The organism is Streptomyces sp. R818, from assembly GCF_056172735.1.
In genome coordinates, this window is record NZ_JAOCNE010000007.1 from 64,115 (window position 1) to 121,785 (window position 57,671).

The 57,671-nt window shown below is 72.7% G+C and carries 39 protein-coding genes and 4 pseudogenes (1 of these 43 cut by a window edge); 21 read left to right on the forward strand and 22 right to left on the reverse strand.

Going from position 1 to position 57,671, the window contains the following annotated elements; all coding sequences use genetic code 11:
- The 4 genes and pseudogenes from N5I75_RS21830 to N5I75_RS21845 all read left to right on the forward strand — a co-directional run.
- On the forward strand, nucleotides 1–2,850 hold a 2,850-nt coding region (locus tag N5I75_RS21830), incomplete at its 5' end, for a glycoside hydrolase family 3 N-terminal domain-containing protein (RefSeq protein ID WP_476679667.1).
- A gap of 91 nt (nucleotides 2,851–2,941) precedes the next feature.
- Entirely contained in the window at nucleotides 2,942–3,733 is a 792-nt protein-coding gene (locus tag N5I75_RS21835) for a polysaccharide deacetylase family protein (protein WP_476679845.1), read from the forward strand.
- Nucleotides 3,734–3,803: 70 nt separating this feature from the next.
- Nucleotides 3,804–4,231 (forward strand): annotated as a pseudogene (locus N5I75_RS21840) (SRPBCC family protein).
- A gap of 113 nt (nucleotides 4,232–4,344) precedes the next feature.
- A complete protein-coding gene (locus tag N5I75_RS21845; RefSeq protein WP_476679669.1) occupies nucleotides 4,345–5,391 on the forward strand; it encodes a saccharopine dehydrogenase NADP-binding domain-containing protein in 1,047 nt (348 codons plus the stop codon).
- Nucleotides 5,392–5,397: 6 nt separating this feature from the next.
- On the opposite strand, the gene N5I75_RS21850 is transcribed toward N5I75_RS21845, so the two are convergent.
- From N5I75_RS21850 to N5I75_RS21875, 6 genes are all read right to left on the reverse strand, one after another.
- Nucleotides 5,398–6,555 (reverse strand): glycoside hydrolase family 6 protein, encoded by a 1,158-nt coding sequence (locus N5I75_RS21850; protein WP_476679671.1) that lies wholly within the window; start codon nucleotides 6,553–6,555, stop codon nucleotides 5,398–5,400.
- Nucleotides 6,556–7,338: 783 nt separating this feature from the next.
- A complete protein-coding gene (locus tag N5I75_RS21855) occupies nucleotides 7,339–8,493 on the reverse strand; it encodes an XdhC family protein (RefSeq protein WP_476679673.1) in 1,155 nt (384 codons plus the stop codon).
- A 48-nt stretch (nucleotides 8,494–8,541) separates the two neighbouring features.
- Nucleotides 8,542–9,999 (reverse strand): NCS2 family permease, encoded by a 1,458-nt coding sequence (locus tag N5I75_RS21860; RefSeq protein ID WP_476679675.1) that lies wholly within the window; start codon nucleotides 9,997–9,999, stop codon nucleotides 8,542–8,544.
- 170 nt (nucleotides 10,000–10,169) lie between these two features.
- Nucleotides 10,170–12,572 carry a xanthine dehydrogenase family protein molybdopterin-binding subunit gene (locus N5I75_RS21865; RefSeq protein ID WP_476679677.1) on the reverse strand — a complete coding sequence of 801 codons (2,403 nt, stop codon included), beginning with the start codon at nucleotides 12,570–12,572 and terminating at the stop codon, nucleotides 10,170–10,172.
- Between the two features lie 5 nt (nucleotides 12,573–12,577).
- Nucleotides 12,578–13,171, reverse strand: coding sequence for a (2Fe-2S)-binding protein (locus tag N5I75_RS21870; RefSeq protein ID WP_476679679.1), 594 nt, complete (start codon nucleotides 13,169–13,171; stop codon nucleotides 12,578–12,580).
- The gene (locus N5I75_RS21875) at nucleotides 13,171–14,064 is read right to left on the reverse strand and encodes an FAD binding domain-containing protein (RefSeq protein ID WP_476679681.1); all 894 of its coding nucleotides are present in this window, start codon (nucleotides 14,062–14,064) and stop codon (nucleotides 13,171–13,173) included. Before N5I75_RS21875 ends, N5I75_RS21870 begins: the two co-directional genes overlap by 1 nt.
- A 272-nt stretch (nucleotides 14,065–14,336) precedes the next feature.
- Here N5I75_RS21875 and N5I75_RS21880 point away from each other — a divergent pair, with 272 nt between their 5' ends.
- Both N5I75_RS21880 and N5I75_RS21885 read left to right on the forward strand, forming a co-directional pair.
- Nucleotides 14,337–16,013 (forward strand): PucR family transcriptional regulator, encoded by a 1,677-nt coding sequence (locus N5I75_RS21880; protein ID WP_476679683.1) that lies wholly within the window; start codon nucleotides 14,337–14,339, stop codon nucleotides 16,011–16,013.
- Between the two features lie 160 nt (nucleotides 16,014–16,173).
- Nucleotides 16,174–16,947, forward strand: coding sequence for a hypothetical protein (locus N5I75_RS21885; protein WP_476679685.1), 774 nt, complete (start codon nucleotides 16,174–16,176; stop codon nucleotides 16,945–16,947).
- 56 nt (nucleotides 16,948–17,003) lie between these two features.
- Here the strand turns inward: N5I75_RS21885 and N5I75_RS21890 are convergent, their stop codons facing one another.
- A complete protein-coding gene (locus tag N5I75_RS21890) occupies nucleotides 17,004–17,687 on the reverse strand; it encodes a GntR family transcriptional regulator (protein ID WP_476679687.1) in 684 nt (227 codons plus the stop codon).
- A 165-nt stretch (nucleotides 17,688–17,852) separates the two neighbouring features.
- On the opposite strand from N5I75_RS21890, the gene N5I75_RS21895 reads away from it, so the two are divergent.
- Both N5I75_RS21895 and N5I75_RS21900 read left to right on the forward strand, forming a co-directional pair.
- On the forward strand, nucleotides 17,853–18,707 hold the full coding sequence (locus N5I75_RS21895; RefSeq protein ID WP_476679689.1) for a (2Fe-2S)-binding protein: 855 nt from the start codon (nucleotides 17,853–17,855) through the stop codon (nucleotides 18,705–18,707).
- Nucleotides 18,708–18,894: 187 nt separating this feature from the next.
- Nucleotides 18,895–20,016: a DUF2637 domain-containing protein gene (locus N5I75_RS21900; RefSeq protein WP_476679690.1), complete on the forward strand. Its 1,122-nt coding sequence runs from the start codon at nucleotides 18,895–18,897 to the stop codon at nucleotides 20,014–20,016.
- Between the two features lie 42 nt (nucleotides 20,017–20,058).
- Here the strand turns inward: N5I75_RS21900 and N5I75_RS21905 are convergent, their stop codons facing one another.
- Nucleotides 20,059–20,505, reverse strand: a complete 447-nt coding sequence (locus N5I75_RS21905; RefSeq protein WP_476679692.1) for an ATP-binding protein — start codon at nucleotides 20,503–20,505, stop codon at nucleotides 20,059–20,061.
- A gap of 264 nt (nucleotides 20,506–20,769) precedes the next feature.
- On the opposite strand from N5I75_RS21905, the gene N5I75_RS21910 reads away from it, so the two are divergent.
- The gene (locus tag N5I75_RS21910) at nucleotides 20,770–23,835 is read left to right on the forward strand and encodes an alpha-mannosidase (RefSeq protein WP_476679694.1); all 3,066 of its coding nucleotides are present in this window, start codon (nucleotides 20,770–20,772) and stop codon (nucleotides 23,833–23,835) included.
- A gap of 10 nt (nucleotides 23,836–23,845) precedes the next feature.
- On the opposite strand, the gene N5I75_RS21915 is transcribed toward N5I75_RS21910, so the two are convergent.
- From N5I75_RS21915 to N5I75_RS21925, 3 genes are all read right to left on the reverse strand, one after another.
- The gene (locus N5I75_RS21915; RefSeq protein WP_476679696.1) at nucleotides 23,846–25,591 is read right to left on the reverse strand and encodes a pyruvate dehydrogenase; all 1,746 of its coding nucleotides are present in this window, start codon (nucleotides 25,589–25,591) and stop codon (nucleotides 23,846–23,848) included.
- Between the two features lie 124 nt (nucleotides 25,592–25,715).
- Nucleotides 25,716–27,575 carry a protein phosphatase 2C domain-containing protein gene (locus tag N5I75_RS21920; RefSeq protein ID WP_476679698.1) on the reverse strand — a complete coding sequence of 620 codons (1,860 nt, stop codon included), beginning with the start codon at nucleotides 27,573–27,575 and terminating at the stop codon, nucleotides 25,716–25,718.
- 131 nt (nucleotides 27,576–27,706) lie between these two features.
- Nucleotides 27,707–31,498 carry a S8 family peptidase gene (locus N5I75_RS21925; protein ID WP_476679700.1) on the reverse strand — a complete coding sequence of 1,264 codons (3,792 nt, stop codon included), beginning with the start codon at nucleotides 31,496–31,498 and terminating at the stop codon, nucleotides 27,707–27,709.
- A 266-nt stretch (nucleotides 31,499–31,764) separates the two neighbouring features.
- Between N5I75_RS21925 and N5I75_RS21930 the strand changes: the two genes are divergently transcribed.
- The 3 genes from N5I75_RS21930 (at nucleotide 31,765) to N5I75_RS21940 (ending at nucleotide 34,068) form a co-directional block, all read left to right on the forward strand.
- Entirely contained in the window at nucleotides 31,765–32,745 is a 981-nt protein-coding gene (locus tag N5I75_RS21930; protein WP_476679702.1) for a helix-turn-helix transcriptional regulator, read from the forward strand.
- Nucleotides 32,746–32,805: 60 nt separating this feature from the next.
- The gene (locus tag N5I75_RS21935; protein ID WP_476679704.1) at nucleotides 32,806–33,288 is read left to right on the forward strand and encodes a DUF456 domain-containing protein; all 483 of its coding nucleotides are present in this window, start codon (nucleotides 32,806–32,808) and stop codon (nucleotides 33,286–33,288) included.
- Between the two features lie 66 nt (nucleotides 33,289–33,354).
- Nucleotides 33,355–34,068: a 4'-phosphopantetheinyl transferase family protein gene (locus N5I75_RS21940; protein ID WP_476679706.1), complete on the forward strand. Its 714-nt coding sequence runs from the start codon at nucleotides 33,355–33,357 to the stop codon at nucleotides 34,066–34,068.
- Here N5I75_RS21940 and N5I75_RS21945 read toward each other — a convergent pair.
- The 4 genes and pseudogenes from N5I75_RS21945 to N5I75_RS21960 all read right to left on the reverse strand — a co-directional run.
- A pseudogene (locus N5I75_RS21945) lies at nucleotides 34,041–34,529 on the reverse strand (methylated-DNA--[protein]-cysteine S-methyltransferase); the annotation flags it as partial. The gene N5I75_RS21940 and the pseudogene N5I75_RS21945 overlap by 28 nt on opposite strands.
- Entirely contained in the window at nucleotides 34,526–35,977 is a 1,452-nt protein-coding gene (locus N5I75_RS21950) for a DNA-3-methyladenine glycosylase 2 family protein (protein ID WP_476679707.1), read from the reverse strand. The gene N5I75_RS21950 and the pseudogene N5I75_RS21945, both read right to left, overlap by 4 nt.
- Before the next feature lie 596 nt (nucleotides 35,978–36,573).
- Entirely contained in the window at nucleotides 36,574–37,674 is a 1,101-nt protein-coding gene (gene rsgA / locus N5I75_RS21955; RefSeq protein WP_476679709.1) for a ribosome small subunit-dependent GTPase A, read from the reverse strand.
- Between the two features lie 204 nt (nucleotides 37,675–37,878).
- Nucleotides 37,879–38,331: an Lrp/AsnC family transcriptional regulator gene (locus tag N5I75_RS21960; protein ID WP_476679711.1), complete on the reverse strand. Its 453-nt coding sequence runs from the start codon at nucleotides 38,329–38,331 to the stop codon at nucleotides 37,879–37,881.
- Nucleotides 38,332–38,478: 147 nt separating this feature from the next.
- Between N5I75_RS21960 and N5I75_RS21965 the strand changes: the two genes are divergently transcribed.
- On the forward strand, nucleotides 38,479–39,528 hold the full coding sequence (locus N5I75_RS21965; RefSeq protein ID WP_476679713.1) for an asparaginase: 1,050 nt from the start codon (nucleotides 38,479–38,481) through the stop codon (nucleotides 39,526–39,528).
- 17 nt (nucleotides 39,529–39,545) lie between these two features.
- Here the strand turns inward: N5I75_RS21965 and N5I75_RS21970 are convergent, their stop codons facing one another.
- Complete coding sequence (locus N5I75_RS21970; protein ID WP_476679715.1) at nucleotides 39,546–40,868, reverse strand: radical SAM protein; 1,323 nt, start codon at nucleotides 40,866–40,868, stop codon at nucleotides 39,546–39,548.
- Nucleotides 40,869–41,047: 179 nt separating this feature from the next.
- Here N5I75_RS21970 and N5I75_RS21975 point away from each other — a divergent pair.
- The 4 genes and pseudogenes from N5I75_RS21975 to N5I75_RS21990 all read left to right on the forward strand — a co-directional run bounded on the left by N5I75_RS21975 (nucleotide 41,048) and on the right by N5I75_RS21990 (nucleotide 48,374).
- Nucleotides 41,048–42,294, forward strand: a pseudogene (locus N5I75_RS21975) (FAD-binding protein).
- A gap of 193 nt (nucleotides 42,295–42,487) precedes the next feature.
- Nucleotides 42,488–45,303, forward strand: a pseudogene (locus N5I75_RS21980) (glycoside hydrolase family 2 TIM barrel-domain containing protein).
- An 18-nt stretch (nucleotides 45,304–45,321) separates the two neighbouring features.
- Nucleotides 45,322–46,275, forward strand: coding sequence for a phosphotransferase family protein (locus N5I75_RS21985; RefSeq protein ID WP_476679717.1), 954 nt, complete (start codon nucleotides 45,322–45,324; stop codon nucleotides 46,273–46,275).
- A 56-nt stretch (nucleotides 46,276–46,331) separates the two neighbouring features.
- Nucleotides 46,332–48,374, forward strand: a complete 2,043-nt coding sequence (locus tag N5I75_RS21990) for an NAD(+) synthase (RefSeq protein ID WP_476679719.1) — start codon at nucleotides 46,332–46,334, stop codon at nucleotides 48,372–48,374.
- Between the two features lie 15 nt (nucleotides 48,375–48,389).
- Here N5I75_RS21990 and N5I75_RS21995 read toward each other — a convergent pair whose 3' ends face one another.
- Nucleotides 48,390–49,370, reverse strand: a complete 981-nt coding sequence (locus tag N5I75_RS21995) for a GlxA family transcriptional regulator (RefSeq protein ID WP_476679721.1) — start codon at nucleotides 49,368–49,370, stop codon at nucleotides 48,390–48,392.
- A gap of 69 nt (nucleotides 49,371–49,439) precedes the next feature.
- Here N5I75_RS21995 and N5I75_RS22000 point away from each other — a divergent pair, with 69 nt between their 5' ends.
- Nucleotides 49,440–50,411 (forward strand): NADP-dependent oxidoreductase, encoded by a 972-nt coding sequence (locus N5I75_RS22000; RefSeq protein ID WP_476679723.1) that lies wholly within the window; start codon nucleotides 49,440–49,442, stop codon nucleotides 50,409–50,411.
- Here N5I75_RS22000 and mmuM read toward each other — a convergent pair.
- Together mmuM and N5I75_RS22010 are read right to left on the reverse strand one after the other, a co-directional pair.
- On the reverse strand, nucleotides 50,395–51,321 hold the full coding sequence (gene mmuM, locus N5I75_RS22005) for a homocysteine S-methyltransferase (RefSeq protein WP_476679725.1): 927 nt from the start codon (nucleotides 51,319–51,321) through the stop codon (nucleotides 50,395–50,397). The two genes, N5I75_RS22000 and mmuM, sit on opposite strands and share 17 nt — an antisense overlap.
- Nucleotides 51,322–51,331: 10 nt before the next feature.
- A complete protein-coding gene (locus tag N5I75_RS22010) occupies nucleotides 51,332–51,988 on the reverse strand; it encodes a DUF4389 domain-containing protein (RefSeq protein ID WP_476679727.1) in 657 nt (218 codons plus the stop codon).
- A gap of 97 nt (nucleotides 51,989–52,085) precedes the next feature.
- Between N5I75_RS22010 and N5I75_RS22015 the strand changes: the two genes are divergently transcribed.
- Nucleotides 52,086–52,457: a VOC family protein gene (locus N5I75_RS22015; RefSeq protein ID WP_476679729.1), complete on the forward strand. Its 372-nt coding sequence runs from the start codon at nucleotides 52,086–52,088 to the stop codon at nucleotides 52,455–52,457.
- 12 nt (nucleotides 52,458–52,469) lie between these two features.
- Here N5I75_RS22015 and N5I75_RS22020 read toward each other — a convergent pair whose 3' ends face one another.
- Nucleotides 52,470–53,210, reverse strand: a complete 741-nt coding sequence (locus N5I75_RS22020; RefSeq protein WP_476679731.1) for a helix-turn-helix domain-containing protein — start codon at nucleotides 53,208–53,210, stop codon at nucleotides 52,470–52,472.
- On the reverse strand, nucleotides 53,207–54,136 hold the full coding sequence (locus N5I75_RS22025; protein WP_476679733.1) for an AraC family transcriptional regulator: 930 nt from the start codon (nucleotides 54,134–54,136) through the stop codon (nucleotides 53,207–53,209). Before N5I75_RS22025 ends, N5I75_RS22020 begins: the two co-directional genes overlap by 4 nt.
- Nucleotides 54,137–54,216: 80 nt before the next feature.
- On the opposite strand from N5I75_RS22025, the gene N5I75_RS22030 reads away from it, so the two are divergent.
- Complete coding sequence (locus N5I75_RS22030) at nucleotides 54,217–55,074, forward strand: NmrA family NAD(P)-binding protein (RefSeq protein WP_476679735.1); 858 nt, start codon at nucleotides 54,217–54,219, stop codon at nucleotides 55,072–55,074.
- Between the two features lie 24 nt (nucleotides 55,075–55,098).
- Here the strand turns inward: N5I75_RS22030 and N5I75_RS22035 are convergent, their stop codons facing one another.
- Nucleotides 55,099–56,289, reverse strand: coding sequence for a YihY/virulence factor BrkB family protein (locus N5I75_RS22035; RefSeq protein ID WP_476679737.1), 1,191 nt, complete (start codon nucleotides 56,287–56,289; stop codon nucleotides 55,099–55,101).
- Between the two features lie 475 nt (nucleotides 56,290–56,764).
- Here N5I75_RS22035 and N5I75_RS22040 point away from each other — a divergent pair, with 475 nt between their 5' ends.
- Nucleotides 56,765–57,671: the 5' end (the start) of a Pls/PosA family non-ribosomal peptide synthetase gene (locus N5I75_RS22040; RefSeq protein ID WP_476679739.1), read on the forward strand. 1,508 nt of this gene lie beyond the right edge of the window; only the first 907 of its 2,415 coding nucleotides appear in the window; its start codon is at nucleotides 56,765–56,767; its stop codon lies beyond the right edge, outside the window.

Consider the following 57,671-nt stretch of genomic DNA (forward strand, 5'->3'; position numbering starts at 1 on the left):
ATCTTCACGTGGGGCGGCGACGCCGACGACCACCCCGCGCTCGAACTCCTGGAGCGCGCGGACGCGCCCGAGGGCGCCAAGGTGCTCGAAGGCTCGTACGACATCAGCGCCTACGGCGGCTTCACCCACGACTACGCCGCCGACCAGCCCGCCCACGACTGGTCGGCGTCCAAGGGCATCCGCTTCTGGTGGTACGGCCAGAACGCCGAGCCGCTGCCGTCCGGCACCGGCAAGAAGATTACCTTCGAGATCAAGGACGGCGGCGCGCACGGCGAGGCGTCCGAGCTGTGGACCACGTCGTTCACGGACGACTGGCAGGGCTGGCACCAGGTCGAGCTGCCGTTCACGCAGTTCGAGTACCGCACGGACTACCAGCCCGTCGGCGGCATCGACCACGTCCTCGGCCTGGACAAGATGTGGGGGTACGCGGTCACCCTCCCGACCGGCGGGAAGGGCCGGTTCTCCCTCGACGACGTCCAGTTGTACGGGAAGGCCGATCAGTCCCTGCGCGCCCAGGTGACCACCGACGCCGGCGTCTACCCGGTGAAGGAGGGCGGCACCACCAAGGTCAAGGTCTCCGTCACGACCACCGGCAACGTCCCGATCGAGGACGCGGTCACCGTCGCGTACGCGAGCGAGGGCGGCACCGCCGAACCCGGCACGGACTACCGGCCCGTCAGCGGCACGGTCACCTTCCCGGCGGGCACCGCCTCCGGCGCGTCGAAGACCGTCACCGTCGCGACCAGCAGGGACCGGGACAAGGCGGAGAGCGCCGAGACGATCCCGCTGAAGCTGACCGTCACCGGCGCCAAGGCGCCCGCCGAGAACCCGCAGGTCGTCATCGACGCCCACGGCCTGCCCTACCTCGACGCGAAGCTGCCCGTGAAGAAGCGCGTGGCCGACCTCGTCTCCCGGATGTCCGTGGAGGAGAAGGCCGGGCAGATGACGCAGGCCGAGCGCGCCGCGCTGAAGTCCCCGAACGACATCGCGGGCTACCACCTGGGCTCGCTGCTCTCCGGCGGCGGCTCGGTGCCGACGCCGAACACGCCCGAGGGCTGGGCGAAGATGATCGACGGCTACCAGCTGCGGGCGCAGGCGACCCGGTTCCAGATCCCGTTGATCTACGGTGTGGACGCGGTCCACGGCCACAACAACGTGGTCGGCGCCACCGTCATGCCGCACAACATCGGCATCGGCGCGACCCGCGACCCCGGGCTCGCCGAGAAGACCGGCGCGGTGACCGCCTCCGAGGTGCGCGCGACCGGCGTCCCGTGGGACTTCGCGCCCTGCCTGTGCGTGACGCGCGACGAGCGCTGGGGCCGCTCCTACGAGTCCTTCGGCGAGGACCCGGCGCTCGTGAAGTCGATGGAGACGGTGATCCAGGGCTTCCAGGGCCGCGCGGACGGCCGTGACCTGGACCGCAACGACAAGGTGCTCGCCACCGCCAAGCACTTCGTCGGCGACGGCGGCACCGCGTACGGCTCGTCGACCACGGGCACGTACACGATCGACCAGGGCGTCACGAAGGTGACCCGGCAGGAGCTGGAGGCCGTCCACCTCGCCCCGTTCGGCGAGGCGGTGAAGCGGGGCGTCGGCACGGTCATGCCGTCGTACTCGTCGCTCGACATCATCGGCGACGACGAGGGCCCGGTGAAGATGCACGCGAACGCCGCGATGATCAACGGCGAGCTGAAGGGCAAGCTCGGCTTCGAGGGCTTCGTCATCAGCGACTACGCGGGCATCGACCAGATCCCGGGTGACTACGCCTCCGACGTCCGTACGTCGGTCAACGCGGGCCTGGACATGATCATGGTGCCGAACGCCTACGCGGACTTCGAGTCGACGCTGCTGGGTGAGATCAGGGCCGGGCACATCAGCCACGCGCGCGTGGACGACGCCGTAGCCCGCATCCTGACCCAGAAGTTCAAGCTCGGCCTGTTCGAGAAGCCGTACGCCGACACGTCCCGCATCAAGGACTTCGGCGGGGCCGCGCACCGCGCCGTCGCCCGGCAGGCCGCCGCCGAGTCGCAGGTCCTGCTGCGCAACTCCGGAGGCGTCCTGCCGCTGAAGAAGTCGCAGAAGGTGTACGTCGCCGGTTCGAACGCCGACGACCTCGGCAACCAGACCGGCGGCTGGACCATCACGTGGCAGGGCCAGTCCGGCACGCACACGGACGGCACCACCATCCTCCAGGCGATGCGCAAGGCGTCCCCGGGCGCCGCGATCGACTACTCCAAGGACGCCTCGGCGCCGACGTCCGGGTACGACGTGGGCGTGGTCGTCGTCGGCGAGACCCCGTACGCGGAGGGCATCGGCGACGTCGGCAACGGCCACGACCTGGAGCTGAGCGCCGCCGACAAGGCCGCCGTGCAGAAGGTGTGCGGCGCCATGAAGTGCGTCGTGCTCATCGTCTCCGGCCGTCCGCAGCTCATCGGCGACCTGCTCGGGAACCAGCCGGGCGCCGTCGACGGGCTCGTCGCCTCCTGGCTGCCCGGCACCGAGGGCGACGGCGTCGCGGACGTGCTCTACGGCAAGCGCCCCTTCACCGGACAGCTTCCGGTGACCTGGCCGAAGTCGGAGGCGCAGCTCCCGATCAACGTAGGCGACGCGACGTACGACCCGCAGTTCCCGTACGGGTACGGGCTCACGACCCTGACCAGGAAGCCGAGCGGCGACGTGGGGCGCGTGCTGGTCGAGAAGGCGCGCCTCGCCGTCCAGCGGAAGGCGGGCGACAAGGTGACGGCGGCATGGGCCAAGCCGTTCGCGGAGGCGGAGCACCTGTCCCTCAGCGGCGACCACGCGGGGGCGCTGGCCAAGCTGCGCACCGCCTACCGTGAGGCGGGCCGATGAGAAGAAGGCAGTAAAACTGCAGGTCAAGTAGCTATACATGCGGTGTATACACCGCATGTATAGTGATCTCATGCCCGCAGCACCTGTGAAGATGACGAAAACGCGACGAGGGTTCCGCGCGGTCGCCGCCCTGGCGGCCACCGGGGCCCTCGCGCTCGGCCTGAGCGGCTGTACGCAGTTCGACACGACCAGCCCGAGCGGCGCCCGCAAGTCGGCGGACGGCGCCGACGCGAAGGCGGGCGGCGCGCAGACGGCCGGCCGGTTCGGCACCGTCGACTGCCGCAAGGCCAAGTGCGTCGCGCTCACCTTCGACGCGGGCCCCAGCGAGAACAGCCCGAGGCTCCTGGACATCCTGAAGGACAAGAAGGTCCCGGCGACGTTCTTCCTCCTCGGCAAGAACCACATAGCCGAGCACCCGGACCTGGTCAGGCGCATGGCCAGGGAGGGCCACGAACTGGCCAGCCACACGTGGGACCACAAGATCCTCACGGACATCGACGACGCGCAGATCCGCGCGGAGTTCCAGCGCACCGACGACGCCGTGGAGAAGCTGACCGGCAAGCGCCCCACGCTGATGCGCCCGCCCCAGGGCCGGACGAACGACCACGTCAGCGAGTTGGCCAAGGAGGAAGGGCTCGCCCAGATCCTGTGGGACGTGACCACGAAGGACTACACGACCACGGACTCGGCCCTGATCCAGAAGCGCGCCGTCGAGGCGACGAAGCGCGACAGCATCATCCTGCTGCACGACATCTACAAGGGCACCGTCCCGGCCGTCCCCGGCATCATCGACACGCTCAAGCAGAAGGGCTACGTGTTCGTGACCGTGCCGCAGCTCCTCGCACCGGGCAAGGCGGAGCCGGGGAAGATCTACCGGCCCTAAGAACCCGGCCCGGGGCCGGCCGGCCGCGTGGCACCCGCCGGTGCGGCGCGCCGGGGCCTACGGTCGCGGCATGGCCCTCGTCCGTATCGTCAAAGAGACCCCGCTGCCCGCCGCCGAGGCCTGGCAGCGCCTGACCCACTGGGAGCGGCACGGCGACGTCGTCCCGCTCACCCGCGTCACCGTGACCACTCCCCGCCGACCGCCGCGGGCACCCTGTTCGTGGCACGCACCGGGACGGACCGGATCGGCTTCGACGATCCGATGGAGGTCGTCGCGTGGCAGCCGCCGCGCCGCTGCCGGCTCGTCAAGCGCGGCCGGGTCGTCACGGGCTGGGCCGAGATCGAGGTACGCCCGCTCGGCGCCGCCGCCTCGGTCGTGGAGTGGCGCGAGGAGCTGCACGTGCGCGGAGTGCCCGCGCTCGCCGACCCCGTACTGGCCCTGGCGGGCCGGTTGATGTTCACGTGGACGATCAAAGGGCTGCTGAAGAACGGGAGTTGACCGCGACGACGATCACGCCGACGATCCCAACCGGACAACTCGTCGGCAACGCGTATGAGTTGTATCTTGTCCCACTTGGTCGTCGCACTCCTCCGTACGGAAGTGAGCTCCTCATGGCCATAGCCGTCTACGGCGCCACGGGACACACCGGACGCCTCGTCACCGCCGAACTCCTCGCCCGCGGCCAGGACGTCATCCTCGCCGGGCGCGGTGAGCCGGGCCTGCGGGCCCTGGCCGCCGAGCTCGCCACCCCCGACCGCGTCACCGTCCACGTGGCACCCCTCGACGACGCCACCGCCCTGCGCCGCCTCGCCGAGCGCGCCGACGCCGTGAACCACTGCGCGGGCCCCTTCACGACGACGGGCGCGCCGGTCGCCGAAGCCGCGGCCGAGGCCGGGATCCCGTACGTCGACCACGCCATCGAACCGCACCCGGTCAAGCACCTCTTCGACACGTTCCAGTCCACCGCCGAGCGCACCGGGGCCGTCCTCATCCCGCAGATGAGCTTCTACGGCGGGCTCGGCGACCTGCTCGCCTCGGCCGCCGCGGCGGGCCTGCCGGCCGGGGAGGGCATCGAGAAGGTCACCGTCGGCTACGCCGTCTCCGGGTGGCGGATGACGCAGGGAGCGGTGAACACCGCGAACCTCCTCATCGGGGAGATCGACCGCATCTCGTACGTGGACGGGGCGCAGCGCGTCGGCCCCGTCGAGATCCGCAACGCCGTGTACCCGTTCCCGCCGCCGGTCGGGCCGCGCACGACGATCGTGCCGTTCCCGTCCGGGGAGGTCGTGACGGTGCCCCGGCACGTTCCGGCGCGGGCGGTCGAGGTGCAGCTCACGGCGTCGACGTTCGAGGAGGAACAGATCTTCAGCAGCGTCGACGCGAGCCCCGAGGAGCGGGCCCGTACGGAGTTCACGGTCGCCGTGCAGGTGGTGCGGGCCGGTGGCGGCGGGCACAACGCGCATGTCAGGGGGCGGGACATCTGGCGGGCCGGAGCACTGGTCTCCGTGGAGGCCGTGCTCCGGCTCACCGGCGGCGAGGGGCCGCGCAAGGCCGGGGTGTACAGCCCGGCCGAGGCGTTCGACGCGGGCCCGTTCCTGCGGTCCCTCGCGGAACAGGAGGCGTTCGAGACGCTGAAGCTGCCGTCCCCCACGCAGTGAACTGGTCTACAGCAGAGGCGGATTGGCGTACCGGGCCAGTTCGAGTGCCTGCTGCGGGAACCACTGTCCGGCGGCGGGGTCGACCGTCCCGCGCTCCGGGTCCTCCGGGCCCTCGGTACCGCGCAGGCACAGCCCGTCCGACTCGCCCGGCGTCTTGATCCACAGGCGGGCGTCCTGCAACGGGTCGCCGGTCCGCAGCGTCGGCCGTGCGCCCGCGCCGCGGTCCGGCGGGTTGCACCAGTCCTGGGCGTCGGTGTACTTGCCCGCGGGCGGGGTCCAGGGGCCCCGCCCGTTGCGGGAGGAGTCGGTGACGAAGTGCGTCATCCGGTCCGCCGGGACCTGGACGTTCGCGTCGAGCCAGGCCTGGGCGTCGGCGCGGGGCGTGTACTGGCTCGGGCAGTCGGCGACGTCCCCGCCCTGGTCGGCGTAGGCGATGCAGGAGGAGATCAGCTTCCCGTACCAGGAGTTGGCGTCGTCGGTCTGGTAGTTGGAGGCGTTGGTGTAGAAGCCGGAGGCGCGGTGGACGCCGCCCTTGAGGAGGCGGGGGACGATGGAGCCGACCGCGTGCCAGGCGGGGTGGCCGGTGTCCAGGTAGACGCGGGTTCCGGGGAGCGGTTCGAGGGTGTCGACGGCGTAGTTGACCTCCGTGTACCGGGCGGCGGTCTTCGTCCCCTGCGCGTCGTCCTGGCCGCAGTCGACGGGGAGCAGGGCGAGGGCGTCGGGCTCCAGGACGACGAGGGCGTCGCGGTTGCCGATGCCGCGGGCCACGGCGTCGATCCACGCCTCGTACTCGGCGGTGTCGGCGGCGCCGCCCGCGGAGTAGTTGGAGCAGTCGCGGCCGGGGATGTTGTAGAGGGCGAGTACGGGGAGGGCGTGGGCGCGGCTCGCTCTCCCGACCACGTCCCTGACCCGGGTCTCGACCTCGGCCGGGCTCTGGCTGTCGAACCAGACGGCTTGCGGGGTCGCGACCAGGGCGGTGACGCGGGCCGCGTCCTTGTATTGGCCCGCTTTGACGAGGTCGCGGATCTGGTGGACGGCGTCGGGGTTGGGGGCGGGGGTGTAGAGCCTGGTGGGTGCTGGGCGGGGTGGTTCGGCCACGGCGGCGACGGGGTGGGCCAGGGCCATCGCGGACAGGGCAAGTGTCGCGCCCGCGATGGCGCTCACGGCACGTCTGAGGGGACCTCGCACGGGTTCACTCCTGGGGGTCGGATCACGGACCGGTGTGGTTTGGGAGCGCTCCCAAAGGAGGGTCGGGGATGGGGGGCGAGGCGTCAAGGGGGTTGCGCGGGGCGGGTGTTGGCGGGGGGTGCGGGGCACGGTGGGGTGCGGAGCGCGGTGGAGTGCGGGGCGCGGTGGAGTGCGGGGCGCGGGGTGCCTGGTTGCGCAGTTCCCCGCGCCCCTGGTGGGGATGCGGAGGGTTGCCGGGTGCGGGTCTCGTTGTGGCTGGTCGCGCAGTTCCCCGCGCCCCTGAAGTGCGCACTGCGTGCGACTTGCCCAGGGGGCGTGGTGTGGGTCGGGCGAGGGCTCAGCGCCGTAGCGGTGTTGCGGCGTGGCCGGGTGCGGGCCTCGTCGTGGCTGGTCGCGCAGTTCCCCGCGCCCCTGAGATGCGCACTGCGTGCGCCATCTCAAGGGGCGGCGCCTGGCGCGCGCGACACCAAGAAGGCGCGGCGCAGCCGCAGCCCTTCAGGGGCGCGGGGAACTGCGCGAGCAACCCCCACCGGCCCGCAGCCAAACAACCACCCGAAGAAGGCGCGGCGCAGCCGCAAGCCTTCCAGGGGCGCGGGGAACTGCGCGACCAACCCCCACCGGCCCGCAGCCAAACGACCACCCGAAGAAGGCGCGGCGCAGCCGCAGGCCTTTCAGGGGCGCGGGGAACTGCGCGAGCAACCCCCACCGGGCCGCAGATCGGGACACCCGGTTCGGGAACAGCCGCGCACGGGCGGGGCTCTACGCCACCGAGCCGATCCGGTGGGCTTGGTTCGCGCCCACCTCGTGGTGGATCGGAGTGTGCGCCCCTGTCAGAGACACCCCACTACCGCCCCGCCGATGCGCCACGATCTCCGACGCGATCGACACCGCCACCTCCTCCGGCGTCCGCGCCCCCAGGTCGAGCCCGATCGGCGACCGCAGACGGGCCAGTTCCAGCTCCGTCACGCCCACCTCCCGGAGGCGGTCGTTGCGGTCCAGGTGGGTCCGGCGGGACCCCATCGCGCCGATGTACGCGACGGGCAGGCGCAGAGCCAGCCGCAGCAACGGCACGTCGAACTTCGCGTCATGCGTGAGAACGCAGAGCACCGTGCGCCCATCCACCTCCGTACCGGCCAGGTACTCGTGCGGCCACGCGACCACGACCTCGTCCGCGTCCGGAAACCGCGCGGCTGTCGCGAAGACGGGCCGCGCATCGCACACCGTCACCCGGTAGCCCAGGAACTTCCCCATCCGCACCAGCGCCGACGCGAAGTCGATCGCCCCGAACACGATCATCCGGGGGGCCGGCACGGACGACTCCACCAGCAGCGTGAGCGGTGCTCCGCAACGCGAGCCCTGCTCACCGATCTCCAGGGTCGCGGTGCGGCCGGCGTCGAGATACGCCCGCGCCTCCCCCGCCACCGTACGGTCCAGCTCGGGGTGGGCACCGAAACCGCCCTCCACCGAACCGTCCGCCCGGACCAAGAGCGCCCGCCCCATCAGCTCCGCAGGGCCCGACACGACCCGGGCCAGCGCCGCCGCCTCCCCCGCCGCGGCAGCGGCCAGCGCGGCCGCGAGGACACCCCGTACGGCCCCGTCCGAGGAACGTACCGGGGTGACCAGGATGTCGATGACGCCGCCGCAGGTCAGCCCCACGGCGAAGGCGTCGTCGTCGCTGTACCCGAAGCGCTCCAGGACGGACGTCCCGTCCTGGAGCGCCTCGCGGCACAGTTCGTACACCGCCCCTTCCACGCACCCCCCGGAGACCGACCCGATCGCGGTGCCCTCGCTGTCGACGGCGAGCGCCGCGCCCGGCTGCCGCGGCGCGCTGCCGCCGACGGCCACCACGGTGGCGACGGCGAAGTCGCGCCCCTGCTCGACCCACCGGTTGAGCTCTGCGGCGATGTCCAGCATGGATTCGGTCTCCTTAACGGTGGGAACGGAACGGAAGCCGGGCCGGGCTCAGTGCACGCCCATCCAGCTCTCGATCGGGTTGAGCGCGAAGTACACCAGGAAGATCACCGTCAGGCCCCACATGAAGGCCCCGATCTCCCGCGCCTTCCCCTGGGCGATCTTGATGGCGACCCAGGAGATGACGCCCGCGGCGACACCGGTCGTGATCGTGTACGTGAAGGGCATGAGGACCACGGTCAGGAAGACCGGGATCGCGGTGGCGCGGTCGGCCCAGTCGACGTGCCGGGCGTTCATCATCATCATGGCGCCGATGACGACGAGCGCGGCGGACGCGACCTCCTGCGGCACGATCGCGGTGACCGGCGTGAAGAACAGGCAGGCCGCGAAGAACAGGCCGGTGACGGCGGAGGCCAGGCCCGTACGGGCGCCCTCGCCCACCCCCGTCGCCGATTCGACGAAGACCGTCTGGCCCGAGCCGCCCGCCACGCCGCCGATCGCCCCGCCCGCGCCGTCGATGAACAGCGCCTTGGACAGGCCCGGCATCCGGCCCTTGTCGTCGGCGAGCTTGGCCTCCGTACCGACGCCGATGATGGTGGCCATCGCGTCGAAGAACCCGGCGAGCACGAGCGTGAAGACGATCATGCCGACGGTCATCGCGCCGACCTCGCCCCACCCGCCGAACTCGACGTGGCCGAAGAGCGAGAAGTCCGGGGACGACACCGCGTTGTCGGGCAGTTCCGGAGCGCCGTTCGCCCACTGCTTGGGGTCGATCACGTCGAGCGCGTTGAGGATCATCGCGACGACCGTGCCGGTGATGATGCCGATCAGGATCGCGCCCGGGGTGTTGCGCGCCTGCAGCATGAAGATCAGGAGCAGCGTGCCCGCGAAGAGCAGCACCGGCCAGCCGGCCAGTTCGCCCGCCGGGCCGAGCGTCAGCGGCGTCGCCTTGCCCATGTGCACGAAGCCGGACTTGTAGAGGCCGATCAGCGCGATGAACAGGCCGATGCCCATGGTGATGCCGTGCTTGAGCGCGAGCGGTATCGCGTTCATGATCATCTCGCGCAGCCCGGTGACGACGAGCAGCATGATCACGACGCCGTACATCACGCACATGCCCATGGCCTGCGGCCAGGTCATCTCGGGCGCGACCTGCGAGGAGATCACTCCGGAGACGGAGAGGCCGGCAGCGAGGGCGAGCGGGACCTTGCCGACGAAGCCCATCAGGAGCGTGGTGAACGCGGCGGCGAAGGCGGTCGCGGTGATCAGGGCCTTCTGGCCGAGGGTGTCACCGGCGGCGTCCTTGCCGGACAGGATCAGGGGGTTGAGCAGGAGGATGTACGCCATGGCCATGAAGGTCGTGACGCCACCGCGCACTTCGCGCGCGACGGTGGATCCCCGGTCGGAGATGTGGAAGTACCGGTCGAGCCAGGATCTGCCGGCGGGCTGGCGCGAACCCGCGCCCGCGTCGTCGGCGGTGGTCCTGGGCTCCACGGACTGCTGGGTCATGGTGCCTCGTTTCCCAAGGTTCAAAGGGGCACCCGCGAACTGCTGCTGCGCGTGCGGGATTTGGGATGGCTGCACGACCCGGGGGACGGCCCGAGACGGACGCAACTAAGGGACGGGGGACGGCGGCGCCGGAGCGGAATCGCCGCCCCCCGCGTGCAACAAGAGCGGGGCTACGCCGAAGCGGAGGTACCCGTCAGGTGCTCGGGCCGGACGGGCGTCCGGTCGAGCTGCAGACCCGTCGCGTTCCGGATCGCCGCGAGGACGGCCGGGGTGGACGACAGGGTCGGGGCCTCGCCGATGCCGCGCAGCCCGTACGGGGCGTGCTCGTCGGCGAGTTCGAGCACGTCGACCGGGATGGTCGGCGTGTCGAGGATGGTGGGGAGCAGGTAGTCGGTGAAGGAGGGGTTCCTGACCTTCGCCGTCTTCGGGTCGACGACGATCTCCTCCATCACGGCGATGCCCATGCCCTGGATGGTGCCGCCCTGGATCTGGCCGATCACCGAGAGCGGGTTGAGCGCCTTGCCGACGTCCTGCGCGCAGGCCAGTTCGATGACCTTGACCAGGCCGAGTTCGGTGTCGACCTCGACGACGGCGCGGTGCGCGGCGAACGAGTACTGCACGTGCCCGTTGCCCTGGCCCGTACGCAGGTCGAAGGGTTCGGTGGGCCGGTGGCGCCACTCCTCCTCGACCTCCACGGCCTCGCCCTCCAGGACGTCGACGAGGTCGGCGAGGACCTCTCCGCCGTCGGTGACGACCTTGCCGCCTTCGAGCAGCAGCTCGGCCGTGGCCCACGCGGGGTGGTAGGTGCCCATCTTGCGGCGCCCGATCTCCAGGACCTTCTCGCGCACCAGCTCGCAGGCGTTCTTGACGGCGCCACCGGTGACGTACGTCTGACGCGACGCGGACGTCGAGCCGGCCGAGCCCACCTGCGTGTCGGCGGGCTGGATCGTCACCTGCGTGACGCCCAGCTCGGTGCGGGCGATCTGCGCGTGGACGGTGATGCCGCCCTGGCCGACCTCCGCCATGGCGGTGTGCACGGTGACGACGGGCTCGCCGCCCACGACCTCCATGCGCACCTTGGCGGTGGAGTAGTCGTCGAAGCCCTCGGAGAAGCCGACGTTCTTGATGCCGACCGCGTAGCCGACGCCGCGTACGACGCCTTCGCCGTGCGTGGTGTTGGACAGGCCGCCGGGCAGCTGGCGCACGTCGGAACCCTCGCTGGACTCCCACTGGCGCTCGGGCGGCAGCGGCATCGCCTTGATGCGGCGCAGGAGTTCGGCGACCGGCGCCGGCGAGTCGACGGGCTGGCCCGTGGGCATGATCGTGCCCTGCTCCATGGCGTTGAGCTGCCGGAACTCGACCCGGTCCATGCCGAGCTTGTCGGCGAGCTTGTCCATCTGCGCCTCGTAGGCGAAGCACGCCTGCACCGCGCCGAAGCCGCGCATGGCGCCGCAGGGCGGGTTGTTCGAGTAGAGCGCGATGGCCTCGATGTCGACGTCGTCGATCACGTACGGGCCGACGGAGAGGGACGAGGCGTTGCCGACGACGGCCGGGGACGCGGAGGCGTAGGCGCCGCCGTCGAGCACGATCCGGCACGTCATGTGCGTGATCTTGCCGTCCTTGGTCGCCCCGTGCTCGTAGTGGAGCTTGGCGGGGTGGCGGTGGACGTGGCCGAAGAACGACTCGAACCGGTTGTAGACGATCTTGACCGGCTTGTTCGTGCGGAGCGCGAGCAGGCACGCGTGGATCTGCATCGACAGGTCCTCACGGCCGCCGAACGCGCCGCCGACGCCGGAGAGCGTCATCCGCACCTTGTCCTCGGGCAGGCCGAGCACCGGGGCGATCTGCTTGAGGTCCGAGTGCAGCCACTGGGTGGCCACGTACAGGTCGACGCCGCCGTCCTCGGCCGGGACCGCGAGCCCCGACTCGGGGCCGAGGAACGCCTGGTCCTGCATGCCGAAGTAGTAGTCGCCCTCGACGATGACGTCCGCGCGCTTACGGGCCTCCTCGACATTGCCGCGCACGATCGGCTGGCGGTGCACGATGTTGGGGTGCGGGACGTGGCCGATGTGGTGGTCGTCGCGGTTCTCGTGGACGAGGATCGCGTCCGGCGCGGTCGCGGACGCCTCGTCGGTGATGACGGGCAGCTCGCGGTAGTCGACCTTGATCTTGGCGGCGGCGCGGCGCGCGGTCTCCGGGTGGTCGGCGGCGACGAGCGCGACGGGTTCGCCGTGGTGGCGGACCTTGCCGTGCGCGAGGACCGGGGTGTCCTGGATCTCCAGGCCGTAGTTCTTGATCTCGGTCGGCAGGTCGTCGTAAGTGAGGACCGCGTAGACGCCGGGTGTGGCGAGTGCCTCGCCGGTGTCGATGGAGACGATCTCGGCGTGGGCGACCGGGGAGCGCAGGATCTGCCCCCACAGCATGTCCTCGTGCCACATGTCGGAGGAGTACGCGAACTCGCCGGTGACCTTGAGCGTGCCGTCCGGGCGGAGCGTGGACTCGCCGATGCCGCCCTTGGTCTGGGAGCGCTGGGTGACGTTGAACGGGATGCCGGTGGTACGTGTGTCGGCCATTGTCGTCAGACCCCCTGACCGGAAGCGGGTGCGGACTGGCGCGCGGCGGCGAGCCGTACCGCGTCCATGATCTTCTCGTAGCCCGTGCAGCGGCAGAGGTTGCCGGAGAGGGCCTCGCGGATGTCCGCGTCGGACGGGTTCGGGGTGCGCTCCAGCATCTCGTCGGCGGCGACCAGCAGACCCGGGGTGCAGAAGCCGCACTGGACGGCGCCCGCGTCGATGAACGCCTGCTGGATCGGCGCGAGTTCGGTGCCCTCGCCGGTCTGCGAGTCGGTGCCCTCGCCGGCCTGCCAGCCCTGCGCGTCCTGGAGGGTCGTGCCGTGCTCGTGACCGCCCCCGCAGGCGCGGTTCTTCGCGAAGTCCGCGAGCCCCTCGACGGTGACGACCTCGCGGCCCTCCACCTGTCCGGCGGCGACCAGGCACGAACACACCGGCACGCCGTCCAGGCGGACGGTGCAGGAGCCGCACTCGCCCTGCTCACAGGCGTTCTTCGAACCCGGCAGGCCCATGCGCTCGCGCAGGACGTACAGCAGGGACTCGCCCTCCCACACGTCGTCGGCTTCCTGCTTGCGGCCGTTGACCGTGAAATTGACGCGCATTACGCGACTCCCTCCGTGGTGGTGGCGGTGCCGCGGTACGACTCCCAGGCCCAGGTCAGCGTGCGGCGGGCCATGATGCCCACCGCGTGGCGGCGGTACGAGGCGGTGCCGCGCACGTCGTCGATCGGGTTGCAGGCGGCGGAGCACAGGTCCGCGAACTGCTTGGCGACCGACGGGGTGATGATCTTGCCGTTGTCCCAGAACCCGCCCTCTTCGAGCGCGGCGTTCAGGAACTGCTCGGCCTCCTTGGCGCGGACCGGGGTCGGCGCGGCCGAGCCGATGCCGGTGCGCACGGTCCGCGTCTCCGGGTGGACGGCGAGGCCGAAGGCGCACACGGCGATCACCATGGCGTTGCGGGTGCCGACCTTGGAGTACTGCTGCGGTCCGTCGGCCTTCTTGATGTGGACGGCGCGGATCAGCTCGTCCGGGGCGAGCGCGTTGCGCTTCACGCCGGTGTAGAACTCGTCGATCGGGATGCGCCGCGACCCGCGTACGGACTCGACCTCGACCTCGCAGTCGGCGGCGAGCAGCGCGGGGTGGGCGTCACCGGCCGGCGAGGCGGTGCCGAGGTTGCCGCCGACGCCGCCGCGGTTGCGGATCTGCGGCGAGGCGACGGTGTGGGAGGCGAGCGCCAGGCCGGGCAGTTCGGTGCGCAGGTTCTCCATGATCGCGGTGTAGGGGACGGAGGCGCCGAGCCGCACCGTGTCCCCCGCGCCGGTCTCCCACTCGCTCAGCTCGCCGATGCGGTTGAGGTCGAGGAGGTACTCGGGCCGGCGGTGGTCGAAGTTGATCTCGACCATCACATCGGTGCCACCCGCGATCGGCACAGCGGTGGGGTGCTCGGCCTTGGCGGCGAGCGCCTCCTCCCAGCTGGCGGGGCGAAGGAAGTCCATGAGCGGCTCTCTTCTTCGTCGTTCGTGGTTCGTTCGATCACTTCGAGCCACGGATGTGCGGATCACGAGGGCTCGTTCATGTGCTGTTCACGTGGAGTGGGCCCAGTACACCGTCCTGTGCTCCGCCAGGGTCAGTCACGGAAACCATGAAGGAGTTGGCTGACCAACGCGGGTGTCTTGTAGATTCGTATGAACGGAAGACATCAGTAACCTCTTCGTTTTCCTTCAGAAACCCAAGAAACAGTTCGAGACAGATCGGCGGCGACGAAGACATGCGGCTGCGCGCATTGCTGGACACGGACGCGCTGGGCCTCAGGCTCCTCGGCGGCGAGGACGAGCTGGACCGCACGGTCCGTGGCGTGATGACCACGGACCTGCGGGACCCCAGCCGCTATCTGTCCGGGGGCGAGCTGGTCCTCACGGGCCTGGCCTGGCGCCGGGACGAGGCCGATTCCGAGCCGTTCGTACGGATCCTGTCCACGGCGGGCGTCGCGGCGCTCGCCGCGGGTGAGGCCGAGCTGGGCGCGATCCCGGAGGACCTGGTGGAGGCGTGCGTCCGGCACCGGCTGCCGCTGTTCGCGGTGAACGAGTCGGTGGCGTTCGCGACCATCACCGAGCACGTCGTACGGCAGGTCTCCGGGGAGCGCGCGGGTGACCTGGCGGCGGTCGTGGACCGGCACCGGCGCCTGATGACGTCGGGCCCTGCGGGCGGCGGCCCGGACGTCGTCCTCGACCTGCTCGGCAGCGACCTGGACCTGCGCGCCTGGGTCCTCTCCCCCGCGGGCCGCGCCATCGCCGGGTCGAGCGCGACCGGGCCCGAGCTGCCCGCCGACGTCTGCGCCCGCCTCGCCTCCGAGCACCTGGCCGCCGTCCGCGCCGGGCGCCGCGCCCCGCACCGCATCACGATCGACCACACGACGTACTCGGTCTTCGGAATTCGCTCGGGTGGCCGAAACGCGGTGATGGCTTCGCGCGACGTGCGCGAGACGGTCCTCTCCGACTGGCTCCTCGCCGTCGAGGCCGACGCGGGCGACTGGCCCGAGGAGCGGCTCGACCTGCTCCAGGGCGTCACCCAGCTGATCTCCGTGGAGCGCGACCGCCGCGACGCGGCCCGTACGGTGCGCCGCCGGCTCGCCCAGGAGGTCCTGGAGCTGGTCCAGACGGGCGCGGCCCCGGCCGAGATCGCCGCGCGCCTGCGCGTGACGGCCCCGGTGCTCCTGCCCGGCCTGGGCGCGGCCCCGCACTGGCAGGTCGTCGTGGCCCGCGTCGAGTGGGAGGGCGGGGAGATCGAGGGTGGCCCCGTCGCCCAGTCACTCCTGGAGGAGATCCTGGTCGACCCGCTGGCGGCCGGGTCCGAACCCTCCGACCGCATCGCGGTGGCCCACACGGGTGACGAGGCGGTGGCCCTCGTCCCGCTCCCGGCGGTCTCCACCGAGCACGACGGCTCCGAGCAGGGCCTCATCGCCGACTCGCTCCTCGCGGCCGTACGGGACCCGCTGGCGGCGGGGCTCTCCGACGACGGGCGGCTCACCATCGGCGTCAGCGCGGCCGTGCACTCGGCGGAGGGGCTGCGCGGCGCCCTGGAGGAGGCCCGGCACGCCCGGCGCGTGGCCGCCGCCCGCACGGGCCGGGTCTGCGCGGCGGGCCACCAGGAACTGGCCTCGCACGTACTCCTCCTCCCCTTCGTGCCGGACGACGTGCGCCGCGCGTTCACCGCACGCCTCCTCGACCCGCTGCGCGAGTACGACCGCAAGCACCGCGCGGAGCTGATCCCGACCCTGGAGGCGTTCCTCGACTGCGACGGTTCGTGGACGCGGTGCGCGGCCCGGCTGCACCTGCACGTCAACACGTTGCGGTACCGCGTCGGCCGGATCGAGCAGTTGACGAACCGTGATCTGTCGCGCCTGGAAGACAAGTTGGACTTCTTCCTGGCCCTGCGCATGAGCTGACGCGAGCGCCGCGCCGTCACCTCGCAGTAACGGTTCGCCGCCGGATCCGGAACCCCGGCCCTTTGTGAAATCTTTCACCCACCCTCTTGGCCGGGTGCCGTGATCCGTGCTGAGATGCCCCACGACAACTCGGCTCGATGGCGTGCTCGGGGAGGGCAACGTGGCGCATACCGCCATGTCTGGTCAGGGAACGAACGCAGGGGACGATCCACTCCAGACCGCGGTATGGCGGCTGCGCTCCCGCGGCTGCTGGGCCGACGCGGCCGCGCTGCTCGACCGCCACGCGGCCGACCCCGCCGCCGCGCTCCAGCGCGCGGCGCTCCTCGGCGAGCGGTGCCTCTACACGGAGCAGGGCTGGGCCGAGGCGGAGGACGCGCTGCGCGCCGCGGAGGCGGTCGCCCACACGGACGAGGAACGCGGCGCCGCCGCGTGCGAGCGGGGCCAACTCGCTTATGCCTCTACGTTGTTGAGGGTCCGGGACCGGGTCGACGAGGCCCGCTCGGCGTTCGGCCGCGCCGCCGCGCTCATCGCGCCCGGGGCGGCGGGGAGGGCGCTGCTCGACTTCCGGCGCGGGCTGATGGCGGAGAACCTGGCGGATTCGCCGCAGGCGGCGCGGGCGGCGTACCGGCGGGCCCACGCGGGGGCCACGGCCCACGGGGACGCGCTCCTGGTCTCCTTCACGTGGCGGCAGCTTGCCGGGCTCTCGCTGCGGGAGGGGGAGCTGGCGGAGGCCCGGCACGGGTTCGCTGAGTCGCTCCGACTGCGGGAGGAGTTGGGTTATCTGGTGGGGACGGCCCCGGCGCTTGTCTCCTTGGCGGAGGCGGAGCCGGAACCGGAGGTCTCTGCGCGGCTTCGGGCGGAGGCCGGGCGGTTGTTCCGGTTGCTCGGGGGTGTGCCTACGTGGTTGGCGGGGGCGCTGCCTGCGGCTGCCTGAGCCATTCAGCCGCGCTGGGGCACAGGCCACGGGGCCCTGCCCCGGACCCCGTGGCCTCAGCCGAGGTGCCGCCGCACCACACGTTCCGCCGCCGCAAGGTCCTGCCCCTCCAGCGCGTCCAGCAGAGCTACATGCTCCGCCGCGTCCGCACGCAAGTCGCACCCCGACCACACCACCCGCCGCCGCAGATCATCCGCGATCCGCACCAGCTGCTCATTCCCGGCGAGGGCAAGCAGGGCCCGGTGGAAGGCGCGGTCGGCCTCCGCGTACCGGGCGAGGTCACCGCGGGCCGCCGCCACGACAGCGGCCTCCGCGGCGGGCCGGAGCGCGGCCCAGCGCTCGGCGGGCAGCGTCCGGGCGAGGCGGAGGACGACGGGGGCCTCGATGAGCCCGCGCACCTCGGTCAGCTCGGCCCTCTCACGGGCGGAGCGCTCCGCGACCCGGAACCCCCGGTTCGGGACGACCTCGACGGCCCCCTCCTGCGCGAGCTGCTGCATCGCCTCGCGCACGGGCGTCGCCGACACGCCGAACCGCTCGCCGAGGACGGGCGCGGAGTACACCTCGCCGGGCGCCAGCTCACCCGAGACGAGCGCGGAGCGCAACGCGTCAAGGACCTGGCGGCGCACCGAGGTCCGCTCGACCGTGCCGCGCACGGCTGCCCGAGGAGGCGCGGACCGCTGCCCGGGGACCGTGAAGGCCGACGCGGGGACCGGCCCGGCCTGCTCTCCGCCCTGGTTCACCCGGTCATCCCCTTCGCCGCCGTTCCCGGCCGTTCATGGCCGTATTCGGCCCTTTGTACCCAACTCAACCAAGAACGATAGGCGGCCGGGCCGACAGTTCAAACCCCGCGCCCTTCCGGTAAGGTAAGGCTTACCTGCAAACGCTCGTGATTCGGTGGTCTCCGCATGCCCCTCGTCACCCCTGCGCCCCCCGCGACCCGGAGCGCGGTCTCGGCCGCGTACGACCGCCTCACCGAGGCGTTCCCCAGCCTGCGCATCGACGAATTCGGTCCGGACCGGGCGCTGCCCGGCGAGACCGGCTGGGTCGGCGCGGCGCAGCTGGCCGAGGGCGGGGCGGCGCTCGACGCGTTCCTCGCGTGGGACGCCGAGCAGGTGCGCAAGGACTACGGCCAGGAGGCCAGGCCCGACGTGGTCGCCAGCTTCGGCCTGCACCGCTACGCGTGGCCCGCCTGCCTGCTCATCACCGTCCCCTGGTTCCTGCACCGCCGGGTGCCGCGCTTCCCCGCCGCCCACGTCTCGCTCCAGCGGGCATTGGGCCGGATGGCCGTACGCGTCACCGATTTCGCCTGTCTTCCCGGCGACCCGGCGGCGGAGCTGCCCGGCGCGCACGTGGTGCCGGACGAGGAGGCGCTCCGGGCCGAGCTGCGGGCGGCCGTCGCCGAGCACCTGCAGCCCGTCCTCACCGGGTTCGGGCCGCGGATGCGGCGCGGGCCGCGCGCACTGTGGGGCATGGTCACGGACGAGATCGTCGAGGGCCTCTGGTACGTCGGCCACCTGTTCGGCGAGGAGCGCCGCGCGATGGCCGAGCTGGAGGAGCTGCTGCCGGGCACGACCAAGCCGTACGTCGGCAAGCCGGGGTTCCGTGAACTGACGGGCCCCGAGGGCGAGTCGCTGCCGACCCGGGACCGCGCGAGCTGCTGCCTCTTCTACACACTGCGCCCCGAGGACACCTGCGTGACGTGCCCGCGCACCTGCGACGCGGACCGCATCGCGCGCCTCACCGCGTCCAGCGCGGCCTGAACCACCCGTACGAGTGACGTAAATCGAACTCAACTTCCGTTTCTGCGGCGGGAGTTCGAGCGTACGGCGGTTTTTCACGCCCCCTTGCACTCCAATGGCGTTCTCTTGTCCCGAATCCCCGTGCGGACTCGGGCGGCTGGGCCAATATGGCGCCCGAAAACGCCCTACCGCTCTGCAAGGGACCCAGATGAGACTGACCGACATATCGCTCGACTGGCTGCTTCCGGGCGCCGTGCTGCTCCTGGGCCTGCTGGCGGCGGTTGCGGTGCTCGCGCGCGGCAAGCGCTCCGGGGAGCACGCGAAGAAGGGCGCCCTGTCCAGCGACGAGTCGTGGGAGCGCAGCGAGGAGCGGCGCAGGCGCAAGGAGGCCGTCTACGGCTCCGCCTCGTACGTGCTGCTGTTCTGCTGCGCCGCGGTCGCCGCCGCGCTCTCCTTCCACGGCCTCGTCGGCTTCGGCCGGCAGAACCTGAACCTGACCGGCGGCTGGGAGTACCTCGTCCCGTTCGGGCTCGACGGCGCCGCGATGTTCTGCTCGGTGCTCGCGGTGCGCGAGGCCAGCCACGGTGACGCCGCGCTCGGCTCGCGGATACTCGTGTGGACGTTCGCGGGCGCCGCCGCCTGGTTCAACTGGGTGCACGCGCCCAGGGGCCTGGACCACGCGGGCGCCCCGCACTTCTTCGCGGGCATGTCCCTGTCGGCGGCGGTGCTGTTCGACCGCGCCCTGAAGCAGACGCGCCGCGCGGCGCTGCGCGAACAGGGCCTGGTGCCGCGCCCGTTGCCGCAGATCCGCATGGTGCGGTGGATGCGCGCGCCCCGGGAGACGTACTGCGCCTGGTCGCTGATGCTCCTGGAGGGCGTCCGCACCCTGGACGAGGCGGTCGACGAGGTGCGCGAGGACAAGCGCATGAAGGCGCAGGACCGGATGCGGCGGCGCGAGCACGGCAAGCTGGAGCGCGCGCAGCTGCGGGCGCTCAGCCGTGGTCACCGCTCCTTCGCCGGGCGCGGCGGCGGACGCCAGGTCGAGGCGGGGGCGGTGCCCGCGGTGACCGCCTCGGCGGGGGCCGGGCCGGGCTCCGCGGACCCTGCCATATCGCCCGGTACGACGCCCTCGACGCCCGCAGCGTCTTCGGAGGGTTCGCCGGAGCAGCTCCCCCTGCGCCGCCGGCCCTCGTTGCAGCCCGTACGGAACTCCGCTGAGCCGCAGGCCGCCGCCACCGTCGATCTGACGGCGGAGGACGACACGCAGGCGCTGCCCCGGCTCGACACCCTGGAGCGCAAGCTCAGGGACCTGGAGCAGCAGTACGGCTGAGCCCCGGGCATCGGGTCTGCCCCGGACGGTGGCGCCGTGCTGTCACGCGGTGCCGCCGTCCAGCTCGAACCACACCACCTTCCCCGCGCTGCCCGCGCCGAGCATCATCACGCCCCAGGCGTCCGCGAGGGACTGCACGAGGAGCAGGCCCCGGCCGTTCGTACCGTCGTCGGCGATCGGTACGCGCAGCCGTGGTTTGCGCGGGGTGTCGTCGCGGACCTCGACGCGCAGGCCGCGGGGGCCCACCGTCGCCGTCAGCTCCGCGTCGCGGTCGGTGTGCACCAGCGCGTTGGTGACCAGTTCGCTGGTGAGCAGTTCGGCGATCTCCGATCTGCCCGGGATGCCCCACTGCCGGAGCAGTTCGCGCAGTGCCCGCCGGGCCTCCGGTACGGCCCGCAGGTCCGCCTTGCCGAGGATGCGCTTGAGCTGTTTCGTCGGTCCGTCCCCTTGTGCGGTACCGAAGCTGTCCTTACCGTCCTGTTTCCTCATGCGTGTCCTGGAGACTCCGGCCGCCGCCGGGCTCGCCCCTGTTACCTGCCGTCTCATGACCCCCGCCCACACGCCGATCCCGATGCCTCTCTCGCTCTGGACTCGTTGCTGCTCGGCCTGTCTGTCGAACGCGTACACGGGGATGCATGCCCATTGGGCATGTCGGCACTCTTGTTGATTCGTCCACGGCCCACGGGTGTCCACGGGCCGCGCGGGGAAGGAAGCACGGGACTCCCGCAGGACGAGTAGCGACAAGGAGCCGCCGTGCACGACGACCGACACCTCGTGGAGGGCCGACTCGAACGGGCGATGCGCCAGTTCGTACGCCCGGCGCAGTACGCGGAGCGGACGCCTCTGGCCCTGAGCGTCTGGCACGCGCCGGGCGAGCCGGTACCGGTGTCCGAGGCGCTGGCAGGGACGTACGAGGGCTTCGAGTGCGGCACCGCGTGGGGCGCGCCCTGGTCGACCAGCTGGTTCCGCATCGAGGGGCGGGTGCCCGAGGAGTGGGCAGGCAGGCGCGTGGAGGCGGTGGTCGACCCGGGCTTCACCGGGGACGGGCCCGGCTTCCAGGCGGAGGGGCTGCTGTACGACGCCGAGGGCGTCCCCCTCAAGGGCATCCATCCGCGCAACCGGCACCTGACGGTCGCGGCGCCCGCCGCCGGGGGCGAGCCGGTGCGTCTGCTCCTGGAGGCGGCGGCCAACCCGGCGGTGCTGCGCGACTACGAACCGACGCTTCTCGGCGACGTGCTGACCGCCGGGGATCGCCCCATCTACCGATTCCGCTCTGCCGACCTGGCCGTACTCGACGAGGACGTGTGGCACCTGGTGCTCGACGTCGAGGTGCTCTCGGAGCTGATGCACGAGCTGGACGCCGGGCGGGCCGCGCGCCACGACATCCTGCGGGCCCTGGAGCGGATGCTGGACGTACTGGACCTGCACGACGTGTCCGGGACGGCGGCGACGGCCCGCGCCGAGCTGGCCGGCGTCCTGTCCCGCCCCGCGCACGCCAGCGCGCACCGGATCTCGGCGGCCGGGCACGCCCACATCGACTCGGCGTGGCTGTGGCCGCTGCGCGAGACGGTCCGCAAGGCGTCCCGCACGTTCGCGAACGTCACGGCGCTCGCGCAGGACTACCCGGAGCTGGTCTTCGCCTGTTCACAGGCGCAGCAGTACGCGTGGGTGAAGGAGCACCAGCCGCACATCTGGGAGCGCATCAAGAAGGCGGTCGCTGACGGCAATTGGGCACCGGTCGGCTCGATGTGGGTGGAGTCGGACGCCAACATGCCGGGCGGCGAGGCGCTCGCCCGGCAGCTCGTGCACGGCAAGCGGTTCTTCCGGGACGAGCTGGGCGTGGAGACGGAGGAGATCTGGCTGCCGGACTCCTTCGGCTACACCGCCGCCTTCCCGCAGCTCGCGAAGCTGGCGGGCGCCCGCTGGTTCCTCACGCAGAAGCTGAGCTGGAACCAGACGAACAAGATGCCGCACCACACGTTCTGGTGGGAGGGCATCGACGGCACGCGCGTCTTCACGCACTTCCCGCCCGTGGACACGTACAACGCCCAGTTTCACGCGAGCGAACTGGCGCACGCGGAGCGGAACTTCGCGGAGAAGGGCGGCGCGTCGCGCTCCCTCGTCCCGTTCGGCTGGGGCGACGGCGGCGGCGGTCCGACGCGCGAGATGCTGGAGAAGGCGCGGCGCCTGCGCTCCCTGGAGGGCTCGCCGCGCGTGGAGATCGAGAAGCCGTCGGCGTTCTTCGAGGCGGCGTACGCGGAGTACGGGGCGAAGGCGCCCGTGTGGTCCGGCGAGCTGTATCTGGAGATGCACCGGGCGACGTACACGACGCAGGCGAAGACGAAGCAGGGCAACCGCCGCTCCGAACACGCCCTGCGCGAGGCCGAGTTGTGGTGCACGGCCGCCGCCCTGCGCGACCCGTCGTACGCGTACCCGTACGACGCGCTCGACCGGCTGTGGAAGACGGTCCTGCTGCACCAGTTCCACGACATCCTGCCGGGCTCGTCGATCGCGTGGGTGCACCGGGAGGCGCGCGACACGTACGCGCGCGTCCTCGCGGAGCTGGACGGGATCACGACGGAGGCGGTACGCCGCGCGGGCGGCGAGGGGGCGCCCACCGTGCTGAACGCCTCCCCGTACGCGCGCGCCGAAGTGGTCGCGCACGGCGGGGAACTGGTGCACGTGGAGGTCGACGGGCTCGGCACCCGGAGCCTCGACGAGGCCGCCGGGCACACGCGCGGTCCTGGCGCGCTCGCCGCCGCGACCCGTGAGTCCGACGCCATCGTGCTGGCGAACGAGCATCTGGCCGTCACCATCGACAGCGACGGACTCCTCAGCTCCGTACGGGACTTGGCGCACGGCGGCCGTGAGGTCCTGGCGCCGGGGACGCGCGGCAACCTGCTGCAACTGCACCCCGACCACCCCACCCAGTACGACGCCTGGGACCTGGACGCGCACTACCGGCACACCCGCACCGACCTCACCGGCGCGGAGTCGGTGGAGCTGGTCGAGGACGGGCCGCTGCGGGTCTCCGTCCGTGTGACCCGCGCCTTCGGGAAGTCGCGGGTCACGCAGGAGTACCGGCTCGCGGCGGGCAGCCGCCGCCTGGAGGTCGTCACCGACATCGACTGGCAGGAGTCGGAGAAGGTGCTGAAGGCGGCGTTCCCGCTCGACGTGCACGCGGAGCGGTCCGCGGCGGAGATCCAGTTCGGGCATGTGCACCGGCCGACGCACGCCAACACCGGCTGGGACGCGGCCCGTTACGAGATCTGCGCGCACCGCTGGCTGCGGGTGGCCGAGGAGGAGTACGGCGTCGCGCTCCTCAACGACTCGACGTACGGCCACGACGTGACCCGGACGCCGCACGAGGCGGGGCTCGGCACGACCGTCCGCCTCACCCTGCTGCGCGCGCCGCACTCCCCCGACCCGGAGACCGACCTCGGCACGCACCGGTTCACGTACGCGCTGCTCCCCGGCGCGTCGACGGGCGACGCGGTGGCCGAGGGGCTCGCGCTGAACCTGCCGCTGCGGGTGGCGGAGGCGGGCGCGGTGGCGCCGCTCGTCACCGTCGACAACCCGGCGGTGACGGTCGAGTCGGTGAAACTGGCCGAGGACCGCAGCGGGGACGTGGTGGTGCGGCTCTACGAGTCGCGGGGCGGGCGCGCGGCGGCCACCCTCACGGCGTCGTTCCCCGTGGCGGGCGCGGACGAGACGGACCTCCTGGAACGGGCGCTGAAGCCGGCGGACACGTCGGCGACGGGGCTCGCCCTGTCCTTGCGCCCGTTCCAGATCCTGACGCTGCGGTTGCGTCCCGTGTGAGCGGGAGGGGCTACGGGCGCGGGACGTTGCGGAGGTTCGAGCGGGCCATCTGGACCATGCGGCCGACCCCGCCGTCGAGGACGATCTTGGAGGCGGAGAGCGCGAAGCCCGACACCATGTCGGCGCTGATCTTCGGCGGGATGGAGAGGGCGTTCGGGTCGGTGACGATGTCGACGAGCGCCGGGCCCTTGTGCCGGAAGGCGTCCTTGAGGGCGCCTTCGAGCTGCTTGGGCTTCTCGACGCGGACGCCGTAGGCACCGGCCGCGCGGGCCACGGCGGCGAAGTCGGGGTTGGTGTTCGTGGTCCCGTACGAGGGGAGGCCGCCGACCAGCATCTCCAGCTCGACCATGCCGAGGGAGGAGTTGTTGAACAGGACGATCTTCACCGGCAGGTCGTACTGGACGAGGGTGAGGAAGTCGCCCATCAGCATCGAGAAACCGCCGTCGCCCGACATGGAGATGACCTGGCGGCGGCGGTCGGTGAACTGGGCGCCGATGGCCATCGGCAGCGCGTTGGCCATCGAGCCGTGGGAGAAGGAGCCGATGACGCGGCGGCGCCCGTTGGGCGAGATGTAGCGGGCGGCCCAGACGTTGCACATGCCCGTGTCGACGGTGAAGACGGCGTCGTCGTCGGCGATCTCGTCGAGCACCGAGGCGACGTACTCGGGGTGGATCGGGACGTGCTTGTCGACCTTGCGCGTGTACGCCTTCACGACGCCTTCCAGGGCGTCGGCGTGCTTCTTGAGCATCTTGTCGAGGAAGCGGCGGCTCTTCTTCGCCTTCACGCGCGGGGTGAGGCAGCGGAGCGTCTCGCGGACGTCGCCCCAGACCGCGAGGTCCAGCTTCGAGCGGCGGCCGAGGTGCTCCGGGCGGACGTCGACCTGGACGATCTTGACGTCCTTCTGCGGCAGGAACGCGTTGTACGGGAAGTCGGTGCCGAGCAGGATCAGCAGATCGCACTCGTGGGTGGCCTCGTAGGCGGCGCCGTAGCCGAGCAGCCCGCTCATGCCGACGTCGTACGGGTTGTCGTACTGGATCCACTCCTTGCCGCGCAGGGCGTGGCCGACCGGTGACTTGAGCTTCTCGGCGAACTCCATGACCTCGGCGTGGGCGCCCGCGGTGCCGCTGCCGCAGAACAGGGTGACCTTGTCGGCCGCGTCGATCATCTTCACGAGCTGGTCGATCTCCGCGTCGCCGGGACGGATGCTCGGCCGGGACGTGACCAGGGCGGTCTCGGTGGACTGGTCCGGGGCCTCCTCGCCCGCGATGTCACCGGGCAGCGTGACGACGCTGACGCCGGACTGGCCGACCGCGTTCTGGATGGCCGTGTGCAGGACGCGCGGCATCTGCTTCGGGCTGGAGATCATCTCGCAGTAGTGCGAACACTCCTGGAAGAGCCGGTCGGGGTGGGTCTCCTGGAAGTAGCCGAGGCCGATCTCGCTGGAGGGGATGTGGGAGGCGAGGGCGAGGACCGGGGCCATGGAGCGGTGGGCGTCGTAGAGGCCGTTGATCAGGTGCAGGTTGCCGGGGCCGCAGGAGCCCGCGCAGGCGGTCATCTTGCCGGTGATCTGCGCCTCGGCGCCCGCCGCGAAGGCGGCCGTCTCCTCGTGGCGTACGTGGACCCAGTCGATGGCGCTGTTGCGGCGCACGGCGTCGACGACCGGGTTCAGGCTGTCACCGACGACGCCGTACATGCGCTGGACGCCCGCGCGGACGAGGATGTCGACGAACTGCTCGGCGACGTTCTGCTTGGCCATGGCTACGCGCCCCTTAAGAACCGATGGAACCGATGGAGTGGCTGGTGCGGTTGGTGATGTTGTTCCTGTTGTTGCTGTTGCCCATCGGTTCCATGAATTCACAGGGGAGGCGGTTGCGCCTGCGCTATCCCTCCCAGACGGCGGCGGCCGTGCGGTCGTCGGCGTAGCCCTTGACGCGGACCTGGGTGTCCGCGAGGAACGGGGCGAGGCCCGGGGGTTCGTGCCCGGCCCACCGGTGCGCCAGATGGCGGCCGAGGTCCGGCTCGCCGCGCAGGGGATCGGCGAGGCCCGCCGTGCAGAGCAGGAGGGTGTCACCCGGTCGGGCTACGGAGGCGCGGAAGCGGAAGGGGTCGCGGGGCGGTTCGGGGGCGGGCTCGTAGGGGCTGGGCGGGGTGGTGATGCCCAGGTCCATGGTGAGCCGGTCGCCCTCCGGGGTCTCGGCGGGCGGCTGCGAGCCGTACCCGACGACCGGGGCGCCGGCGCTCTGCTCCGTGACGTCCGGCTCCAGGTCCTGCCACGCGCCGTCGCGCAGCCGGAACAGGCCGCCGCTGCCGACGCCGAAGAAGACGCGGGTGCGGCAGGCCGGGTCGGCGGGCACGAGGAGGCAGCGCAGCTCGGCCGCGTACTCCTCCGGGTCGAGGCCCTGCTCCGCGGCGCCCGCCCGCAGCTTGCCGAGGCTGCGGTCGGTCAGCCGGTGCAGCCCCGACTTCAGGTCCCCGCGCCGGCCCGCCCTGATGTCCTCGGCGAGCCGCGCATGGCTGAGCCCGACGGCCCGGCCGATCCACTCGCAGGCGTCGGCGGCGGCGCGGTGCGCTCCCGGGGTGGCGCGGGCGCCGGTCGCCATGGCGACGAGCACGAGCGCGCCCGCCCCGCTGCCGAACCGGGCCGTCAGCAGACTGTCCCGGCGCGGCTCGCCCCGGTACCGGGCGGAATCCCCGCGCACGGATGCGCTGCGCAGCACCCAACTCCCGTACCGCGCCCCGTCGAGCACGGTGTCGGCCACGAGGTCGTCCAGCTCCTCGGGGTCGGCGAGGGGCAGCGCGCTGGGCTCGGCGTCGTAGGTGGGCGGGCCGTCGCCCACGTGGTCGACGGTGAGCGAGCGGGGCGGCTCCGCCGGGGGCGGGGCGTACGGGGGTGGCGCCGGGTCGAGCTGCGCGGGGACGCGGGGCGCCGGGCTCACCGCCTCGGAGGGCGCGGACCGGGGCTCCTGGGAGCCGGGCGACGGCGGGCCGGGCGGCTCGGCCGGGTAGGCGCGGGGCCTGAACGCGGGCGGCGGGGGCGCGGAGGGCCCGGGCTCCTCCGATGCCGCTGGGCGTCCAGGGCTCTCCAGCCCGGAGGCGCCGGGACCGGACGGTGCGCCCGGCCCGGGTCCCGCCGGGCGGGGCCCGGGGCCCGTCGGAGCCGCGGCGGGCGGTACGCCCGGCCCGTCGGCAGGTGCCGGGAGGAACGGACCCGGGGCGGTCGCCCCGCTCGGACGCGGGGCCGGGCTCTCACCCGGAGGTGCCGGGAGGAACGGACCCGGGGCGGTCGCCCCGCTCGGACGCGCGGCCGGGGCCTCGCCCGGAGGTGCCGGGTGGGACGGGGCCGGGGCGGTCGCCCCGCTCGGACGCGGGGCCGGGCCCTCACCCGGAGGTGCCGGGAGGAACGGACCCGGGGCGGTCGCCCCGCTCGGGCGCGCGGCCAGGCCCTCACCCGGTGGCGGCCCGTCCGATGTCCGGGGCGGCCCGTCCGGTGCCCGGAGCGGCCCGTCCGATGTCCGGGGCGGCCCGTCCGGCGCCCAGGGCGGTGCGTCCGGTGTCCGGGGTGGTGGCACCGCGTCCGGTGGAGACGTCAGCGCTCCTGTCGTGGCGAAGTGGTCGTCCAGGGAAGCCGGCGTCGGGGTCGGGCCCGTGTCGTCGGCGGCGGCTTCGTCCTCGTACAGCTGACTCCACCAGTCGTCCTCCTGGGCCGGGCGACGGGTGGGCCTCTCCCCCTGCTGGCTCATGCCCTCATCTTCCACCGCACCGCCCGTACGAAAACGGGGCATGGGGAAATGACCCAGGGAAAAGGTCCGCCGGGCGGCCCCACCCCCCACGGGAAGGACGCCCGGCGGACCGGTTCAGGTGAGCAGTCGAACTAGCGCACGTCGTACGCCCGAACGACTGTCTGGGAGACCGAGGTGCCCCGGGAGTCGGACAGCCGGACCCGGAGGGTGACCTGCCGGCCGGAGGCGTCCGCGTGGTCCAGCGTCGCCGCCCAGGCGTCACCGTCGCGCACCGTCCTCGCCTCCGTCCAGGTCTCCCCCGCGTCGTAGGAGTACGACAGCGCCGCACGCGTCAGCGCGCCGGGGGTGTACCCCGCGTGCCCCGTCGCCGTGATGCCAATCTTCTGGCCGTCCGTCGCGGCGACCGTTTTGCGCCCGTCCTCCGCCGGGGTCAGCCGCGGGAAGAGCAGCGGAATGCCCTGCGAGTACGCGTCCTTGTCCTCGTGGGAGCGGAAGGACCAGGTCGTCGACGTCTGCGGGGAGCGGTTCCAGACCTTCGAGCCGAGCTTCGTGGTCTGCAGGGTGAGTTCGTACGCCGCGTCGTCCGCCGGCACCTCGAAGACGCCGTACGGCACACCCGTGCTGCCGAGGCTCACCCCCTCCCGCTTCAGTTCGAGGTTGCCGACATCGCCGAAGCCCCCTTGCACGCCGAGGTGTTCGCCGTCGCCCCAGAAGCCGGGCGCGGCCCCGATGAGGTTGCCCTGGCGCTCGGCCGCGAGGTCCTGCGCGCCGGTCGCGTCGAGCGGGGCGGTGGGGGCGAGGACGCCGCCGTACCAGTGCTCGTCGCGGTGCTGCCCCTTCTTGTACGTCCGGACGGGGTCGATCATGTACTCGCCCCACGGGAAGCTGCTGGACACCTGGTGGCCGAAGCCGGTGCCGTCGCCCGCCGAGTAGTACTCGGTGCGACGCGAGGGCGCCTTGACGGTCTCGATGTCCCCGAAGGAAGCGGTGAGCCCGGAGGGGCGGGTGGCGGCGGGGAAGTCCACGTAGTCGGTGGCCGTGCCCATCGCGCGGTACGTCGCCTCGTTCGCGGCCAGGTCCTTGTCGCGGACCCGGTACGCGCGCTCGGAGCGGATCCGCCCCGTCTCCGGGAAGGCGAGGGTGTACATGTACGGGCTCGCCGCCGTCGCCTTCCAGCGCAGCCGCACCCCGGTGTCGCCGCTCGCCGCGACCCTGGCCGCGAGGGCCTTGCCCTCCGCCGTCTCCAGGCCGATCACCGGCAGCGGGCCGCCGACGAACCCGGCGGACGGGTACCAGCGCCCGGCCGCCGCACGGTGGATGACGACCGCCTTGGCCCCGGCCTGCACCGCGGCGGTCGCGATGGCGCTCACGCTGCCGCCCTCCGGCAGCTCGACGAGGGCGAGTTTGCCCCCGACCCCGGCCGCGGCCAGTTCCTCGGCCGTGCCGGACCCGGCGTCGACGACGGGCGCGCTGCCGGTGCCGTCGAGGTTGACGGAGCCGGTGGAGCCGGTCAGCGGGTGCAGCGCGGGGCCGCCCGCGACGCCGAACTCGGTGAACTGCGGCGCCGCCGCCCGCCAGAAGCTGTCGAACTCGAAGGTGCCGTCATCGGCCCGGCCGTCCACGTCGGCGTAGTAGGCGCGGATCGTGCGGCTGCCGGCGGCGGTGCCCGCGTGCAGCCACGTCCCGCCCCAGTCGCGGGCGAACCCGAGCGTGACGCCGCGCGTCTCCGTCGCCCTGTCCGTCGTGACGCTCAGCCGGTGCGCCTTGCGGGCGTCGAGCACGACCGTGGTGTCCTCGCGCAGGTCGAGCTGGGGACGGGCCATGTAGGTGAGGGAGTCGAGGAGCGTGCCCGTCGTCTCGGGCGTGGTGAGGAAGGAGGAGAGGAAGTACGCGCCGGGGCGGAGGCGGTACGTCTGGTCGGCGGCGCCCTCGTTGGGGCGGCGCTCGCCGGTCGCGGTGTCCGTGCCGATGACGTCCAGCGTGGAGGCGCCGGTCGCCGGGGCGCCGTGCCGGTCGATCAGCTTGACCCGCAGCGTCACCGTCTCCGGCTCCACGTAGAGCGAGAACGGCGTCGAGACGTGCACCCCGCCGGGCCCGGTGGCGAGGACGCGCCCGGTGACGTCGCCGTACTGGGCCGCCTTGAGGGAGGCGGCCGGGTCGAGCCGCAGCGGGACCCCGGCCGTGGAGCCCGCCGGGACCGTGACCGTACGGGCGTCGAGCCTGGCGACCGCGGAGCGGACGGCGGAGCCGTCGTTGCCGGTGACGCCGTCCACGGAGAGCCGTAGCCGCACGGCCTCGGAGGTGGTGTTGGTGTACGGGACCGTGACGGTCGTGCGGTCGCTCTTGTCCTGGGGCCAGGTGAAGGTGCCGCCCTGGACGGCGCCCGCGCCGAGCACGGCCGCGTCGATCGCGGCCTTCGCGTCGAGGCGTCCGCCGCCGGTCTCGCGGACGTCGCCGGGGATGTCGGTGTCGGCGGAGGAGACGAGCGCGCTCTTGATCCGCTGGGCGTCCCAGTCGGGGTGGCGCTGCCTGACGAGGGCGGCGGCGCCCGCGACGTGCGGCGCCGCCATCGACGTACCGCTCATCGACCGGTAGGCGTACGGGCCCCGTCCACCGGCCGCCGCGGCCGAGATGGCGACCCCCGGGGCGGCTATCTCGGGCTTGAGCGTGTGCGTGCCCTGCACCGGGCTGCGGCTGGAGAAGCCCGCGGTGGAGTCGTCGCGGTCGACGGCGCCGACGGTGAGCACCTCGGGGACGCAGCCGGGCGCGGAGACCGTGGTGAGGGACGGGCCCGAGTTGCCCGCGGCGATCACGAAGAGGGTGTCCTTCGCCGAGCGGGCGAGTTCCCGCGTCGCCTGGGACATCGGGTCGGAGCAGGTGAGTTCGGCGGGGTCGCCGAGGCTCATGGAGACGACGTCGGCGCCCTCGTCGACGGCCCACTGCATCCCGGCGATGATCCAGGACGTGGCACCGGAGCCGCCGTCGTCGAGGACCTTGCCGTTGAGGAGCGTCGTGCCGGGGGCGACGCCGCGCATCTTGCCGCCGCTCGCCGCGCCCGTGCCGCCGACCGTGGACGTGGTGTGCGTGCCGTGGCCCTGGTGGTCGTCGGCGTCGGCGGAGTCGGTGAAGTTCCTCGACTCGGCGACGCGGCCCTTCAGATCGGGGTGGTCGGTGTCGACACCGGTGTCCAGGACGGCGACCTTCGTGCCCTTGCCGTCGTAACCCGCCGCCCACGCCCGGTCGGCGTGGATCTGCCTGGTCGACCGGTCGAGCAGCGACGTGGCCCTGGCGTCGAGCCACACCTTCTCGAGGTCCCCGGCCGCGCGCGAGCGGCGCGTGGTGATGTCGGCCCAGAAGTCGGCGGCCTTCTTCTTGTCCGCCTTGAGGGCGACGCCGTCGATCGGATCGAGGACGAGGCCGCGGGCGGCGCCGCGCGGGGCGGCGGGCACGGAGCGGGCGACGTCGACGGATGAGTCGTACGTGGCGATGAGCGGCAGGGTCGCGCTGTGGGCGTCGTCGTAGCCCTGGCGGATCAGCCCGGTGACGTTGAAGAGCCGCTCGTCGACGCGGCCCGCGGCGACGGCCCGCAGCGCGCCGTCCGGGTAGACGTGCAGGTCCTTGCCGGACTGGCGGGTCTGGAGCACCGCAGCTTCCCTGCCCTCCGCCGTCGCTGTCGGCAGCGCGGTGGCGGTGGAGCGGCCCTCGGCGTCGGTGGTGACCAGGACGCGGTCGCCGGTCACGAGGGTCACCGTGGCGGTGGTGGCCTTGGTGGACCCGGCGGCCGACGCGGCGGCGCTTCCGGTCAGCGGTCGGCCGGAGCCGGCCGGGGCGCTCCCCTCCCGTGCCCCGGCCGGAGCTGTCGCGGTGACGGCCAGCACGGCGGCCACGGCCGCCCCCAGGGCCGTACGCGCTGTCGGACGCATCGCTCTCCCCATGCTCGTGCCGGTGCTCCTGCCATGGCGTCGGCCCCGAAGAGCGCGTCGGCCAAGAAAAGCGCAGGTGAATACCGCCCAAAGGGCATATTCCCGGCGGGTGTTGGTGCTGCGGTGGCGCCACCTTGGCAGAGTGATGGCGGGTACAGGGAAAATGACCGAGGCGGGTTTGTGCCGTGGCTGGTTCCCGCCACGCTCCCCGCCGCGGGGGGTGGGGCGCGGACTCGCCGTGATCCGAGTGGGAAGGGCATCGCCGCATGCTGGGTGCGATAGGTCTGGACGAGGTGCACGAGTCGGCGTACCGCGCCCTGGTGTCGGTGGGCGCGGCCGATGTGTCGGACCTCGCCCGGCGCCTGACGCTCGCGGAGTACGACGCGGAGGTCACCCTGCGCCTCCTCGAACGGCACGGCCTCGCGGCCCAGTCCTCGGCGCGCCCCGGCCGCTGGGTGGCCGCCCCGCCGGGCGTCGCCCTCGGCGCGCTGCTCACCCAGCGCCGGCACGAGCTGGAGAAGGCGGAGCTGGCGGCGGCGCTGCTCGCCGAGGAGTACCGGGCGCAGGCCGCCGAACCGGCCGTCCACGACCTGGTCGAGGTGGTGACGGGCGCGGCGGCCGTCTCGCAGCGGTTCCTGCAGATCCAGCTCGGCGCGGTGTCGCAGGTGTGCGCCCTGGTCACCGGCAACCCCGTCGCCGTGACCGGCATGGAGAACGAGGCGGAACCGCAGGCCGTCAGCCGCGGCGTCGCGTACCGCGTCGTCATCGAGCGCGAGGTGCTCTCGCTGCCGTCCGGGCTGACCGAGCTGTCGGCGGCGATCGGCCGCGACGAACAGGTCCGCGTCATGGACCGGGTGCCGACGAAGCTGGTGATCGCCGACGGCACACTCGCCCTCGTACCGCTGACCTCCCGGGCGTCGGAACCGGCCGCGCTCGTCGTGCACGCCAGCGGGCTGCTCGAATCCCTGACCGGCCTCTTCGAGGCGGTGTGGCGGCAGGCGCTGCCGCTGCGGCTCGGCGCGGGCGGCCGGGTCGAGGAGGCGGCGGAGGACGGCCCCGACGGCACCGACCTGGAGATCCTCTCCCTGCTCCTCGCGGGGCTCACGGACGTGAGCGTGGCCAAGCAGCTCGATCTCGGGCTGCGGACGGTGCAGCGCCGGGTGAAGCGGTTGATGGAGCTGGCCGGGGTGACGACGCGGTTGCAGTTGGGGTGGCATGCGTACGAGAGGGGCTGGGTGTCGCGGTGACGACCGGTGTCCGTCCACCCCTGAACTGCGCGTTCACCGCATCTGCGGGACCCTTGGCCCATGGGAGCGTGGGAACTCCTGCTGGTCGGGGCCGTGCTGGCGCTCGGTCTGTGCGGGGTGCTGGTGCCGGGGGTGCCCGGCTCGTGGCTGGTGTGGGCCGCCGTCGCCGTCTGGGCGCTGCGTGACCCGAACGCCCTGGCCTGGGGCGTCCTCGTCGGCGCCAGTATCGCGCTGCTCGCCTCCCAGGTGCTGCGCTGGCAGTTGCCGCCGCGCAGGCTGCGGCAGGCGGGGGCGACACGGGGGCTCGCGGTCTGGGCAGGGGTCTGCGCGCTGGTCGGCTTCTGCGTGGTGCCGGTGATCGGCGCGGTCCCGGGCTTCATCGGCGGCATCTACGTCTCCGAACGGCGCCGGCTCGGCAGCCACGGGGACGCCGTCGCCTCCACCCGTACGGCGATGCGCGCGGGCGGCTCCAGCGTCCTGGCCGAACTGTTCACGTGCCTGCTGATCGTGGGAGCGTGGGCGGGGGCTCTGATCTGGGGCTGAGCCCTGTCCCGGGCGGCGGCGCGGGTTACCCTCGATCGACGCTGAGCGGGGGACGTGACGTAACTGATGAACCTGGACAACCCGGACCATGTGAGGGCGCTGCCGGACGCCGGGGACGCCGGTCTGTGGCTGGTGCGGACGGACGCGGGGGCCGGTGACGGGGCGGGAATCCTCGACGCGGCGGAGCTGCGGCGCGCCGCCGCGTTCGCCTTCGACCGGCACCGGCTGCGGTACGTGAACGCGCACCTGGCGCTGCGCGGCATCCTCGCCGGGCACCTGGGCCGCTCCCCCGCCGCCCTGCGCTTCGTCCGCGAACCCTGCCCCGGCTGCGGCGAGCCGCACGGCCGCCCCGCGCTCGCGGACGCGCCCGGCGTGCACTTCTCCCTCTCCCACAGCGGCGACCTGGCGCTGGTGGCGGTCGCCGCGACGCCGGTCGGCGCCGATGTGGAGGAGCTGACGTCCGCGGCGACCGCCGAGGAGCTGACGGCGGTCCTGCACCCCCGCGAGCGGGCGGAGCTGGCGGCGCTCTCCGACCCGGCGGAACGCGGCCTGGCCGTGTCCCGCGCCTGGGTCCGCAAGGAGGCGTACCTCAAGGGCATCGGCACGGGCCTGTCCCGCTCCACCGACCTCGACTACGTGGGGACGCTGCCGGACGCGCCGGGCACTCCGGACGGCTGGTCGGTATGGGACGTGCCGGTGCCGGAGGGGTACGCGGCGGCGGTCGCCCGCAAGGTGCCGTCCGGGGTGCCCGGCAACGTGCCCTCCAGCGTGAGCAGCTGAATCTTGCGATCCAGGCCGCCCGCGTACCCGGTGAGCGCGCCGCTGGCACCGATCACCCGGTGACAGGGGCGCACGATGAGCAGCGGGTTGGCGCCGATCGCGCCGCCGACGGCCCGTACCGCGACGCCCGAGGCACCGATGCGGGCGGCGACCGCGCCGTAGGAGGTGGTGGCGCCGTACGGCACGTCGTCCAGCACGTCCCAGACCCGCCGCCGGAACTCCGTGCCCCCGGGCCGCAGCGGGACGTCGAACTCCTTGAGGTCACCGGCGAAGTAGGCGGTCAGCTGGCGCGTGACGTCGGCGAACGGGGCCGGGTCGTGCGCGTGGGTGGCCTGGAGGCCCAAGACGGTCCGTCCGCCCTTCTGACCGGGCACGGACAGGGAGGTGAGGGCGCCGTCACCGTCGGCGGTGAGCAGGAGGTCGCCGAGGGGGCTGGTGAGGGTGGTGTAGTACCTGTTCACAAGTGTCCTTCTGCGCTCTCAGCGCTCTCTGCGGTCTCTGCGGTCTCTGTCGTATGTGCTGCGGTATCTGTCGTGTGTGTCGTACGTGCGGTGAGGTGCTGTCGGGCGTACGAGCGCCAGGGGCGCCATGCGTCGTCGGCGGCGACGGCGTCGCCGGGCACGGCCACGTCCGGGTCGCCGAGTGCGCGCAGCCGGATCAGTGCGGCGGTACGGGCGTCCATGCCCGGCAGGGACCGCAGCGCCGCCTCGGCGTCGTCGCGGTCGGCGCCCGGGTCGAGGACGAGGGTGCCGTCGGCGAGCGCGCGGGCGAGGGCGCCGAGCGTGCCGGGTTCCCCGGCGAGGGCGTCCGGCGCGGGGAAGAGGCGGTGCAGGGCGCCGCAGGGGGCGTCGAGCCGCTTCCCGTACCGTTCGACGAGCCGCGCGGACGCGTCCCGCCCCACGAGGATCCGCACCGCGAGCTCCTCGGGGTCGGCGGCGCCGGGCGAACGCAGGCCCGGGCGGGCCGCGACCAGCGGGGCGAGCCGGGGGTCGGCGCCGAGCCGCTCGTCGATCGCGTACGGGTCGGAGTCCAGGTCGAACAGGCGCCGCAGCCGGCCCACGGCCGTGGTCAGGTCGCGCAGGTCCGTGAGGTGGATGCGGGCGTCCAGCCAGCCGCCGGGCTGCGCGTGAAGGGGCTCGTCGACGGAGACGATGCCGGTGCCGTACGGGAGCCGCAGGGTGCGCCGGAACATGCGGTGTCCGGGTTCGCCGGTCAACTCCTCGACGCCGTCGAGCAGTTCGCTCCGGAGCTGATCGAAAACGGGTCCGGCCCGGTACGGGCCCCGGTGGGCGAGGCGGAGCGGGACACCGGCGGTGGCGGCGACGGCGCGGCGGGCCTCGGCGCGGCCGGGCGCGTCGCCGCGCAGCTGTGTCGGGGTACGGGCGTAGACCTCGCGGATCGTGTCGTTGAACTGCCGGACGCTGGCGAACCCGGCCGCGAAGGCGATTTCCGTGACGGGGAGGGTGGTCGTCTGGAGCAGCACCCGTGCGGTGTGGGCGCGCTGGGCGCGGGCCAGCGCGACCGGGCCCGCGCCCACCTCCGCGGTGAGCTGGCGCTGCACCTGGCGTGCGCTGTAGCCGAGCCGCGTCGCGAGGCCGCCGACGCCCTCGCGGTCCACGACGCCGTCGCCGATGAGCCGCATCGCGCGGCCCACGACGTCGGCGCGTACGTTCCACTCGGCTGATCCGGGTACGGCGTCGGGCCTGCATCTGCGGCAGGCCCGGAAGCCTCCGCTCTGCGCGGCGGCGGCTGTGGCGTAGTACCGGACGTTCTGCCTCTTCGGGGTCACTGCGGGGCAGCTCGGGCGGCAGTAGATGCCCGTGGTCTCGACGGCGAAGAAGAACTCCCCGTCGAACCGGGCGTCCCGGCTGCGGACTGCTTGGTAGCGGGTGTCTTCGTCGGTCGGCACGGTTCCAGTGTGGGGGGTCGCCTCGCGGCGGGCTGGCGGAAATCGGACATGGCGTTGCGCGAGGACTGCGGGTCGGTGGGGGCCGGTCCCTGGCACACGCCGTCCTGCGACCGCGGGCCGGTGGGGGTTGGTCGCGCAGTTCCCCGCGCCCCTCGCCACAGCGTCTGCCTGGCGCGAGCCGTCTCGCGACCGCGGGCCGGTGGGGCTTCTCGCGCAGTTCCCCGCGCCCCTCGCGGCAGCGTCTGCCTGGCGCGTGCCGTCCTGCGACCGCGGGCCAGTGGGGCTTCTCGCGCAGTTCCCCGCGCCCCTGAAGGCTGCGGCTTCGCCGCGCCTTCCCCGAAGGCGCGCGTCCCCCGACGGCGCGCGTCCCCCGAAGGCGCGCGTCCCCCGAGGGCGCGCCCCGTGAGGGCGCGCCCCCAACAGACACGCCCCACCGGACGCGCCCCACCAGACTCGCCCCCACCGGACGCGCCCCTGAGATGGCGCACGCAGTGCGCGTCTCAGGGGCGCGGGGAACTGCGCGACCAGCCACGACGCACCCGCGCCAGGCGACGCGTCAGGACATGGCAGACGCGGACGGGGCGCGCGTGCAACCCCTACATCCGACGCCCCCGCTTCGCCTCGAGCGCCGCCCGCCCCTCCGCCCCACGCCGCTTCCACACCTGCCGGATCTCGCTCCGCAACCTCGCATCCGTCCGCGCGGCAAGCCGCTCGTTCTCCCGCAACAGCTTGCGGTAACTGTCGAGCCGCCGCTGATGAAGCACCCCGTCAGCCAGCGCAGCGAGCACCGCGCAGCCGGGTTCGACCGTGTGCGCGCAGTCCTGGAACCGGCAGTCCTCCGCCAGCGCCTGGATCTCGGCGAAGGCCTGCCCGACGCCGGTCTCCGCGTCGTAGAGCCCGACGCCGCGCAGCCCGGGCGTGTCGATGAGGACGCCCCCGCCGGGCAGGGCGAACAGGTTGCGGGTGGTCGTGGTGTGCCGGCCCTTGCCGTCGATGTCACGGACGGCCCGGACGTCCATGAGATCCGCGCCGAGCAGCGCGTTGGCCAGGCTGGACTTCCCGGCGCCGGACTGCCCGAGCAGCACGGACGTGCCCCCGGCGATGACGGCCCGCAGGACATCGGTGCCGTCGCCGTCGTGCGCGCTGACGGCGAGGACCTGGACGCCGGGCGCGCTGGTCTCGGCGTCGCGGACGAGGTACGACAGCGTGACCGGGTCGGGGACGAGGTCCGCCTTGGTCAGTACGACGAGCGGCTGCGCCCCGGACTCCCAGGCGAGCGCGAGGAACCGTTCGATGCGGCCGAGGTCGAGCTCCGCGGCGAGGGACACCGCGATGACCGCGTGGTCGACGTTGGCGGCGAGGATCTGCCCCTCGGACCGCTTGGAGGAGGTGGACCGCACGAAGGCGGTGCGGCGCGGCAGATACGCCTGGACGTACCGGGGGTCGCGGTCGTCCGGGTCGACGGCGGCCCAGTCACCGGTGCAGATGACCTTCATGGGGTCGCGGGGGACGACGTACTCGGTGTCGGCGTGCACGGTGCCGTCGGGAGTGACGAGATCGCACCGCCCGCGGTCGACACGCAGCACCCGCCCGGGCACGAGCCCCCGCTCGGCGTACGGGGCGAACTCGGCGGCCCAGTGACTGTCCCAGCCGTAGGGGGCGAGAGCGGAATGGTCGGAAGCAGAGCTGAGAGACAAGGGGAAACCCTTCGAGGGCGGCCCCGGCAGCGTGAGAAGAGGACTCAGCCGGTGGCCATGGAGGTGGACGTGATGAACTCCGGGATGCGGGCAGCGCCCATCGCAATGACAGTCATCGATCTACACCTCCTGTGTGAGCTTCCGGTCAGCCAGTTGCTGGAACGAGGACGACCGTAGCCGGGCCCCCGCATCCCCGCCACTCATTTACTGGACCGGCAGACCCCGCGGCTCCTTCACCCGCTTCATGATGATCTGCGAGTTCACCTCGGTCACCCCGTCGAGCGTCGTCAGCCGCTCGATCCACAGGCGCTCGTACGCGGCCAGGTCCGCGACCGCGATGCGCAGGAGGCAGCCGGGGCTGCCGAAGAGGCGGTAGGCCTCGATGACGTCGGGGATGTCCTGGAGGGCGCGTTCGAACGCCTCGACGGCCGCGCGGTCGCGGCGCACCTCGATGGAGACGAGGACCTCGAAGCCGCGGCCGACGGCCCCGGGGTCGACGATCGCGCGGTACCCCTGGATCACGCCGTCCTTCTCGAGCTGGCGGACGCGGCGCATGCAGGGCGAGGGGCTGAGCCCCACGCGCTGGGCCAGCTCCTGGTTGCTGAGGCGTCCGTCGCTCTGCAGCTCACGCAAGATATGCAAGTCGATCGCGTCCATGACGCAATTGTGCGCCACGGATCGGCGGATCATGGGCCATCATTCGCAATCCGATTGCGCTCTACACGATTTATCCTTGCTGGAGATCGAACGTGCGTACCCCCACGCTCGCCACCCCCACCAGCTCCATCTCCGCGAGGCAGCCCCATGGATCGCATCCGCACGCCCAAGCGCATCACCCTCATCAGCACCGGCGGCACCATCGCCAGCCGCTGGCAGGGCACCGGTTACGCCGCCGACGCCGGCGGCGACACCGTCCTGGCGAGCGCCGCCGTGCCGGACGGGGTGGCGGTCGAGGTCGTCGACCTGTTCAACGTCAACAGCTCGCGGATGACGAGCGAGCGCCAGCTCACCCTCCTGCGCACCGTGCGCGAGGTGCTCGCCGACCCGGACGTGGACGGCATCGTCGTCACGCACGGCACGGACACCCTGGAGGAGTCCGCGTTCCTGCTCGACCTGCACCACGACGACCCGCGTCCGGTGGTCCTCACGGGCGCGCAGAAGCCGCTCGGCGCCACCGACGGCGACGGTCCGGGGAACATGTACGACGCGCTGCAGGTCGCCGCGTCCGTACGGAACCTGGGTGTCCTGGTCGTCTTCGACGGGCGGGTGCACGCCGCGCGCGGCACGGTGAAGACGCAGACGCTCGCCGCGAACGCGTTCGCCGACCCGTCGGCCGGACCGCTCGGCCGTCTCGGCTTCGGCCGGGTCGACATCCGTACCGAGGTCCGGCGCCCGGCCCCGCTCCCCGCGCCGCAGGAAGCGATACGGATACCGCGCGTCGACATCGTCATGCACCACAGCGACGCCGACCCGGCCCTCTTCGAGGCCGCGCTCGCCGCGGGCGCGCAGGGCATCGTCCTCGTCGCGACGGGCGCGGGCAACGCGACGCCGGAGTTCGTCGACGCGGTCGCCGCCGCCGTCCGCCGCGGGGTCCTGGTCGCCGTCTCCACCCGGGTCCCGGCCGGGCCGCTCGCCGAGATCTACACGGGTGGCGGCGCCGTCGACCTCGTAGCCGCCGGAGCAGTGCTCTCGGGCACGTTGCGCGCGGGACAGACCCGGATCGCCGTGCTCTCCGCGCTGCTCGCGGAGGCGGACCCGAAGACCGCGCCCGCCGCCCGCGCCGACCTGCTGCGCAGGCTGATCGCCGCGCCGCTCCCGCAGAGCGACGCGGCGGCGGACGAGAAGGCCGCCTAGACAGCCGCCGGGAGGTCTCAGACCTCCACGGCCTCCTCGTTCGGCGCGAGGCTGTCCATGAAGGACGACACGGAGAAGACCGCGCGGCCCGCGCCCGACGGGCCGTAGCCGGGCGGGGACGACAGGCCGAACTCGTCCATCGTCGAGCGGTACGCGTCGAGCAGCCGGATGTGGTACTCCAGCGGCGCGCCGTTCGGGTTCTCCTTGCCGAGCGGCGTCGTCGGCTCGGGGCACCACGTGGTGAAGCGCGGCGTGATGCCGTTCGACATGAAGAAGCGCAGGCCCTCCGTTGTGGAGGCGATCGCCTCGTCGACCGTCTTGAAGCCGAAGGGCTCGGCCATCTCGACCCCCGCGACGAAGTTCGGGATCACGTTGCGCGCGCCGAACACGTCGCGCGAGTCGAGGATGCGCTTGTGCCACTCGTCGCGGCCGACGTAGCGCTCCTTGCCCGGGCAGTACATCTTGAACAGGTACTCGTCCCACACCTCGAAGTTGGGGTGGTAGATCTGGATGCCGTAGTCCTTGAACCGCTGGACGTCGTCCTTGGGCAGCGCCTGGGCCACGACCTTGCCGATCCAGCGCCCGGGGAAGTGCTCCTCGATGGCCTTGGCGTAGCGCCCGTAGAAGTCCGCCTCGTCCAGGCCCTGCACCTTCGAGGTGATCGCGCCGCCGGTGAGGGTGTACGCGGTCGACGCCTTCGCGGTGTCGTACTGGTTGATGATGTCGAGCGCTTCGAGGACCTCGTCCACGTCCTTCACGCCCGTGTACGGGCGGCCGGCCGCCTTGTGCTGGCGCCAGTTGTGGTTGATGTCGCAGTACTGGCACTCCTCCTTGGCGCCGAAGTACTGGCAGACACGGAACGCGGTCAGGTAGATCAGGTAGCCCCACTGGATCGTCGGCGCCACCTCCATGACCGACTTCCCGTTGGAGAGCTTGTGCCGGTAGTACTCCGGCATCGGCGGCACGCCGACGTCGGCGATGCGCTTGCCGTCGAGGTAGAGGCCGAGCATGCCGTCCTCGTTCGACGCCACCCGGTACGGGGACGACGGGTTCACGCGGACCGAGACGACCGTGCGGCGCAGGTCGTAGGGGCCGCCGGTGAGGACGATCTCCTCGGGCGGGCGGCGCAGCGCGGCCTCGCCCAGCTCCGGCAGGGTGCCGTGGTCGAAGGAGAAGATGAAGTACGACTTCGGCTTGACCTCGCCGTCCTCGTTGTCGCTCAGCGCCGAGGGGTCGAAGGCGACACCGCCGCGCAGCAGGTCCTCCTTGAAGACCGCCTCTTTCGGAACGTGCGGGAAGCGCTCCATCAGGTCCTCTACCAGCGCCGTGCGGCTCTGCATCCCGTATCTCCTAGCTTCCGGCGACGTGCTTGCTGCGACAGTCATACGCGTTTCCACGGTATGCCCCCGCTTGTCACGCAATCCGGCCGGGGTCCCGGTGTTCCCGGGCACGCGTGATCCAATCTGCGGAACGCCCTAGCATTCGAGGAAGGCAGCGCACCGTGTCCGAAGCGCCCGAAGTGTCCGGAGCCGTGGCCAACTGGGCCCGCAACATCACCTTCTCCACCACCGAGCTGCACCGCCCCCGCTCCCTCGACGAGCTGCGCGCGCTCGTCGCCGGGAGCGCCCACATACGGGTCCTCGGCAGCGGCCACTCCTTCAACCGGATCGCCGACGTGGACGCCGACCGCTCGGGCGCGCTCGTCTCGCTCACCGACCTGCCCGGCTCCGTCGAGGTCGACGCGGAACGGCTGACCGTCCGGGTCGGCGGCGGCGTCCGCTACGCCGAGCTGGCGGCCGAGCTGCACGCGCACGGCCTCGCCCTGCCGAACATGGCGTCCCTCCCGCACATCTCGGTCGCCGGTTCCGTGGCGACGGGCACGCACGGCTCCGGGGTCGGCAACCGGTCCCTGGCGGAGGCGGTGCGGGCGGTGGAGATCCTGACGGCCGACGGCGAGACGGTGACGCTCGCGCGCGGGACGAGGGGTTCGAGGGCGCGGTCGTCTCGCTGGGCGCGCTCGGGGTGGTCCTGTCGCTGACGCTCGACGTGGAGCCGACCTTCGAGGTGGCGCAGCACGTGTTCGGCCGGCTGCCGCTCGCGGGGCTCGACTTCACGGCCGTCTCCTCGGCCGCGTACAGCGTGAGCATGTTCACGAAGTGGCGCGGCCCCTGGTTCGACCAGGTGTGGGTCAAGCGGCGGCTGCCCGAGCCGGTCGACTTCCCGTGGGCGGAGCCCGCGACGCAGGCGCAGCACCCGGTGCCGGGGATGGACGCGGTGCACTGCACGGAGCAGTTCGGCGTCCCCGGCCCCTGGCACGAGCGGCTTCCGCACTTCCGCGCCGGGTTCATGCCCAGCAGCGGCGACGAGCTGCAGTCCGAGTACCTGCTGCCGCGCGAGCACGCGGAGCCCGCGCTCGCGGCGCTCGACGCGGTGAGCGAGCGGATCGCGCCGGTGCTCCAGGTCTGCGAGGTGCGCACGGTCGCCGCCGACCGGCAGTGGCTGAGCCCCGCGTACGGCAGGGACACGGTCGCGTTCCACTTCACGTGGGTGGCGGACACGGAGCGTGTGCTGCCCGTCGTCTCGCTCGTCGAGGACCGGCTGCGGGAGTTCGATCCGCGTCCGCACTGGGGCAAGGTGTTCACGGCGGCGCCGGAGCGGGTCGCGGAGCGCTATCCGCACGCCGCCGACTTCGCGGCGCTGGTGCGACGGCTGGACCCGCGCGGCGTGTTCGGCAACGCGTTCGTACGGGCGCTGCTGCCGCGCTGAGGGCCTTCCGCGTGGAGCGCCTTCCGCGTGGAGGGCCAGGACTTTCGTGGCGCGGCTTGGACGGGACTCCAGGACTTTCGGGTGACTTGTTGGACTTCCGTCCCTCCGCGTGACGACGCCCTGGGGACGGGGGTAACGCTTCCTCCGGAGAGTCGGAGAGTCGGAGAGTCCAGCCCCTGCCACAAGGAGCGCCATGTCCTTCTCGTACGTCGAGGATGTCCTGCCCGGGAACGGAGCGCTGCCGCCGCGCGCCTGGTACGCGGAGTCCTCCGCCGCCTCCCTCTCCCTGAACGGCCCGTGGCGCTTCCGGCTGTCGGCGACAGCCGACGCGCACGACGCGTCCTTCGCGGCCGAGGGCTACGACGCCGGGGAGTGGGCGGAGGTGGCGGTGCCGGGCCACTGGGTGCTCCAGGGCCACGGCGCGCCGGTCTACACGAACCACCTCTACCCGTTCCCGGTCGACCCGCCGCACGTCCCGGCGGAGAACCCGACCGGCGACCACCTGCGCACCTTCGACCTGCCGGACGACTGGCCCGCGCAGGGCGGGGCGACGCTCCGCTTCGACGGCGTCGAGTCGTGCGCGCGGGTGTGGCTGAACGGCACCGGCATCGGCGAGTTCAAGGGCAGCCGCCTGCCGCACGAGTTCGCGGTCGGCCACCTCCTGAAGCCCGCCGGGAACGTCCTCGCGGTCCGGGTCCACCAGTGGTCGGCCGGCTCGTACCTGGAGGACCAGGACCAGTGGTGGCTGCCGGGCATCTTCCGCGACGTGACGCTGCTGCACCGCCCGGCACAGTGCGCGCTCGACTTCTTCGTGCACGCGTCGTACGACCACACGGCCGGTACGGGGACGCTCCGCGTGGACAGCGACGTGGACGGGCGGGTGTCGGTCCCGGAGCTGGGGGTCGAGATGTCGACGGGTGAGCCGGTGACGGTCCCCGTCCAACCGTGGACGGCGGAGACGCCGCGCCTGTACACGGGCACGCTCGACACCGGCGGCGAGCGCGTCCCGCTGCGGATCGGGTTCCGTACGGTGGCGCTGACGGACGGCCTGATCAAGGTCAACGGCGTCCCGGTCCTCTTCAAGGGCGTGAACCGGCACGAGTGGCACCCGGAGCGCGGCCGCGCCCTCGACCTGGACACCATGCGCCGCGACGTGGAGCTGATGAAGGCCCACAACATCAACGCGGTCCGCACCTCCCACTACCCGCCGCACCCGGCCTTCCTCGACCTCTGCGACGAGTACGGCCTCTGGGTCATCGACGAATGCGACCTGGAGACACACGGCTTCACCGAACAGAACTGGCGCGACAACCCGGTTGACGACGACCGCTGGACCCCGGCGCTCCTCGACCGCGCCGCCCGCATGGTCGAGCGCGACAAGAACCACCCGTCGGTGGTGCTGTGGTCGCTCGGCAACGAGGCGGGCACAGGACGCGGCCTCACGGCGATGGCGGAGTGGATCCGGGGCCGGGACCCGGAGCGCCTCATCCACTACGAGGGCGACGCCAACTGCCGTGACGTGGACGTGTATGCGCGTATGTACGCGGATCACGCGGAGGTCGACCGGATCGGCCGGGGCCTCGACGGCGGCCCGTCGCACCGCCGCGCCCTCCCCTTCATCCTGTGCGAGTACGCCCACGCGATGGGCAACGGCCCCGGCGGACTCGCCGACTACCAGCGCCTGTTCGAGACCCACGACCGGCTCCAGGGCGCCTTCGTCTGGGAGTGGATCGACCACGGGATCGCCGACGAGCGGTACGGGTACGCGTACGGCGGTGACTTCGGCGAGGAGCTGCACGACGGGAACTTCGTCTGCGACGGCCTGCTCTTCCCGGACCGGACCCCGTCCCCCGGCCTGCTGGAGTTCAAGAAGGTGATCGAGCCGGTGCGGTTCGGGATCGACGGCCCGGCGGGCACGGTGCGCGTCACCAACCGGTTCGACTTCCGCGACCTGTCGGGCCTGACCTTCACGTGGTCGTACGAGGACGAGGACGAGGGCGTCGTTGCGTCCGGGCCGCTTGCGGTGCCCGCACTCGGCCCCGGCGAGTCGACGGAGCTGAAGCTGCCGCCGTACGGCGCCGGTTCGCCGGCCGGGTGGACGGTGCGGGCCCTGGACGCGGAGGGCCATGAGGTGGCGTGGGGTCAGCCGGAGGAGAGGACGACGGTCGTACGGCTGGGAGGCTCCGTCGCGCGTCCGGTGCCCGGCGACGACCGGATCGCGGTCGGCCCCGGCGTGTTCGACGCGCGGACCGGCACGCTGCTCTCGATCGGCGGCATCGAGGTCGTGGGGCCGCGCCTCGATGTATGGCGTGCGCCCACCGACAACGACAACGGGGCGAGCTGGCAGAACGACGAGCGGCTCGGCCTGCTGTGGCGCCGCCTCGGCCTGCACCGCGTCCGCCACCGGGTCGACGCGGTGGAGGTGACGGACGACGCGCTGACCGTGCGGGGCCGTTCCGCCCCGCCGGGACCGACCTCGGCCTGCGCACCTTGTTCCGCTGGTCGGCCGACGAGGAGGCGCTGCGCCTTGCCGTCTCGGTCGTCCCCGAGGGCGACTGGCGCGTCCCGCTGCCCCGGCTCGGGGTACGGCTCGGCCTTCCGGGCGGCGCGGACGCCGTGCGCTGGTTCGGCGGCGGCCCCGGCGAGGCGTATCCGGACACGCGGGCGGCGTCCCGTACCGGCCGGTGGGAGTCGACGGTAGACGCGCTCCAGACGCCCTACGTGCGCCCGCAGGAGAACGGGGCACGGGCGGACGTGCGATGGGCCGAGCTGGGCGGGCTGCGCATCGAGGGCTCCCCCGACTTCTCCTTCACGGCCCGCCGCTGGACGACGGAACACCTGGACGCGGCCGACCACCTCACGGACCTCGTCCCCGGCGACACGGTGTGGCTGAACCTGGACCACGCCCAGCAGGGCATCGGCTCACAGTCGTGCGGCCCTGGGGTACTCCCGCAGTACCGCCTGACGGCGGGCCCCGCCGCATTCGCGTTCACGTTCCGCACGTGCTGAACTCACAGCGAGGGACAGATGAGTGCATCCATACGGGAACGGCTCGCCGCGGCGCTCGTCGCGGCGGGCGTTCCCTGGAGCGAGGTGCGGTCGTACGACGAACTCGGCGGCGGCACGTTCAACACGGTCTTCCGCGTCCGGCGTTCCGACGGCTCCGGGCTGGTCGTGAAGCTGGCGCCGGAGGCGAACGTGCCCGTACTCCGCTACGAGGAAGGCATCCTCGGCACCGAGGCGTGGTTCTACGACCTGGTACGGGACGAGGCGCCCGAGGTGCCGTTCCCGGTGGCGCTGGCACCGGCGACCGCCGGCCATCTGGTGATGTCGGAGTGCGCGGGCAGGCCCTTGCCGGAGGCGGGAGCGGTTCGGCGCGATGTACTGCGGGCCGAGTTGGGCCGGCACGTAGCCGCGCTGCACACCCTCAAAGGCACCGGCTTCGGCTACCCGGCACGCCCCCTGCTGGCCACCTGGCGGGACGCCTTCCTGGGCATGATCGACGACATCCTGCGGGACGCGGACCGGTTCGGGGTCGCACTGCCGCGCCCGGCGGACGAGATCAGGGCGCTGTTCGAGGCGCAGGGCGGGCTACTGGACGAGGTGACGACACCCCGCCTGGTCCACTTCGACCTCTGGGACGGCAACATCCTGGTCGACGACGGGCACGTCAGCGCGCTGATCGACGCGGAACGGGCCTTCTGGGGCGACCCGCTGGCGGAGTTCGTCTCCCTCGCCCTCTTCGACGACGTCGAACGGGACGAGGACTTCCTGGCTGCGTACCAGGAGGCGGGCGGCCCGGCGACGATCGACGAGGCCGGCCGCCGACGCCTCATCCTCTACCGCGCGTACCTCTACCTGATCATGTGGATCGAGTCGGCCCCGCGCCACTTCACCGAGGCCCGGGTCGAGTGGCTGCGCCGGCACGTCGTACGCCCGCTGTCCGAGATGTTCGACGCGTGGGCGGACACCTCGGGCTGACTGATCATGGGCGGGCCCCGCGCGCAGCCGTTGCGGCCGGTTGTCATGATGGAGGGGTGAACTTCCGGTCGATTTATGCTCATGGTTTCGCTCGTGTGGCCGCATGCACCGGCCAGACCTTCATCGCGGACCCGCCCGCCAACGCCGAGGCGATTCTGCGCCAGGGACGCAGATGTGCCGAGGAAGGAGTCGCCGTCGCGGTCTTTCCCGAGCTGGGGCTGACCGGGTACTCCATCGAGGATCTGTTTCTGCAGGACGCCGTCCTCGACGACGTGGAGCGGGCGCTCGCGAGCGTGGTGGAGGGGTCGGCCGAGCTGCTGACCGTGCTCGTCGTCGGGGCGCCGCTGCGGCACCGGGGGCGCGTCTACAACTGTGCCGTCGTCGTGCACAAGGGACGGATCCTCGGCGTCGCGCCCAAGTCGTACCTGCCGAACTACCGGGAGTTCTACGAGCGCCGCCAGCTCGCCCCCGGTGACGACATCCGCGGGGCGACGATCCGGGTCGGCGGGGAGGACGTCCCGTTCGGCGTAGACCTGCTGTTCGCCGCCGAGGACGTGCCGGGGCTCGTCGTGCACGTGGAGATCTGCGAGGACATGTGGATCCCCATCCCGCCTGGCGCCGAGGCGGCCCTGGCCGGGGCGACCGTCGTCCTCAATCTGTCCGGCAGCCCCATCACCGTCGGGCGCGCCGACGACCGCAAGATGCTGTGCAGCGCCGCGTCGTCCCGGTACCTGTCCGCCTACGTGTACGCCGCCGCCGGGCTCGGGGAGTCGAGCACCGATCTGTCCTGGGACGGACAGACGATGATCTACGAGAACGGGGCGCTCTGCGCCGAGACCGAGCGGTTCCCGGACGGGGACCGCGCCTCGGTCGCCGACATCGACCTGGACCTGCTGCGCCAGGAGCGCCAGCGCATGGGCACCTTCGACGAGAACCGCCGAACGCACGCCGCCCGCACCGGTGACTTCCGGACCATCTCCTTCCGGGTCGAGCCGCCCGTCGAGAAGGATCTCGGGCTGTGCCGGCGCGTCGAGCGGTACCCGTTCGTGCCCGCCGACGCGCAGCGCCTCGCCCAGGACTGCTACGAGGCGTACAACATCCAGGTCGCCGGGTTGCAGCAGCGGCTCGGTGCCATCGGGAACCCGAAGGTCGTCATCGGGGTGTCCGGTGGGCTCGACTCCACGCACGCGCTCATCGTCGCCGCCCGCGCCATGGACCGCGCGGGACGGCCCCGCAGCGACATCCTCGCCTTCACCATGCCGGGCTTCGCCACCGGCGACCACACCAAGAGCAACGCCCACAAGCTGATGAAGGCGCTCGGCGTCACCGCCGCCGAACTGGACATCACCGACACCGCCCGGCTGATGCTCAAGGAGATGGACCACCCGTTCTCCTCCGGTGAGCCGGTGTACGACGTCACCTTCGAGAACGTGCAGGCCGGTCTGCGCACCGACTACCTCTTCCGCCTCGCCAACCAGCGGGGCGGCATCGTCCTCGGCACCGGCGACCTCTCCGAGCTGGCGCTCGGCTGGTGCACGTACGGCGTCGGCGACCAGATGAGCCACTACAACGTCAACGGCGGCGTGCCGAAGACGCTGATCCAGCACCTCATCCGGTGGGTCGTGAGCAGTGATCTCTTCGGGGAGGAGGCCGGAAAGATCCTGACCGCGATCCTCGACACCGAGATCAGCCCCGAACTGGTCCCCGGTGAGGAGCTCCAGTCGACCGAGTCGAAGATCGGCCCGTACGCGCTGCACGACTTCACCCTGTTCTACGTGCTGCGCCACGGCTTCCGGCCCTCGAAGATCGCGTTCCTGGCCTGGCACGCCTGGCGCGACCAGGAGGCCGGTGAGTGGCCGCCCGGCTTCCCCGAGTCCGACCGCGGCTCCTACGACCTCGCGGAGATCCGGCACTGGCTGGAGTACTTCTGCAAGCGGTTCTTCGGGTTCGCCCAGTTCAAGCGGTCCGCGATGCCGAACGGGCCGAAGGTCTCCGCCGGTGGCTCGCTCTCCCCGCGCGGCGACTGGCGCGCCCCGTCCGACAGCAACCCCCGGGCCTGGCTGCGGGACCTCGACCGCTGGGAGTGGCCCACCGACTGACACCCACCCCGGGGTTCAGACGGGCGTCGCCTCGTTGCGGAACGTGCGGCGGTACGCGCGCGGCGACACCCCGATCGCCGCCTGCAAGTGCTGTCGCAGCGACGTGCCCGTGGCGAAGCCGACCTCCGCCGCGATCCGGTCCACGGGCAGGTCGGTTGATTCCAGGAGGTGGCGGGCGCGGTGCACGCGCTGCTGGATCAGCCAGCGGCCGGGGCTCGTGCCCGTCTCCTCCTGGAAGCGGCGGGCGAACGTCCGCCGGCTCATCCGGGCGTGCGCCGCCAGCTCGCGGAGGGCCAGCGGCTGGTCGAGGCGTTCGAGGGCCCAGGCGCGGGTGGCGGCGGTGCCGGTGTCGGCCTCGTCGGGCACGGGCTGCTCGATGTACTGGGCCTGGCCGCCGTCGCGCCAGGGCGGGACGACGCAGTGCCGGGCCACCCGGTTGGCGACCGCGCTGCCGTGGTCGGAGCGGACGACGTGCAGGCACGCGTCGACGCCGGACGCCGCGCCCGCCGAGGTCAGGACGGGGCCGTCGTCGATGAACAGCACGTCGGGGTTGAGGTCGACGTGCGGGAACAGGGTGCGGAAGTGGTCCGCGAGCGCCCAGTGCGTCGTCGCGGTGCGGCCCTCAAGAAGGCCGGCCGCCGCGAGGGTGAACGCGCCCGTGCAGATGGAGACGATGCGCGTACCGGGGCGGATGCGGGCGAGCGCGGCGCGCACCTCGTCCGGCAGGTCGGCGGAGAGCCGCCGCAGGTCGTAGGGCGGGACCACCACCGTGTCGGCGCTCTCCAGCGCCTCCGGGCCGTGCTCGACCGTGATCGTGAAGTCCGCGTCCGTCCGCACCGTGCGCCGCTCCGACGCCGCGCACGTCACCACCTCGTAGGCGCCCGGCACCAGCGGGAAGACGCGGTTCGGGATGCCCAGCTCGAAGGGGTAGACGCCGTCGAGCGCGAGGGTGACGACGCGGTGCGGGCGAGCGGTCAGCGGTATGTCGGAGCGCATGGCACGATGTTATCGGTTGATGGCAAACTTGCCATTGCCGAGGTCGGGGGCCCGGGGCAGGCTGGCCCCATGACCAGCAACGACACCACCACCGGCAAGCCCACGATGACCGCCCTCACCCAGGACACCCTCGGCGACCCCGGCGTCCTGCGCGAGGCCGAGCTGCCCCGCCCCGAACCCGGCATCGGCCAGATCCTCGTCGCCGTGCACGCCGCCGGGCTCAACCCCACCGACTGGAAGCACCGCGAGTCCGGCCTCTTCCTGGGGCAGCCGCCGTTCACGCTCGGCTGGGACGTGTCCGGCACCGTCGAGGCGGTCGGCCTGGGTGTCTCCCTCTTCTCCCCCGGCGACGAGGTCATGGGCATGCTGCCCTACCCCTACGGCGCCGGTTCGCACGCCGAGTACGTGGCCGGGCCCGCCCGCGCCTTCGTGCCCAAGCCCGCCGGGCTGAGCCACGTCGAGGCGGGCGCGCTGCCGCTCGCCGCGCTGACCGCGTGGCAGGCGCTCGTCGACAACGCACAGGTGCAGGCCGGGCAGCGGGTGCTGGTGCACGCCGCCGCCGGTGGCGTCGGGCATCTCGCGGTGCAGATCGCGAAGGCGCGCGGCGCGTACGTCATCGGGACGGCCAGCGCCGCCAAGCACGACTTCGTGCGCGGCCTGGGCGCGGACGAGGTCATCGACTACCGCGCCGTCGACTTCACGGAGGAGGCGCACGACATCGACGTCGTCCTCGACTCCCTGGGCGGTGACAACGCCCTGCGCTCCCTCGGAGTACTGAGGCCGGGCGGCATCCTCGTCTCGATCCTGCCCGAGAAGTGGGGTCAGGTTCCGCCGCGCGCACAGGAGTTGGGGGTGCGCGCCCGGTTCATGCTGGTCGAGCACGACCAGGCGGGCATGGCGGCGGTCGCCGGGCTCGCCGCGTCGGGGCAGCTGCGCGCGCACATCGCGCAGACCTACCCGCTCGCCGAGGCGGCCAAGGCGCACGCGGAGGGCGAGACGGGCCGCGTCACGGGCAAGCTGGTGTTCACCGTCCGCCCGTAGCGCCTCCGCCCCGGACGGCCCGGGTCACCTCGGTGATCACACCCGGGCCGATCCGGCAGCACCCCCCGACCAGGCGCGCCCCGCCGGACCGCCACCGCTCCACCCGCCCGGGGCCGAACGTCGACCGGCCCGTCCAGCGGCGCGCCTCCGCGTCCCATCTCTCGCCGCTGTTCGGGTAGACGACCACCGGTTTGCCGGTGACCCGCGCGGCGACGGCCACGGCGTGGTCCGCGTCCTCCGGCGCGCAGCAGTTCACCCCGACGGCCACGATCTCCTCCGCGTCGGCGGCGAGCGCGAACGCCTCCTCCAGGGGCTGCCCGGCGCGGGTCCGGTCGCCGATGACGCTGTACGAGAGCCAGGCCGGCACCCCGAGCCCGCGCACGGCCCGAAGGAGCGCCCGTGCCTCGTCCGCGTCCGGCACCGTCTCCAGGGCGAGCACGTCGGGGCGCGCCGCCGCCAGGACCTCAAGGCGGGGCCGGTGGAACCGTTCGAGCTCCGCCACGCTCAGCCCGTACCGCCCCCGGTACTCGGAGCCGTCGGCCAGCATCGCCCCGTACGGGCCCGCCGACGCGGCCACCCACAACGGCCGGTCCGCCCCGGCCTCGCGCGCCCCGCGCCGCGCCAACTCCACGCTCAGTGCCATGAGTTCGGCTGCCCGCTCGCGTCCGATGCCGTGCGTGGCGAACCCCTCGAACGTGGCCTGGTAGCTCGCGGTGATGGCGACGTCCGCGCCCGCCGCGTAGTACGTGCGGTGTGCCGCGACGATCGCCCCGGGCTCCTCGGCGAGCAGCCGCGCCGACCACAGCGCGTCGCTCAGGTCGTGCCCGGCGGCCTCCAGCTGGTTGGAGAGGCCGCCGTCCAGGACGAGGGTCCGGCCGTCGGCGAGGGCGTCGGCGAGCGTGCTGGTCATGCCTCCGACTCTACGACCACGGCTCGCGCTCGCCCTGGTCCAGGCGGAACGGCGGGTAGACGTCCGTCATCAGGGACCCGTAGGCGAGGACCCGGGCCGCGTAGCGGTGCAGGCCGACGTTGAGGTCGTACAGGCCGCGCGGGTACAGGTTGGTGAAGAGCAGGGCGACACCCGCGTAGAAGGTGATGAGGGCCGCCAGGCCGCCGCCGGTGGTGGAGCCGCCGACGAACATCGACACCACGAGGTACTGCGGCACCACGAGCAGCCAGCCCTTGACGAGGACCAGGCCGCGGGAGAGCTGCTCCGGGTAGGCGATGTCGAGGCGCGCCGGATAGCCGGGGACGGCGGCCAGCGTGAACGGCGGGTAGCGGTCGGTGCCGAGGCTGCCGTACGCGTAGTAGGAGACGCGCCAGGCCCAGCGCAGCACTCCGAGGTTGAAGTCGAACAGCGCCCTCGGGTAGCGCGTCGTGAACAGGATCGCGAACCAGGCGATCACCTCCACGACCACGAAGGCCACGAAGAGGAGGGCCAGGACGAGGTAGTGCGGCAGGGCGAGCAGCCACTTCACCAGCCAGAGCCAGCGCGAGAGCACCGGCTCGTAGTCGGCTTCCAGGGTGACGGGGCTCGCCGGGTGCGGGCTCTTGGCGGTCGCCGTTGCTGTGGACATGCCTCCGCTGTACGACCGTCGGATGCGGTCCACAAGGAGACGCGGGGCGTCCGTTTCGTACAAGACCGGGCGGCGTACGGCGGCCTACGGTGCGGGCATGACCGACAGCATCGTCGTCCGTATGGACGCCATCGGAATCGCCGCCACTGATCTGGCCGCCTCGCTCGCGTACTACCGTCTCCTGGGGCTCACGTTCCCCGAGGGGGCGGAGGGACTGCCGCACGTGGAGACGGAGCTGCCCGGCGGCATCCGGCTCATGTTCGACCCGGAGGAGAGCGCCGCCGGGCGCGGCCGGGGGCGGATCTCGCTCGCCTTCCACTGCGGGGACGCGGCCGGGGTCGACGCCGCGTACGCGCTGCTCACCGGCGCCGGGCACCACGGCGAGGCCAAGCCGTGGGACGCGGTCTGGGGGCAGCGGTACGCGGTCGTCCTCGATCCGGACGGGAACGAGACGCACCTGTTCGCCTGAGTGAGCCGGGTCTCAGGTGAGGTCGCTGAGCGTTTGTCCGGTCAAGTCCCGTACGTCGCGCGCGAGATGGGCCTGGTCCGTGTACCCGGCGCGGACCGCCGTCTCCGCGAACGGGACGCCCGTACGGGCCAGCGCGAGCGCCCGCTGCAGCCGCAGGACCCGGGCGAGCGTCTTGGGCCCGTAGCCGAACGCGGCCAGTGAGCGGCGGTGCAGGCGCCGGGTGCTGAGGCCCGCCGCCTCGGCCGTCTCGGTGACGGTGCGGCCCGCGGCCAGGGCGGTGACGATCCCGGCGAGCAGCGGGTCCGGCGGTCCGGCGGCGGCGGCGAGGCGGACCGCGGCGCGTTCCAGTGCGGCGGCGGGGTCCGGGGCGGCGTCGATCCGTTCGGTGAGGCGGCGGGCCTCGGCGCCCCGCCACACCTCCGCCAGATCGGCTCGCGCGTCGGTGAGCTCGTGCGCCGGTACGCCGAGGTGGGCGGGGGCCGTGCCGGGGGCGAACCGGATGCCCGCGTAGGTGCGCCCCGGGCCGCCGGCGGAGACGTACGCGCGCGTGTCGGGACCGGCGACGAACAGCCGGCCCTCGCTCCAGATCAGGTCCATGCAGCCGTCGGGCAGGACGGGGTGGGCGCCGCCCCCGGCATCGGCGGTCCGGGTCCACAGCACGGCGCCGGGGACCCGGCTCGCCCGCTCCTCGTACGCCCCGGTGGACGTTCCGGTGGACGCCCCGGTGGACGTCCCGGTGGACGTCCCGCTCATGGCCGGTACTCCTGCGGGCTGACGCCGTGGACCCGTTTGAACGCGCTGGACAGGGCGAACGCGCTGCCGTAGCCGACCTTGCGGGCGATCGCCGCCACGGTCAGGTCGCTGTCGCGCAGCAGGTCGGCGGCGAGGGCGAGGCGCCAGTTCGTCAGATACGTCATCGGGGGCTCGCCGACGGCGGTGGTGAAGCGGCGGGCGAGCGAGGCGCGGGAGACGCCGGTCTTCGCGGCGAGGGCGGCGACCGTCCAGGGGCGGGCCGGATCGTCCTGGATCAGCCGCAGGGCCGGTCCGGCGACAGGGTCGGCCAGCGCGCGGTACCAGGCGGGCGGGTCCGCGTCCGGGCGGGAGAACCAGGCGCGGAGCGACGCGATGAGCAGCAGGTCGAGGAGGCGGTCGAGGACGACGTCCTGGCCGGGCTCGTCCTTGCCGATCTCCTCGGCGAGCAGCGGCGTCAGCGGGCACCGCCACACCTCGGTGGGCAGGACGAGGACGGGCGGCAGGGCGTCGAGGAGGCGGGCGGTGAGTTCGCCGCGCATCTGGTAGGTGCCGATGAGCAGCTGCGCGGGCCCGTCCGGGGACTCGCCCCAGCTGCGGACCCCGAGGTCCCGGTAGCGGCCCGCGTGCGCGGGGCCGAGCGGGCGGCAGACCTGCCCCGGGCCGATCTCGGCGCGCGGGGCGGTCGCCGGGTCGTCGCAGCAGACATACGGGTCCGGACCGCGGGCGATCGCGATGTCGCCGGGGCGCAGGCGCCGGGCGGGCCCGTCCCCCGCGGGCAGGATCCAGGACTCCCCCTCGACCATGATCATGACGGTCAGCGGTGCCTCGTCGGCGATCCGCACCGACCAGGGCAGCTCGAAGCAGGCCCGGATCATGAAGGCCCCCCGGGCCCGCGGGCCCTCCAGGAGCCCCGCGAGTACGTCCACGGAGCCAGCGTAGACGGACGCGCATGGGGGTGAGCGGCTCGCGGATGTCCCGGGCGGCGGGCGGGCGGTTGAGTGGAGCCATGACAGAGACAGCGGGCAAGACGACGAGCGGCACGACGACGGTACTGGTGACCGGGGCGACCGGTCGGACGGGGCGGCGGGTCGCGGACGCGGCACGCGCCGCCGGGCTCACGGTGCGGGCCGCGTCCCGCTCGGGCGCGGTGCGGTTCGACTGGGCGGACCCGGCGACGTGGGACGCGGCGCTGCGCGGCGCGGACGGGGCGTATCTGGCGTTCCCGTCGGACATCGGGGCGCCGGACGCGGCGGACGCGGTCGGCGCGCTGGCCCGGCGGGCGGTGTCGCTCGGCGTCCGGCGGCTCGTCCTGCTCTCGGCGCGCGGGGAGGACCGGGCGCGCCCGGCCGAGGAGGCGCTGGCCGCGTCCGGGGCGGAGTGGACGGTCCTGCGGTGCGCCTGGTTCGACCAGAACTTCAGCGAGGGCCCGCTCCTGGAGCAGGTGCGCGGCCCCGAACTGGCCTTCGCGGCCCCGGCCGCGCTCCGCGAACCGTTCATCGACGTGCGGGACATCGCGGAGGTGGCGGTGGCGGTACTGCGCCCGCCGTCGGGGCGGTACCCGGGGCAGACCCTGGAGCTGACCGGGCCCGAGCTGCTGACCTGGGCCGAGGCGCTGGCGGCGGTGGCCCGCGCGACGGGCACGGAGAAGCGGTACGTGCCGGTTCCGGCCCCCGACTACGGCGCGGCCCTGGCCGGGCTCGGCGTGCCGGAGGAGGAAGTGGGCTTCCTGGTGGACCTGTTCACCACACTCCTCGACGGACGCAACGCGTCGGTGACGGACGGGGTGGCCCGGGTCCTGGGCCGTGCGCCGCGCCGGTTCGCGGAGTACGCGCGGGAGACGGCTGCCGCGGGGAGCTGGAAGTAGGGCCCCGCGCGCAAGAGCCCGGGGCTACTCGTCCTCGTCCTCCGTCTCGTGCGGTGTGTCCCCCTGGCGGCGGGCGTGGGTGCGCAGGCGGGAGGTGACGTCCTCCGGGGGGAGGAACTTCGACCAGCGTTCGGGGAACTCCGAGGGCATGTCGGGGTCGCCGAGGCCGTCGTCGGCGCCGTCGATGTCGTCCAGTTCGTCGGGGTCGTCCGAGTAGCCGGAGCGGGCCGCGGCGCGGGACAGGTAGTGGGCGGCGGTCGCGGTGCGGACCCGCTCGTTGGCGGCGCGCGCCGCGGCCGTGGCGACGGAGGGCCAGACCCGGTCGATCGCCGCGTTGACCGCGGCGCCGACGAGGACGGCGAACGCGGAGACGCCGATCCACAGCAGGACGGCGACGGGCGCGGCGAGGGAGCCGTAGATCGTCGGGCCCTCGATGGTGTTGGTGAGGTAGAGGCGGAGCAGGAAGCTGCCGGGGATCCACATCGCGAGGGCGGTCAGCGCGCCGGGAACGTCCTCGATCCACGGGGAGCGGACGGGCACTGACACGTGGTACAGGGTGGTCAGGAAGGCGACCGACAGGACGAGGACGACCGGCCAGTAGAGGATCTGGACGACCGTCTCCGACCAGGGGACGAGGCCGATCACCGCGTCGGGGCCCGCGATCATCAGCGGCAGCGCCACCGAGCCGACGACGAGCCCGATGAGGAAGAGCAGGAACGCCAGGAGGCGGGTCTTGACGATGCCCCGGACGCCGTCGAGCCCGTACATCACGGTGACCGTGTCGACGAAGGTCGAGACCGCGCGCGAGCCGGACCACAGGGAGATCAGGAAGCCGATGGAGATGACGTCGGGGCGGCCGCCCTTGATGACGTCGTCCAGGATCGGCTGGGCGATCTCCTTGACGCCCTGGTCGGTGAGGACCGTGCGGGACGCCTCCAGGATGTTGTCGCGGACGCCCGCGATCGTGTCGGCGCCGGTCCAGGAGTCGACGTAGGCGAGCAGCCCGACGAGGGACAGGAGCAGGGGCGGGACGGAGAGCAGCGTGAAGAACGCCGCCTCGGCCGCGAGGCCCAGGATGCGGTACTCCATGCACGAGTTGACGGTGTCCTTGAGCAACAGCCAGGCAGTCCTGCGCTTGGAGACGTTCTCGTAGAGAACGCGGGCCCGGTGGAGACGGCCGGACGGCGGTGGGGGAGATTCACTTGCTGGCTGCACGTCCTAAAGGTATCCGCCGCCGGCCGGTGTACCCATCCCCCGGGGCCCCGGCCTGCGCGTTCGCCGCGGTGGCCGGATAACGCGGGCGCGCCGAACGGAGCCGGAAGAAGTGATTGCACGGCCGTTCCGGTGAGTTCCGAGGCACATCGCCCGCCCCCGCCGCCCATTCGGCATGACCTCGCCATACGTAAACAATCGGAAATCGCCAATACTTGAAACCGACTTGAACCGCTCATGAATCGTTGGAAAGAATCCCGATCGTATTCAATGTGCTCATCGGCGGATCGCCGGAGCACATTCCACGGGGGGACGTACAGCCGGGGGGGCTGTCCAGGTCACCAGCCACACCGCCGGTGACCTGCTTCATCCGCGTTGCTCCTCACGCATGTCGCACATCCATCACACGCCCGGCTCTCCGTGCATTCCGCCATTTCCGAAACAGCGGAGAACAGGGGCAACAGCACGAGGAGCTCATGTGGCGAACGGCACCGAACGCGTGCTCGCCGAAGTCCTGGCCGGTGTCGTCCGTGTGGACCACGTACCGCCGGACAGTCACTTCTTCGACGATCTGTGCGCCAACTCTCTTGTCATGGCGCATTTCTGCGCGCGGGTCCGCAAGAACGCGGACCTGCCGGCGGTCTCGATGAAGGACGTCTACGGCCACCCGACGATCCGGTCCCTGGCCGCCGCCCTCGACGGGGCACCGGCGGCGAAGGCGGTGGCGGCCGAGCCACCGCCACCGCCCGGCAGCACGCCCCGCTACCTGATGTGCGGGGCGCTCCAGTTGCTGGCCTTCCTTCTGTACTGCGCGGGCGCGGGCGCGCTCACCGCCCGCGGCTTCGTCTGGGTGCACGACGGGACGGGCCTCGTCGACGTCTACCTGCGCTCGGCGCTGCTCGGCGCCGCGGTGTTCACTGGCGCGTGCACGGTCCCCGTCGTCGCGAAGTGGGTGCTGGTCGGGCGCTGGCGGGAGACGGAGTTCCCCGTGTGGAGCCTCGCCTACGTCCGCTTCTGGCTGGTGAAGTCGCTGCTGCACGCCAGCCCGGTGGCCCTGTTCGTCGGCAACCCGGTCTACGTGCTCTATCTGCGGGCGCTCGGCGCCCGGATCGGCCCGGGGGTGACGATCCTGTCCCGCTCCGTCCCGGTCTGCACCGACCTGCTGACGATCGGCGCGGGCAGTGTGCTCCGCAAGGAGTGCTCCTTCCTCGGCTACCGCACCCACGCGGGCCGTGTCCGCACCGGCCCGGTCACGCTCGGCCGCGACGTCCTCGTCGGCGAGCGGACCGTCCTCGACATCGGTACGTCGATGGGCGACGGCGCCCGGCTCGGCCACGCCTCCGCGCTCTACGACGGCGCCGCCGTACCGGCCGCGGAGTACTGGC

Coding starts and splice junctions, on each gene's coding strand:
- N5I75_RS21865 (WP_476679677.1), bottom strand. CDS start 12,572: ATGGCCGACACACGTACCACCGGCATCCCGTTCAACGTCACCCAGCGC.
- N5I75_RS21920 (WP_476679698.1), bottom strand. CDS start 27,575: ATGAGCCAGCAGGGGGAGAGGCCCACCCGTCGCCCGGCCCAGGAGGAC.
- N5I75_RS21880 (WP_476679683.1), top strand. CDS start 14,337: ATGCGGCTGCGCGCATTGCTGGACACGGACGCGCTGGGCCTCAGGCTC.
- N5I75_RS21930 (WP_476679702.1), top strand. CDS start 31,765: ATGCTGGGTGCGATAGGTCTGGACGAGGTGCACGAGTCGGCGTACCGC.
- N5I75_RS22000 (WP_476679723.1), top strand. CDS start 49,440: ATGACCAGCAACGACACCACCACCGGCAAGCCCACGATGACCGCCCTC.
- N5I75_RS21875 (WP_476679681.1), bottom strand. CDS start 14,064: ATGGACTTCCTTCGCCCCGCCAGCTGGGAGGAGGCGCTCGCCGCCAAG.
- N5I75_RS21870 (WP_476679679.1), bottom strand. CDS start 13,171: ATGCGCGTCAATTTCACGGTCAACGGCCGCAAGCAGGAAGCCGACGAC.
- N5I75_RS21925 (WP_476679700.1), bottom strand. CDS start 31,498: ATGCGTCCGACAGCGCGTACGGCCCTGGGGGCGGCCGTGGCCGCCGTG.
- N5I75_RS21935 (WP_476679704.1), top strand. CDS start 32,806: ATGGGAGCGTGGGAACTCCTGCTGGTCGGGGCCGTGCTGGCGCTCGGT.
- N5I75_RS21940 (WP_476679706.1), top strand. CDS start 33,355: ATGAACCTGGACAACCCGGACCATGTGAGGGCGCTGCCGGACGCCGGG.
- N5I75_RS21835 (WP_476679845.1), top strand. CDS start 2,942: ATGACGAAAACGCGACGAGGGTTCCGCGCGGTCGCCGCCCTGGCGGCC.
- N5I75_RS21995 (WP_476679721.1), bottom strand. CDS start 49,370: ATGCGCTCCGACATACCGCTGACCGCTCGCCCGCACCGCGTCGTCACC.
- N5I75_RS21960 (WP_476679711.1), bottom strand. CDS start 38,331: ATGGACGCGATCGACTTGCATATCTTGCGTGAGCTGCAGAGCGACGGA.
- N5I75_RS21900 (WP_476679690.1), top strand. CDS start 18,895: ATGAGACTGACCGACATATCGCTCGACTGGCTGCTTCCGGGCGCCGTG.
- N5I75_RS21895 (WP_476679689.1), top strand. CDS start 17,853: ATGCCCCTCGTCACCCCTGCGCCCCCCGCGACCCGGAGCGCGGTCTCG.
- N5I75_RS21845 (WP_476679669.1), top strand. CDS start 4,345: ATGGCCATAGCCGTCTACGGCGCCACGGGACACACCGGACGCCTCGTC.
- N5I75_RS21860 (WP_476679675.1), bottom strand. CDS start 9,999: ATGACCCAGCAGTCCGTGGAGCCCAGGACCACCGCCGACGACGCGGGC.
- N5I75_RS22010 (WP_476679727.1), bottom strand. CDS start 51,988: ATGTCCACAGCAACGGCGACCGCCAAGAGCCCGCACCCGGCGAGCCCC.
- N5I75_RS21970 (WP_476679715.1), bottom strand. CDS start 40,868: ATGCAGAGCCGCACGGCGCTGGTAGAGGACCTGATGGAGCGCTTCCCG.
- N5I75_RS21985 (WP_476679717.1), top strand. CDS start 45,322: ATGAGTGCATCCATACGGGAACGGCTCGCCGCGGCGCTCGTCGCGGCG.
- mmuM (WP_476679725.1), bottom strand. CDS start 51,321: ATGACCAGCACGCTCGCCGACGCCCTCGCCGACGGCCGGACCCTCGTC.
- N5I75_RS22015 (WP_476679729.1), top strand. CDS start 52,086: ATGACCGACAGCATCGTCGTCCGTATGGACGCCATCGGAATCGCCGCC.
- N5I75_RS21965 (WP_476679713.1), top strand. CDS start 38,479: ATGGATCGCATCCGCACGCCCAAGCGCATCACCCTCATCAGCACCGGC.
- N5I75_RS21905 (WP_476679692.1), bottom strand. CDS start 20,505: ATGAGGAAACAGGACGGTAAGGACAGCTTCGGTACCGCACAAGGGGAC.
- N5I75_RS22020 (WP_476679731.1), bottom strand. CDS start 53,210: ATGAGCGGGACGTCCACCGGGACGTCCACCGGGGCGTCCACCGGAACG.
- N5I75_RS22030 (WP_476679735.1), top strand. CDS start 54,217: ATGACAGAGACAGCGGGCAAGACGACGAGCGGCACGACGACGGTACTG.
- N5I75_RS21915 (WP_476679696.1), bottom strand. CDS start 25,591: ATGGCCAAGCAGAACGTCGCCGAGCAGTTCGTCGACATCCTCGTCCGC.
- N5I75_RS21855 (WP_476679673.1), bottom strand. CDS start 8,493: ATGCTGGACATCGCCGCAGAGCTCAACCGGTGGGTCGAGCAGGGGCGC.